54 protein-coding genes and 1 tRNA gene (2 of these 55 cut by a window edge) are annotated in these 55,437 nt (G+C 65.3%); 40 read left to right on the forward strand and 15 right to left on the reverse strand.

Features of this window, described 5'->3' with window-relative positions:
- From ACPEE1_RS07685 to cobT, 14 genes are all read left to right on the forward strand, one after another.
- A protein-coding gene (locus ACPEE1_RS07685) for a cobyrinate a,c-diamide synthase (RefSeq protein ID WP_423935831.1) crosses the window boundary here: on the forward strand, positions 1 to 1,148 show its 3' portion. Its footprint begins 274 nt before the window's first position; 1,148 of the gene's 1,422 nt are visible here — the last part of the coding sequence; the start codon falls outside the window, past its left edge; the stop codon is at positions 1,146 to 1,148.
- 10 nt (positions 1,149 to 1,158) lie between these two features.
- On the forward strand, positions 1,159 to 1,746 hold the full coding sequence (locus ACPEE1_RS07690; RefSeq protein WP_423935833.1) for a bifunctional adenosylcobinamide kinase/adenosylcobinamide-phosphate guanylyltransferase: 588 nt from the start codon (positions 1,159 to 1,161) through the stop codon (positions 1,744 to 1,746).
- Positions 1,747 to 1,757: 11 nt separating this feature from the next.
- A complete protein-coding gene (locus ACPEE1_RS07695; RefSeq protein WP_423935835.1) occupies positions 1,758 to 2,744 on the forward strand; it encodes an ABC transporter substrate-binding protein in 987 nt (328 codons plus the stop codon).
- Between the two features lie 77 nt (positions 2,745 to 2,821).
- Positions 2,822 to 3,799, forward strand: coding sequence for a FecCD family ABC transporter permease (locus ACPEE1_RS07700; protein ID WP_313900091.1), 978 nt, complete (start codon positions 2,822 to 2,824; stop codon positions 3,797 to 3,799).
- Positions 3,799 to 4,617 (forward strand): ABC transporter ATP-binding protein, encoded by an 819-nt coding sequence (locus tag ACPEE1_RS07705; RefSeq protein ID WP_423935837.1) that lies wholly within the window; start codon positions 3,799 to 3,801, stop codon positions 4,615 to 4,617. Before ACPEE1_RS07700 ends, ACPEE1_RS07705 begins: the two co-directional genes overlap by 1 nt.
- A 63-nt stretch (positions 4,618 to 4,680) precedes the next feature.
- Positions 4,681 to 5,250 (forward strand): cob(I)yrinic acid a,c-diamide adenosyltransferase, encoded by a 570-nt coding sequence (gene cobO, locus ACPEE1_RS07710; protein WP_116925838.1) that lies wholly within the window; start codon positions 4,681 to 4,683, stop codon positions 5,248 to 5,250.
- A gap of 22 nt (positions 5,251 to 5,272) precedes the next feature.
- Positions 5,273 to 5,977 carry a 5,6-dimethylbenzimidazole synthase gene (gene bluB / locus ACPEE1_RS07715; protein ID WP_116925839.1) on the forward strand — a complete coding sequence of 235 codons (705 nt, stop codon included), beginning with the start codon at positions 5,273 to 5,275 and terminating at the stop codon, positions 5,975 to 5,977.
- Positions 5,974 to 7,068, forward strand: coding sequence for an adenosylcobinamide-phosphate synthase CbiB (gene cbiB, locus ACPEE1_RS07720; protein ID WP_423935839.1), 1,095 nt, complete (start codon positions 5,974 to 5,976; stop codon positions 7,066 to 7,068). Before bluB ends, cbiB begins: the two co-directional genes overlap by 4 nt.
- Complete coding sequence (locus ACPEE1_RS07725) at positions 7,061 to 8,062, forward strand: aminotransferase class I/II-fold pyridoxal phosphate-dependent enzyme (protein ID WP_260720013.1); 1,002 nt, start codon at positions 7,061 to 7,063, stop codon at positions 8,060 to 8,062. Before cbiB ends, ACPEE1_RS07725 begins: the two co-directional genes overlap by 8 nt.
- Positions 8,063 to 8,114: 52 nt before the next feature.
- Positions 8,115 to 8,900: a HipA family kinase gene (locus ACPEE1_RS07730; RefSeq protein WP_423936411.1), complete on the forward strand. Its 786-nt coding sequence runs from the start codon at positions 8,115 to 8,117 to the stop codon at positions 8,898 to 8,900.
- Complete coding sequence (locus ACPEE1_RS07735; protein ID WP_116925842.1) at positions 8,887 to 9,291, forward strand: DUF3037 domain-containing protein; 405 nt, start codon at positions 8,887 to 8,889, stop codon at positions 9,289 to 9,291. The genes ACPEE1_RS07730 and ACPEE1_RS07735 overlap by 14 nt, the downstream gene beginning before the upstream one ends.
- Positions 9,288 to 10,742: a cobyric acid synthase gene (locus tag ACPEE1_RS07740; RefSeq protein WP_423935842.1), complete on the forward strand. Its 1,455-nt coding sequence runs from the start codon at positions 9,288 to 9,290 to the stop codon at positions 10,740 to 10,742. Before ACPEE1_RS07735 ends, ACPEE1_RS07740 begins: the two co-directional genes overlap by 4 nt.
- Before the next feature lie 124 nt (positions 10,743 to 10,866).
- Positions 10,867 to 11,304, forward strand: coding sequence for a hypothetical protein (locus tag ACPEE1_RS07745; protein WP_021025181.1), 438 nt, complete (start codon positions 10,867 to 10,869; stop codon positions 11,302 to 11,304).
- A gap of 149 nt (positions 11,305 to 11,453) precedes the next feature.
- Positions 11,454 to 12,536, forward strand: a complete 1,083-nt coding sequence (gene cobT / locus ACPEE1_RS07750; RefSeq protein ID WP_116925844.1) for a nicotinate-nucleotide--dimethylbenzimidazole phosphoribosyltransferase — start codon at positions 11,454 to 11,456, stop codon at positions 12,534 to 12,536.
- Between the two features lie 16 nt (positions 12,537 to 12,552).
- Here cobT and nth read toward each other — a convergent pair whose 3' ends face one another.
- Positions 12,553 to 13,206, reverse strand: a complete 654-nt coding sequence (gene nth / locus ACPEE1_RS07755; protein ID WP_116925845.1) for an endonuclease III — start codon at positions 13,204 to 13,206, stop codon at positions 12,553 to 12,555.
- Positions 13,207 to 13,266: 60 nt separating this feature from the next.
- Positions 13,267 to 14,304: a DUF4105 domain-containing protein gene (locus tag ACPEE1_RS07760; RefSeq protein WP_116925846.1), complete on the reverse strand. Its 1,038-nt coding sequence runs from the start codon at positions 14,302 to 14,304 to the stop codon at positions 13,267 to 13,269.
- 160 nt (positions 14,305 to 14,464) lie between these two features.
- Between ACPEE1_RS07760 and ACPEE1_RS07765 the strand changes: the two genes are divergently transcribed.
- From ACPEE1_RS07765 to ACPEE1_RS07775, 3 genes are all read left to right on the forward strand, one after another.
- Positions 14,465 to 15,661 carry a PLP-dependent aminotransferase family protein gene (locus ACPEE1_RS07765; protein ID WP_116925847.1) on the forward strand — a complete coding sequence of 399 codons (1,197 nt, stop codon included), beginning with the start codon at positions 14,465 to 14,467 and terminating at the stop codon, positions 15,659 to 15,661.
- 91 nt (positions 15,662 to 15,752) lie between these two features.
- Entirely contained in the window at positions 15,753 to 15,968 is a 216-nt protein-coding gene (locus ACPEE1_RS07770) for a SlyX family protein (protein ID WP_116925848.1), read from the forward strand.
- 172 nt (positions 15,969 to 16,140) lie between these two features.
- The gene (locus ACPEE1_RS07775) at positions 16,141 to 16,704 is read left to right on the forward strand and encodes a DUF2721 domain-containing protein (RefSeq protein ID WP_116925849.1); all 564 of its coding nucleotides are present in this window, start codon (positions 16,141 to 16,143) and stop codon (positions 16,702 to 16,704) included.
- A 40-nt stretch (positions 16,705 to 16,744) separates the two neighbouring features.
- On the opposite strand, the gene ACPEE1_RS07780 is transcribed toward ACPEE1_RS07775, so the two are convergent.
- The 3 genes from ACPEE1_RS07780 to ACPEE1_RS07790 form a co-directional block, all read right to left on the reverse strand.
- Entirely contained in the window at positions 16,745 to 18,112 is a 1,368-nt protein-coding gene (locus tag ACPEE1_RS07780; RefSeq protein ID WP_423935845.1) for a hypothetical protein, read from the reverse strand.
- A complete protein-coding gene (locus ACPEE1_RS07785; protein WP_423935847.1) occupies positions 18,109 to 19,095 on the reverse strand; it encodes an ABC transporter ATP-binding protein in 987 nt (328 codons plus the stop codon). Before ACPEE1_RS07785 ends, ACPEE1_RS07780 begins: the two co-directional genes overlap by 4 nt.
- 130 nt (positions 19,096 to 19,225) lie before the next feature.
- On the reverse strand, positions 19,226 to 20,128 hold the full coding sequence (locus tag ACPEE1_RS07790) for an HTH-type transcriptional regulator ArgP (RefSeq protein ID WP_116925851.1): 903 nt from the start codon (positions 20,126 to 20,128) through the stop codon (positions 19,226 to 19,228).
- 70 nt (positions 20,129 to 20,198) lie between these two features.
- Here ACPEE1_RS07790 and ACPEE1_RS07795 point away from each other — a divergent pair, with 70 nt between their 5' ends.
- Positions 20,199 to 20,861, forward strand: coding sequence for a LysE/ArgO family amino acid transporter (locus ACPEE1_RS07795; protein ID WP_182342947.1), 663 nt, complete (start codon positions 20,199 to 20,201; stop codon positions 20,859 to 20,861).
- A 269-nt stretch (positions 20,862 to 21,130) separates the two neighbouring features.
- A complete protein-coding gene (locus ACPEE1_RS07800; protein WP_260720003.1) occupies positions 21,131 to 21,562 on the forward strand; it encodes a hypothetical protein in 432 nt (143 codons plus the stop codon).
- A gap of 56 nt (positions 21,563 to 21,618) precedes the next feature.
- Here ACPEE1_RS07800 and ACPEE1_RS07805 read toward each other — a convergent pair whose 3' ends face one another.
- Positions 21,619 to 21,885 (reverse strand): DUF3820 family protein, encoded by a 267-nt coding sequence (locus ACPEE1_RS07805; protein ID WP_116925997.1) that lies wholly within the window; start codon positions 21,883 to 21,885, stop codon positions 21,619 to 21,621.
- 206 nt (positions 21,886 to 22,091) lie between these two features.
- On the opposite strand from ACPEE1_RS07805, the gene ACPEE1_RS07810 reads away from it, so the two are divergent.
- Together ACPEE1_RS07810 and ACPEE1_RS07815 are read left to right on the forward strand one after the other, a co-directional pair.
- The gene (locus ACPEE1_RS07810; RefSeq protein ID WP_423935850.1) at positions 22,092 to 22,880 is read left to right on the forward strand and encodes a MetQ/NlpA family ABC transporter substrate-binding protein; all 789 of its coding nucleotides are present in this window, start codon (positions 22,092 to 22,094) and stop codon (positions 22,878 to 22,880) included.
- 180 nt (positions 22,881 to 23,060) lie between these two features.
- Positions 23,061 to 24,362, forward strand: a complete 1,302-nt coding sequence (locus ACPEE1_RS07815) for a UDP-N-acetylglucosamine 1-carboxyvinyltransferase (RefSeq protein WP_260720001.1) — start codon at positions 23,061 to 23,063, stop codon at positions 24,360 to 24,362.
- A gap of 77 nt (positions 24,363 to 24,439) precedes the next feature.
- Here ACPEE1_RS07815 and ACPEE1_RS07820 read toward each other — a convergent pair whose 3' ends face one another.
- Positions 24,440 to 25,351 (reverse strand): EamA family transporter, encoded by a 912-nt coding sequence (locus ACPEE1_RS07820; RefSeq protein WP_260719999.1) that lies wholly within the window; start codon positions 25,349 to 25,351, stop codon positions 24,440 to 24,442.
- Positions 25,352 to 25,452: 101 nt separating this feature from the next.
- Here ACPEE1_RS07820 and ACPEE1_RS07825 point away from each other — a divergent pair, with 101 nt between their 5' ends.
- Positions 25,453 to 25,926: an Lrp/AsnC family transcriptional regulator gene (locus ACPEE1_RS07825; protein WP_182342941.1), complete on the forward strand. Its 474-nt coding sequence runs from the start codon at positions 25,453 to 25,455 to the stop codon at positions 25,924 to 25,926.
- Positions 25,927 to 25,965: 39 nt separating this feature from the next.
- On the opposite strand, the gene ACPEE1_RS07830 is transcribed toward ACPEE1_RS07825, so the two are convergent.
- Positions 25,966 to 26,688 (reverse strand): hypothetical protein, encoded by a 723-nt coding sequence (locus ACPEE1_RS07830; RefSeq protein WP_423935853.1) that lies wholly within the window; start codon positions 26,686 to 26,688, stop codon positions 25,966 to 25,968.
- A gap of 350 nt (positions 26,689 to 27,038) precedes the next feature.
- Between ACPEE1_RS07830 and thrS the strand changes: the two genes are divergently transcribed.
- From thrS to ACPEE1_RS07880, 10 genes are all read left to right on the forward strand, one after another.
- Positions 27,039 to 28,970: a threonine--tRNA ligase gene (gene thrS, locus ACPEE1_RS07835; RefSeq protein ID WP_116925857.1), complete on the forward strand. Its 1,932-nt coding sequence runs from the start codon at positions 27,039 to 27,041 to the stop codon at positions 28,968 to 28,970.
- Between the two features lie 86 nt (positions 28,971 to 29,056).
- Positions 29,057 to 29,674: a translation initiation factor IF-3 gene (infC, locus tag ACPEE1_RS07840; RefSeq protein WP_021025159.1), complete on the forward strand. Its 618-nt coding sequence runs from the start codon at positions 29,057 to 29,059 to the stop codon at positions 29,672 to 29,674.
- Positions 29,675 to 29,919: 245 nt separating this feature from the next.
- Positions 29,920 to 30,123, forward strand: a complete 204-nt coding sequence (gene rpmI / locus ACPEE1_RS07845; RefSeq protein ID WP_021025158.1) for a 50S ribosomal protein L35 — start codon at positions 29,920 to 29,922, stop codon at positions 30,121 to 30,123.
- 26 nt (positions 30,124 to 30,149) lie between these two features.
- Complete coding sequence (gene rplT / locus ACPEE1_RS07850; RefSeq protein WP_021025157.1) at positions 30,150 to 30,509, forward strand: 50S ribosomal protein L20; 360 nt, start codon at positions 30,150 to 30,152, stop codon at positions 30,507 to 30,509.
- Positions 30,510 to 30,652: 143 nt separating this feature from the next.
- Positions 30,653 to 31,708, forward strand: coding sequence for a phenylalanine--tRNA ligase subunit alpha (gene pheS / locus ACPEE1_RS07855; RefSeq protein ID WP_021025156.1), 1,056 nt, complete (start codon positions 30,653 to 30,655; stop codon positions 31,706 to 31,708).
- 150 nt (positions 31,709 to 31,858) lie between these two features.
- Positions 31,859 to 34,312 carry a phenylalanine--tRNA ligase subunit beta gene (pheT, locus tag ACPEE1_RS07860; RefSeq protein ID WP_260719994.1) on the forward strand — a complete coding sequence of 818 codons (2,454 nt, stop codon included), beginning with the start codon at positions 31,859 to 31,861 and terminating at the stop codon, positions 34,310 to 34,312.
- A gap of 22 nt (positions 34,313 to 34,334) precedes the next feature.
- Entirely contained in the window at positions 34,335 to 34,661 is a 327-nt protein-coding gene (locus tag ACPEE1_RS07865) for an integration host factor subunit alpha (protein ID WP_021025154.1), read from the forward strand.
- Between the two features lie 112 nt (positions 34,662 to 34,773).
- Complete coding sequence (locus ACPEE1_RS07870; protein ID WP_423935858.1) at positions 34,774 to 35,205, forward strand: MerR family transcriptional regulator; 432 nt, start codon at positions 34,774 to 34,776, stop codon at positions 35,203 to 35,205.
- Positions 35,206 to 35,223: 18 nt separating this feature from the next.
- Positions 35,224 to 35,300 (forward strand) — tRNA-Pro (locus tag ACPEE1_RS07875).
- Between the two features lie 204 nt (positions 35,301 to 35,504).
- Positions 35,505 to 38,000, forward strand: coding sequence for a DNA polymerase II (locus ACPEE1_RS07880; RefSeq protein ID WP_423935860.1), 2,496 nt, complete (start codon positions 35,505 to 35,507; stop codon positions 37,998 to 38,000).
- Positions 38,001 to 38,087: 87 nt separating this feature from the next.
- On the opposite strand, the gene ACPEE1_RS07885 is transcribed toward ACPEE1_RS07880, so the two are convergent.
- From ACPEE1_RS07885 to ACPEE1_RS07895, 3 genes are all read right to left on the reverse strand, one after another.
- The gene (locus ACPEE1_RS07885; protein ID WP_423935862.1) at positions 38,088 to 39,689 is read right to left on the reverse strand and encodes a bifunctional aspartate transaminase/aspartate 4-decarboxylase; all 1,602 of its coding nucleotides are present in this window, start codon (positions 39,687 to 39,689) and stop codon (positions 38,088 to 38,090) included.
- A gap of 103 nt (positions 39,690 to 39,792) precedes the next feature.
- Complete coding sequence (gene aspT, locus ACPEE1_RS07890) at positions 39,793 to 41,478, reverse strand: aspartate-alanine antiporter (protein WP_423935864.1); 1,686 nt, start codon at positions 41,476 to 41,478, stop codon at positions 39,793 to 39,795.
- A gap of 636 nt (positions 41,479 to 42,114) precedes the next feature.
- Complete coding sequence (locus ACPEE1_RS07895) at positions 42,115 to 43,239, reverse strand: NADH:flavin oxidoreductase/NADH oxidase (protein WP_116925863.1); 1,125 nt, start codon at positions 43,237 to 43,239, stop codon at positions 42,115 to 42,117.
- Between the two features lie 224 nt (positions 43,240 to 43,463).
- Here ACPEE1_RS07895 and ACPEE1_RS07900 point away from each other — a divergent pair, with 224 nt between their 5' ends.
- A complete protein-coding gene (locus ACPEE1_RS07900) occupies positions 43,464 to 43,739 on the forward strand; it encodes a hypothetical protein (protein WP_423935866.1) in 276 nt (91 codons plus the stop codon).
- 75 nt (positions 43,740 to 43,814) lie between these two features.
- Here the strand turns inward: ACPEE1_RS07900 and ACPEE1_RS07905 are convergent, their stop codons facing one another.
- The gene (locus tag ACPEE1_RS07905; protein WP_116925865.1) at positions 43,815 to 44,711 is read right to left on the reverse strand and encodes a LysR family transcriptional regulator; all 897 of its coding nucleotides are present in this window, start codon (positions 44,709 to 44,711) and stop codon (positions 43,815 to 43,817) included.
- 510 nt (positions 44,712 to 45,221) lie between these two features.
- On the opposite strand from ACPEE1_RS07905, the gene ACPEE1_RS07910 reads away from it, so the two are divergent.
- The 6 genes from ACPEE1_RS07910 (at position 45,222) to ACPEE1_RS07935 (ending at position 52,262) form a co-directional block, all read left to right on the forward strand.
- Positions 45,222 to 45,515, forward strand: a complete 294-nt coding sequence (locus tag ACPEE1_RS07910; protein WP_116925866.1) for a DUF3649 domain-containing protein — start codon at positions 45,222 to 45,224, stop codon at positions 45,513 to 45,515.
- Position 45,516: 1 nt separating this feature from the next.
- Positions 45,517 to 47,217, forward strand: coding sequence for a PepSY-associated TM helix domain-containing protein (locus ACPEE1_RS07915; protein ID WP_423935869.1), 1,701 nt, complete (start codon positions 45,517 to 45,519; stop codon positions 47,215 to 47,217).
- Complete coding sequence (locus ACPEE1_RS07920; RefSeq protein ID WP_182342925.1) at positions 47,214 to 47,558, forward strand: DUF3325 domain-containing protein; 345 nt, start codon at positions 47,214 to 47,216, stop codon at positions 47,556 to 47,558. The genes ACPEE1_RS07915 and ACPEE1_RS07920 overlap by 4 nt, the downstream gene beginning before the upstream one ends.
- 80 nt (positions 47,559 to 47,638) lie before the next feature.
- On the forward strand, positions 47,639 to 48,817 hold the full coding sequence (locus ACPEE1_RS07925) for an efflux RND transporter periplasmic adaptor subunit (RefSeq protein ID WP_423935871.1): 1,179 nt from the start codon (positions 47,639 to 47,641) through the stop codon (positions 48,815 to 48,817).
- A complete protein-coding gene (locus tag ACPEE1_RS07930) occupies positions 48,814 to 50,856 on the forward strand; it encodes an ABC transporter permease (RefSeq protein WP_423935873.1) in 2,043 nt (680 codons plus the stop codon). Before ACPEE1_RS07925 ends, ACPEE1_RS07930 begins: the two co-directional genes overlap by 4 nt.
- A gap of 2 nt (positions 50,857 to 50,858) precedes the next feature.
- Positions 50,859 to 52,262 carry an efflux transporter outer membrane subunit gene (locus tag ACPEE1_RS07935; RefSeq protein ID WP_260719981.1) on the forward strand — a complete coding sequence of 468 codons (1,404 nt, stop codon included), beginning with the start codon at positions 50,859 to 50,861 and terminating at the stop codon, positions 52,260 to 52,262.
- 4 nt (positions 52,263 to 52,266) lie between these two features.
- Here ACPEE1_RS07935 and ACPEE1_RS07940 read toward each other — a convergent pair whose 3' ends face one another.
- Both ACPEE1_RS07940 and ACPEE1_RS07945 read right to left on the reverse strand, forming a co-directional pair.
- A complete protein-coding gene (locus ACPEE1_RS07940) occupies positions 52,267 to 53,073 on the reverse strand; it encodes a carboxymuconolactone decarboxylase family protein (RefSeq protein WP_260719980.1) in 807 nt (268 codons plus the stop codon).
- A complete protein-coding gene (locus ACPEE1_RS07945; RefSeq protein ID WP_116925872.1) occupies positions 53,051 to 53,518 on the reverse strand; it encodes a (R)-mandelonitrile lyase in 468 nt (155 codons plus the stop codon). Before ACPEE1_RS07945 ends, ACPEE1_RS07940 begins: the two co-directional genes overlap by 23 nt.
- Before the next feature lie 352 nt (positions 53,519 to 53,870).
- Between ACPEE1_RS07945 and ACPEE1_RS07950 the strand changes: the two genes are divergently transcribed.
- A complete protein-coding gene (locus ACPEE1_RS07950) occupies positions 53,871 to 54,494 on the forward strand; it encodes an HAD family hydrolase (protein WP_423935876.1) in 624 nt (207 codons plus the stop codon).
- A 131-nt stretch (positions 54,495 to 54,625) separates the two neighbouring features.
- On the opposite strand, the gene ACPEE1_RS07955 is transcribed toward ACPEE1_RS07950, so the two are convergent.
- On the reverse strand, positions 54,626 to 55,437 hold the 3' portion of the coding sequence (locus ACPEE1_RS07955; protein WP_116925874.1) for an alpha/beta fold hydrolase. It continues 67 nt past the right edge of the window; 812 of the gene's 879 nt are visible here — the last part of the coding sequence; its start codon lies beyond the right edge, outside the window; it ends in the stop codon at positions 54,626 to 54,628.

The following is a 55,437-nucleotide window of genomic DNA, read 5'->3' on the forward strand; positions in this document are numbered from 1 at the left end:
GCAACGATGTGCTGCTGATCGAAGGCGTGATGGGCCTGTTCGATGGTGCCAACAGCGCGGCCGAGCTGGCCAAGTCGCTGGGCATCTCCGCTGTGGTGGTGGTCGATGCATCGGCCATGGCCGCTACCTTTGGCGCCATTGCCCATGGCCTGCAGCACTATGACCCAGGCCTGCAGCTGGCCGGTGTGCTGGCCAACCGCGTGGCCACTGCCCACCATGGTGAGATGCTGCGCAGCGGCCTGCGCGACCCGGCACTGTGGCTGGGCGCGATGCACCAGGTGAGCCTCGATGCTGCGAAACCACGCGCCAACCTGCTGCCCGAGCGCCACCTGGGCCTGGTGGCAGCCCATGAGCTGCACGACGCTGCCGAGCGCCTGGATGCCGCCGCCGATGTGCTGGCGCAAACGCCGCTGGGCCAGCTGACTTGGCAGGAGTGGCAGCAGCGCTGGACCGTGGCCTTTACCGCGCCTGCTGTTGCCGCCCCGGTGCCCGCCTGGCTGGCCGGGCGCCGCATTGCCGTCGCCCGCGATGCCGCTTTCAGCTTTATCTACACCGCGAATCTGGAATGCCTGCAGGCCATGGGCGCCGAGCTGGCCTTTTTCTCGCCGATCGCAGGCGACCGCCTGCCCGCCTGCGATGCGCTGTGGCTGCCTGGCGGCTACCCGGAGCTGCACCTGCCCGCGCTCAAGGCCAATGCCGGCTTGCAGCTGGATCTGCAGGCGCACCTGGAACAGCGCAAGCCCGTCTGGGCCGAATGCGGCGGCATGGTGGCACTGGCCGAGGGCCTGACCGACCTGGACAGCCGCTGGCACAGCTTGTGGGGCTTGCTGCCAGCGCAGGCCGTCATGCACCAGCGCCTGGCGGGTCTGGGCATGCAGCAGCTGCTGACGCCCTGGGGCATGCTGCGCGGCCATACCTTTCACTATTCCAAACTGCAGAGTGAGGCCCAGGAAGTGGCACGCAGCAGCCGCCCGGGCCAGGCGGCCGAGAGCGGCAAGGGCGAAGCCGTCTACCAGCAGGGCAGCATCCATGCCAGCTATTTCCATGCCTGGTTTCCCTCGTGCCCGCAGGCGGTGGCTGCCTTGCTGGGGGTGGACATGCCGGTGGTCAATCCGCAGGCCTGGCACCGTGAGGCGCTGAACGCCTAAGATGCGCGGCATGGATGACTCTCTTTTCCACGTTGATGGAGCGCCGCTGAAGCTCTTGCTGCTGGGCGGGCAGAAATCGGGCAAATCACGCCAGGCCGAGCTGCTGGCGCGCGCCTGGCTGCAGGCCGATGCCGGCCGCAGCGCCAGCCTGGTCGCCACCGGCACCGCGTATGACGCCGAGATGCACGAGCGCATTGCGCGCCACCAGCGTGACCGCCGCGCCCGCGTGCCGCAACTGGCCACCGTGGAGACGCCGCGCGACGTCGCCCAGCAGCTGCTGGCGAGCAGCCGGCCCGAACACCTGCTGGTGGTCGACTGCCTGACCCTGTGGCTCACCAACTGGTTGATGCCGATGGAGCCTCCAGCGCTTTCACCTGCGCAAGCCTGGCAGGTACAGTGCGATGCCTTTGTCGCTGCCCTGCAGGCCGCACCGGGGCCTGTCATTTTGGTCAGCAATGAGATTGGCCTGGGTGTCATTCCGATGGGCCGCGAGGTGCGCGCCTTTGTCGATGCGCTGGGTCTGCTCAACCAGCAAGCGGCAGCGGCCTGCAACCGCGTGCAACTGATGGCGGCGGGCTTGCCGCTGCAGATGAAATGATGGCCTTGTTGATGGCTCCCCGACCCCTTTTGCGGCAGGCACTGGCCCGTGTGGCGCTGATGCTCGCGTTGCCGATGGCCCAAGCTGCGCCGTCCGCCAGCGTCGATGAACTGCGCCTGCAACCCTTTGCCAATGCGCCGGTCTGGAAAGACCAGGACCTGGTTGCTCCCGTGGCCATCGTCGACGACCGGGGCCGCAAGGTCCAGCTGGCGCAACCACCGCAGCGCATCGTGAGTCTTCTGCCGTCGCTCACCGAGAGCACCTGCGCGCTGGGACTGTGTGAGCGCCTGGTGGGGGTGGACCGCTATTCGGACTGGCCCGCCTCGGTCAAGAAACTACCGGTGGTGGGCGGCGGTCTGGACCCGAGCGTTGAATCCGTGGTGGCGCTCAAGCCCGATGTGGTGCTGCTGTCCGATGCCTCCAAGGCAACAGAGCGCTTGCAGGCGCTGGGCCTGAAGGTGGTGGCGCTCGATGTGAAGTCCAAGGCCGATATCCACCGCGTGCTGGGCACCCTGGGCCAGCTCCTGGGCGTGCCCCAGGCGCAGGGCGCTGACCGGGTCTGGCACGCGCTGGAATCGGGCATTGATGCAGTGGTGCGCGACCTGCCCGAGCGCACGCGCCATACCCGGGTCTACTTTGAGGTGAGCCGCGGCCCTTATGCGGCCGGCCCCCAGTCCTTTATTGGCGAGACCCTGACCCAACTGGGCGTGGACAATGTCGTGCCCGCTGAGCTGGGCCCCTTCCCCCGGCTGAGTCCCGAGTTTTTGCTGCGCGCCCAGCCGGATGTGATCATGCTGGGCAACCGCAGCATGCAGGCTGCCACCAGCTACCCGGGCTGGCACAACCTCCAGGCCGTCAAGGCCGGGCGGGTCTGTGTGTTTACGGATGAAGAGTCGTATGCGATCGTGCGCCCAGGCCCGCGCATGGCCCAGGCGGCGGCGCTGATGGCGCGCTGCCTGGCCGACAAGGCACCGGGCAAGGCTGCGGTGGCGCGCTGATGGCTGCTTTTCCCACCTCAGCACCCGCATCCGCAGCGCAGCGCGAGGCGGCGCCCGGCCTGCGCCGCAGTGCCTGGCTGGCGCTGGTGCTGCTGGTGCTCAGCGCCTTGCTGCTGCTTGTCGGCGCCAGCGTCGGTAGCACCGGTTGGGAGAGCGTGTTGCGCATGCGCGACGACCCGACTTCCTGGCAGATCGTCGTCGATATCCGCCTGCCGCGCTCGCTGGGCGCCTGGCTGGCTGGTGGCCTGCTGGGCCTGGCGGGGGCTGTCGCTCAGGGCCTGTTTCGCAACCCGCTGGCCGATCCCTATTTGCTGGGCAGTGCGTCTGGCGCCTCGCTGGGCAGCGCATTGGGCCTGGTGCTGCTGGGCTCGTCCGTCACCAGCCTGAATCTGCTCTACCGCCTGGGCATGACCGGCATGGCCTTTGTGGGTGCCGCCTGCGCGGTGGCGCTGACGGTGGTGCTGGCGCGCAATGTGCAAAACACCTTGCGCCTGTTGCTGGCCGGCGTGATCGTCGGTGTGGTACTGGGCGCCATGCGTGATCTGCTGGAGCTGCGCCACCCCGATATTCTGCAGGCGATGCAGGCCTTTACCCTGGGCACCTCGGCCTTTGTCGGCTGGGAGGGCTGCGCGCTGATGGCCGGCGTGCTGCTGGTCTGCGTGCTGGCCACCTGGTGCTGCGCCCGCCTGCTCGATGGCCTGACCCTGGGCGAGGCGACGGCCGCCAGCCTGGGCTTGCCACTGGCCCCGTTGCGCTATGGCCTGGTGGCCGTGCTGGCCCTGGCCACCGGCACCTCGGTGGCGCAGACTGGCCTGATCGCCTTTGTCGGCCTGGCCGCCCCGCACTTGGTGCGCAGCCTGGTGCAGGTGGGCCATGGCCGCAGCACCGTGCTGGCTGCGGCGATGGGTGGCGTGCTGCTGCTGGCCGCCGATATCTTGGCGCGCTGGCTGGTGGCCCCGCAGGAGCTGCCGGTGGGCGTGCTGACCGCCGCGCTGGGCGGCACTTACCTGCTCTGGCGCATGCACCGCAGCACCCGGTCGGCAGGGGGGCTGTGATGCAAACTCCGAACTCTGCTGCGCTGAGCGCCACCAATATCCACGCCGCTGTGCATGCAAGGCCGATTCTGCAAGGCGTCAATGCCCAGTTTGCCCAAGGCCGCTGGACCAGCATTGTCGGCCCCAATGGCGCGGGCAAATCCAGCCTGCTCAAGGTGCTGGGCGGTTTGTGGCCGGCGGCACAGCTGCAGGGCGAGGTAGCACTGCTGGGCAAGGATTTGCAGCGCTGGCCGCGCAAGCAGCGCGCCCAGGCGCTGGCCTGGCTGGGCCAGGGCGAGGTGGTGACGCAAGAGCTGACGGTGATGGATGTGGCCATGCTGGGCCGCCTGCCGCACCAGCCCTGGTTTGCAGCGCCCAGCCGCGAAGACCATGCGGTGGTGGAGCAATGCCTGCGCGCAGCCCATGCCTGGGACTGGCGCCACCGGCCGGTGGCCGAACTCTCGGGCGGCGAGCGCCAGCGCGTGCTGCTGGCCCGGGCCATGGCCGTGCAAGCCCAGGTACTGCTGATGGATGAGCCGCTGGCCAACCTGGACCCACCGCACCAGACCGACTGGGTGGACAGCATGCGGGCCTTGACCGCCCAGGGCATCACCGTGGTCAGCGTGCTCCACGAGATATCAGTGGCGCTGCTGGCCGACCATATGCTGGTGCTGCAGGCCGGCCGGGTGCTGCACCAGGGCCGCTGCGACGACCCGGCCACGCATTCCGCACTGGAGGCGGTGTTTGACCACCGCATCCAGGTGCGAGCGATTGATGGCGTCTGGATAGCCTTGCCGCGCACCGCCACGGTAGTGCAAGCCCCTGAGCGCCTGCGCTGAATCCCTGTGAAGCCGGGCCTGGCCCCGTTTCCAAAGACACAACGACTCAACGAAAGACTTCCGATGCAGATTGAAACGCCACCCAGCGAAAAGCCTTATGAAAAGCCCGAGGGCGAGCGCCGTGGCCTGGTGATCGTCAACACCGGCGATGGCAAGGGCAAGACCACGGCGGCCTTTGGCCTGGCGTTCCGCGCCACGGGCCGGGGCAAGGCCGTGAAGGTCTACCAGTTCATGAAGGTGCCGACCGCGCGTTTTGGCGAGCACCGCCTGTCTGAGCAGGTGGGCCTGCCGGTCGAAGGCCTGGGCGATGGCTTCAGCTGGAAGAGCCGCGATCTGGAGCACAGCGGCCAGCTGGCGCGCGAAGGCTGGGAAAAGGCCAAGGCAGCCATCCTCTCGGGTGAGTATTTCCTGGTGGTGCTCGATGAGGTCACCTACCCGCTGATCTACGGCTGGCTGCCCTTGCAAGAGGTGCTGGACACCCTGGCCGCGCGCCCCAAGGAGGTGCATGTCTGCATCACCGGCCGGCGCTGCCCGCAGGAGATCATCGATGCGGCCGACACGGTCACCGAGATGACGATGATCAAGCATGCGTTCAAGGCCGGCATTCCGGCGCAGCGCGGCATTGAAGACTGAGGCCCCGCAGCCGATTGCTGGCATGAGCGATATCAACTCCCACGCCCCCATCAGCGCCCCCACGATTGCCGCCACGGCCTTCAGCGAGGCTGAGCGCGCAGCCGTCTACCGCGCCATCCATGAGCGGCGCGACATGCGCCACTTTGCCGGCGGCCAGGTGGACGATGCCGTCCTGCTGCGCCTGCTGCGGGCGGCGCACCATGCGCCCAGCGTTGGCTTTATGCAGCCCTGGCGCTTTATCCGGGTGCGCGATGCGCAGATGCGCGGCCGCATCCATGCGCTGGTTGAAGAGGAGCGGCTGCGCACCGCCCAAGCCTTGGGTGCGCGCGAGGCCGACTTTATGCAGCTCAAGGTGCAGGGTGTGCTGCAGGCGGCTGAGGTGCTGGTGGTGGCCATGCCGCCCGGGCGCGAAGCCCATGTGTTTGGCCGCCGCACCTTGCCCGAGATGGATGTGGCCAGCACCGCCTGCGCGATCCAGAACCTGTGGCTGGCCGCGCGTGCCGAGGGGCTGGGGATGGGCTGGGTATCGCTGTTCGAACCCCAGGCGCTGGCGCAGCTGCTGGCCATGCCCGCAGGTGCGCATCCGTTGGCCGTGTTGTGCCTGGGCCCTGTAGAGGCCTTCTATGCCGAGCCCATGCTGCAGCAAGAGCGCTGGGCCAGCCGCGCGCCCTTGCAGGACATGCTGATGGACGGGTGCTGGCAGCCAAACCAAGGGACGCAGCCATGAGCGATGGCGGCCTGTGGTCGCTGGCGCTGGCCGGTTGCAGCCCGCTGCTGCAACTGGTCCAGGCCTTGGCGGATGCTGGCCCTGCCGTGCCCTGGCAGGCGCCGATGGCGGCCTTGCTGGCGGTCCTGGTGGCCTTGCTCGTGGATCGGCTTTGGGGCGAGCCGCCAGTGCGGCTGCACCCTGTTGTCTATATGGGCCAGCTGCTGGGCATGCTGGGCCAGGCGATTGCGCCGCGCCAGACGCTGGAGCGCGCTTACGGGCGCTTTGTGCTGGCGGCGCTGGCCTGGTGCATGCTGGCGGCGGGCGCCTGGCTGGTGTATGCGGCACTGCAGTGGCTGCTGCTGTTGGCGCCCTGGTGGCTGGGCGCACTGGGGGCGGGTCTGCTGCTCAAGCCCTTGCTGTCCTGGCGCATGCTGCGCAGCGAGGTGCTGGCGGTGGAGGCCGCGCTCGGCGAATCGCTGGAAGCAGGCCGGGCCCGCCTTTCCTGGCTGGTGAGCCGCGATACCGCACAGCTCGAGGCAGCGACAGTGCGCGAGAGCGCGATCGAGACGCTGGCCGAGAACCTGAGCGACTCGGTGCTGGCGCCGCTGTTCTGGTTTGCCGTCGCCGGCCTGCCGGGTGCGGCGCTGTACCGGTTGGCCAACACGGCCGATGCGATGTGGGGCTACCCAGGCTGGCGCGGCCAGGGCGCTCAGCGCCGCCACTGGCAGTGGGCGGGCAAATGGGCGGCACGGGCCGATGATGTGCTGAACTGGCTGCCGGCCCGCATCACCGCAGCCTGGCTGGCCGCGTTGGCGGGCGGCCTGTCCTGGTCCGGCCTGCGGCGCGATGCGGCGGTCACGCCATCGCCCAATGGCGGCTGGCCCATGGGCGCGATGGCGCGGGCGCTGGGCCTGCACCTGTCCAAACCCGGTGTGTACCAGCTCAACCCGCAAGGCCGGGCGCCGCAGGCCCAGGATGTGCAGCGGGCGCTGGCCCTGGCGGGCCGGGTGGTGTGGGCACAGGCACTGTGCGCCTTGTTGCTGGCCCTGGGTTTGGCGGTAAAGATAGCAATCGCCTCGATGGCGCAAGGAGCATTGGCCCATGGCTGATAACGAGCATGGTGGCACCGACGCCTTGGGCGTGCCGGCGCATGATTTTTCCACCAACCGCAATGCCTGCGGCCCCTGCCCGGAGGCGGTGGCCGCCTTGCAGGCCGCACACCTGGCGCAGTACCCCGACCCGCACTACACGGCGCTGCGCCTGCAGCTGGCGGCCTTCCATGCAGTGGCGCCCGAGCGCTTGGTCATTGGCGGCAGCAGCAGCGAGCTGATCCACCGCCTGACCCAGCATGCGCTGCGCCAGGGTGCCACGCAGGTGAGCCTGCCCCGCTATTCCTATGGCGACTATGCCCAGGCGGCGGAGGTGTGGGGCCTGCGCAGCAGCACCCGCAATCCGACTTGGGGCGAAGGCCTGCACTGGGCCTGCGAGCCCTCCAGCCCACTGGGCCGTGCCGAAGATATTTGGCAAGCGTTGCCTGCAGACGCTAGCCACCATGGTCTGGTGCTCGATTGCGCCTACCGGCCGCTGTGGCTGGAGGGCCCTGCGCCGCCACGCGACATGGCCGCGCTGTGGCAGCTGTGGACGCCCAACAAGGCACTGGGCATGACGGGGGTACGCGCTGCCTATGCGATTGCACCTGAGGACACGGCACAGGCGCAGATTGATGCACTGCGGGCGCTGGCGCCTTCCTGGGTGGTGGGTGCCCATGGCGTGGCCATGCTGCAGGCCTGGGTGACGCCCGAGGTGCAGGCCTGGCTGGCCCGCAGTCTGGACACCTTGCGCCACTGGAAGGGCCGGCAGCTGGCGCTGTGCGAGCGCCTGGGCTGGGCGGTGCTGCCCGGCCACCAGGCCAATTACTTTGTCGCGCGCCTGCCGCTGGCGCAGGCAGACCTGCCCGCGCGACTGGCAGCATTGCGCAGCCAGGGCATCAAGCTGCGCGATGCCCGCAGCTTTGGCCTGCCCGGCCATGTGCGCCTGGGCGTGATGGCGCCGGTGGCGCAGGCGGCGCTGGCGCGGGTCTGGCTGTCGCTGGCAGATGCATAGCGAGGACATGCGGCAACCGCTACCATTTGGTATGGATTTACAAACTTTGCAACTGCGCACCGTCTTGGTCGAGCGCTATGTGACGCCGCTGCGCGAGGGCGGCTCAATGCCGGCCGTCGTCGAGGCGGACGATCTGGGCCTGTATGTGCTCAAGTTCCGGGGCGCTGGTCAGGGCGTGCGCGCGCTGATGGGCGAGCTCATTTGCGGCGGCATCGCCCGCGCGCTGGGCCTGCCGCTGCCCGAGCTGGTGCTGGCCCTGCTGCACGCCAAGCTCGCGCAAACCGAGCCCGACCCCGAGATCCAGGACCTGATCCGGGCCAGTGATGGCCTCAATGTTGGGCTGGATTACCTGCCCGGCTCGGTCAATTTTGACCCGGCCGTCGATGCGGTGAGCATTGACTTCGCCTCGCGCCTGGTCTGGTTCGATGCGCTGGTCAGCAATGTGGACCGCACGGCCCGCAACACCAATATGCTGATGTGGCAGCGCAAGCCCTGGCTGATTGACCACGGCGCGACCCTGACCTTCCACCATGCCTGGGATGGCACGGTGGCCGACCCGGCCAAGCCCTTTGCGCCGATTGCCGACCATGTGCTGCTGGCCCAGGCCAGCCAGCTGGCCGAGGTGGACGAGGCCATGGCCGCACAACTGACCGAGCCGGTGCTGAGCGCCATTCTGGCCACGGTGCCCGACTGCTTTTTAGCCAAGGCGGCCGAGGACCGCAATAGCCCGCTGCTGGCCGATCCGCAGGCGCACCGCGCCGCCTATGTGAATTATTTTCTGGCCCGCCTGCAAGCGCGTGGCCGCTGGTTGCAAGGAGCCATCGATGCACGCGCATGATGTGTATGACTACGCTATCGTGCGCGTGGTGCCCCGGGTCGAGCGGGAGGAGTTCATCAACGCCGGCGTGATTGTGTCCTGCCAGCGCAGCGGCTATCTGCAGGCAGCGATGGCGCTCGATGAGGCGCGGCTGCTGGCGCTCGATCCAGAAGTCGATCTGCAGGCCGTCTACCGCCACCTGGGCAGCATTGTCGCTATCTGCGCCGGCGTGCCCGAGGCCGGGCCCATCGGCCAGCTGCCATACCGCGCGCGCTTCCACTGGCTGACGGCCAAGCGCAGCAGCATGATCCAGACTTCGCCCGTGCACACGGGGCTGTGCGCCGATGCGGGCTCGGCGCTGGAGCGCATCATGGCGCGCATGGTGCTGCCGCTGGGCAGCGTGCAGCGATGAGCGCGCGCTGCATCATGGTGCTGGGCACCAGCAGTGGCGCGGGCAAAAGCTGGGTGGCCACGGCGCTGTGCGCCTGGTACCGGGCCCAGGGCTACAAGGTGGCGCCCTTCAAGGCGCAGAACATGAGCAACAACGCCCGCGTGGTGGCCACGCCGGATGGCCAGTGGGGCGAGATTGGCACCGCCCAGTACCTGCAGGCGCTCGCCGCAGGCGCCGTGCCCGATGTGCGCATGAATCCGTTGTTGCTCAAGCCCGAGGCCGACACGCGCAGCCAGGTGGTGCTGTTTGGCCAGGTGGACGAGGCGCTGTCCAAAATGCCCTGGCGCGGCCGCAGCCTCCAGGTGTGGCCGCAGATCGCGCAGGCGCTCGATGCGCTGCGCGCCGAGAACGATGTGGTGGTGATCGAGGGAGCTGGGTCGCCCGCCGAGATCAATCTGCACAGCAGCGATGTGGTCAATATGCGCGTGGCGCGCCACTGCGATGCGCATTGCCTGCTGGTGGCCGATATCGACCGGGGCGGGGCCTTTGCCCACCTCTACGGCACCTGGGCGCTGCTGCCGCCCGAGGAGCAAAGCCTCATCCAGGGCTTTGTGCTCAACAAGTTTCGGGGCGATGCGGCCTTGCTGGCGCCGGCGCCGCAGATGCTGCAAGACATGACTGGTGTGCCCACGGTGGCCTGCATTCCGATGCAGTTCCAGCACGGCCTGCCCGAAGAAGACGGCGTGTTTGACGACCGGGGCAGTGGTGGTGCCGGGCAACCGGTGCACACCTGCATCGCCATCGTCGCCTACCCGCGCATCAGCAACCTCGACGAGTTCCAGCCGCTGCTGCAACTGCCAGGCGTGCGTGTGGTCTGGGCCCGCACGCCCGCGCAGCTGAGCGATGCGGACTGGGTGATTCTGCCGGGCAGCAAGGCCACCGCTGCCGATCTGGCCTGGATGCGCCAGCAGGGGCTGGATGCGGCTGTCGCCCGCCATGCGCAGGCGGGCAAACGGGTGCTGGGCATTTGCGGCGGCCTGCAGATGCTGGGCGAGGCGCTCGTCGATCTGCATGGCGTGGACGGCAATGCCGCCGGCCTGGGCCTGCTGCCGCTGGTGACGTTGTTTGCGCAGCAAAAGAATGTGCAGCCCACGCGCCTGCTGCTGCCTGCCGTGCAGGCGCCCTGGCAGGCCTTGAGCGGCCTGGTGGTGACGGGTTATGAAATCCACCACGGCCAGACCGAACTGCGCCCCGACATGCAGGCCGGCGCCGCCCAGCCCGCGCAGGAGCTGCTGCCCGGCCTGCTGTGGCAGGGCGGGGCGCCGCAGGTGCTGGGTACCTATGTGCATGGCCTGTTCGAGAATGCCACTGTCATCCATGCGCTGTTTGGCCACGATGCGCCCAGCCTGGACCAGGTCTTTGCGCGCATGGCCCAAGGGGTGGGCGAGTGGTTTGGAGGCCGCCTACCCTGAGTGGGCGGGGCCTTTGCCTGTAGGCCAAATATTGCAAGCACTGGCGGATTGGGCCGATAGGGGTGCGCTTGCAGCGCAGGCATGCTGTTTGTGTTGCTTCCCATCACCGATAAGGATGATCGCTATGAAAAACATGTTCCGCCAGTCTTTGCAAATGGCCGCGATGGCCCTCGCGCTGGGTACCGCCGGCTATGCCAGCGCCCAATCGGCACCGCCCCCTCCACCACCGCCTGCCAAGCACATGAAGCCCATGCCGCATGGCCCGCACGGTGCCCACCACAAGCGCGGTGAAATGCGCGGCGATGCCCGCGCCAACGCCGATGTGGCCGAAGGCAGCTCTAACGCCCGCGAAGCGGCAGCCGCTCGCCAGGCCGCACGCCAGGGCCAGTTGACCGATCCGGGTTCCAGCTTCCGCGAAAACGCCACCGCACGCTGCGCCGTCTTCAAGACCGATGAAGACCGCCGTGCCTGCGTCGGCCGCGTGGCCCAGGGCCAGGACAGTGGCTCGGTGCAAGGCGGTGGCATCTTGCGCGAGTACACCTATACGGTGCCTGCCAAGTAAGCCGACTGATCTAGTCCATCAACGCTCTGCCCAGCTTTTGCTGCGCAGAGCGTTTTTGCATGGTTTGTGCGCGCCGGGCTGCAAACCGGGGCGGGCAGCGCGATACTGGCGGCTTGGCGTATCACCGTGCCCCGTTCTCTAGCTTGACCATGTCCGAATCCTCGTTCTCCCCGCTCATCCCTTCCATTGCCTCGATTGAGGACGCCGCCTTTCGCCAGCAAGTGCAGCAGCTGCTGGACAACAAGACCAAGCCGCTGGGCTCGCTGGGCTTGCTGGAGGCCCTCGCGCTGCGCATCGCCTCCATTCTGGGTAGCACCCAGCCCCGTCTGGCAGACCCCCAGATGGTGGTGTTTGCAGCCGACCATGGCCTGGTGGCGCAGGGCGTGTCGGCCTACCCGGCCGATGTGACCTGGCAGATGGTGGGCAATTTTCTGGCTGGCGGGGCGGCGGTGAGTGTGCTCTCGCGCCAGCATGGCGTGGCGCTGAATGTGGTCGACTGCGGCGTGGCCCGCGATTTTGAACCCCAGACCGATGCGTTGCCCCCAGGCACGCCGCGCCTGTGGCTGCGCAAGGTGGCTCCGGGCACGCAAGACAGCAGCCTGGGCCCGGCGATGGACATGGCGCAGTGCGAAGCGGCCATTGCCAATGGCCGCGCGCTGCTGCAGGCCTTGCCCGGCAATGCCTTGCTGCTGGGTGAGATGGGCATTGGCAACACCTCGAGCGCGTCGCTGCTGTTGGCGCGGCTGTGCAACCTGGATGTGGAAACCGTCACCGGCGCAGGTACCGGGCTGAGCGGCGAGGGCGTAGCCCGCAAGGCCGCCGTGCTGCGCCGGGTGCTGGCGCGCCATGCCGATGTGCACGAGCCCCTGGCCGTGCTGGCCGCGATGGGCGGGCTGGAAGTGGCCACAATGGTGGGCGCGGTGCTGCAGGCTGCGCTGGAGCGCCGCGTGATCGTGGTCGATGGCTTTATCACCAGCGCGGCCGTGCTGGTGGCCTCACGCCTGCAGCCCGCCGTGCTGGAGCGCTGCGTCTATGCCCACCGCTCGGGCGAGCCCGGCCATAGCCACTTGCTGGCGGCCTTGCAGGCCCAGCCTTTGCTCGACTGGCAGCTGCGCCTGGGCGAAGGCTCGGGTGCGGCGCTGGCCTGGCCGCTGCTGGAGTCGGCCTGCGCGATGCTGCGCGACATGGCCAGCTTTGCATCGGCGGGTGTCAGCACCCAGAGCAACGCTTGATGCCTTGCCGCTGCGATCAGCGCAGCGCGCCTTGCGGTGGTGGTGTCTTGGGCGAGAAATCGCAGTAGCTGCTGACCAGGCATTCCCAGCAGCGCGGCTTGCGCGCCTGGCAGACATAGCGGCCCAGCAGGATCAGCCAGTGGTGCGAATCGACGGCATAGTCGTCCGGCACGCGCTGCATCAGCTGCTTTTCCACCTCCAGCGGGTTCTTGCCGGGCGCCAGGCCGGTGCGGTTGCTGACGCGGAAGATATGGGTGTCCACCGCCATCGTCGGCTGGCCAAAGGCCACATTGAGCACCACATTGGCGGTCTTGCGGCCCACGCCGGGAAGCGCTTCGAGCGCCTCGCGCGTATCGGGCACCTGGCCGCCATGGCGTTCCACCAGAATGCGGCAGGTTTCCATCAGATGCTTGGCCTTGCTGCGGTACAGGCCGATGGTCTTGATATAGCCCTCCAGGCCTTCCAGCCCCAGCGCCAGCATGGCCTGGGGCGTGTTGGCGACCGGAAAGAGCTTGCGGGTGGCCTTGTTCACGCCCACATCGGTTGCCTGGGCCGACAGCAGCACGGCAGCGAGCAGCTCGAACACCGAGGTGTATTCCAGCTCGGTCTGGGGCGAAGGATTGGCCGCCTTCAAGGTGGCGAAGAAGGGTTGGATATCAGCGGTTTTCATCGTGTTGTTGTGCAGGCTCGGCTGCCATTATCTGGTAAGGCCTGAGCCTGGGTCCCTGCATCAGGGCTGCAGCGGCGCCTGCGGCACGCCCTGGCGGATGGCGGCCGAGAAATCCTCACCCGGGCGCACTGCCTTGGCGCGGGCGTTGATGTGCGCGGCCTCATGGATGGCCTCAAAGTCATGCGGGCGGGCGAGGGCGCCCAGGCTGTCCACATACTGGGGCAGGTAGCCGCTGGCCAGCAGGCGCCAGTCCATCGGCAGGCCTGGCACGATGCGGCGCACCATCTCGAACACGATGGTGGTGCAGTTGGCAAACAGCGTGTGGTAGAACTGCGGCGTCTCGACCAGCGCATTGGCCTTGTCCACATAGGCGATGAACAGCGAGCGCATCGCAGCGCGCGGCATGGCGACGCTGTAGAGGTAGACCTCTTCCCCGCGCATATTGCTGCGCACGCGCAGGATGTCGTGCTCATCGGCGGCGACCAGGCTTTGCTCGAACTGCTTGAAAAAGCCGCCTACGGCCGAGAACTGCTCGCCGCGCTCCTTGCGGATCTCCACCGAGAAGGTCAGGTAGCGGCGCGGGCCCTTGCCATCGTCAAAGCCAAAGGACACCAGGGTGTGGGCAATGGCCGGCCCCATCCAGTACGAGGTGCTCATGTCCACCGAGACGAGCTGGCGCAGGTCATAGTTGCGGTCTTCCCAGCGCGGGGTCGCCTTGCTTGCGGTCTGCCAGTCAAAATTGCGCACATTGTGCAGCTGCACCAGGTCGCCCTGCACTGTGCCCGACAGCTGCTGGGCTACATCCGGCGCCCATTTGCGCGTGTTGGACGGCTGGATGCTGGCCCACCAGGCCAGGATGCCCGCCAACAGCAGACCATAGATCAGCAAACCCCGGGGCGCACGCTGCTGCCACAGCAGGAAGATGCAGTACAGGCCCACCCCCACCCAGACCCCCAGCAGCAGACCCCGGGCCGAGCCCGACTTGACCGACTGTGCCAGCTGAAACCACAGCGCCCCGCAGGCCCAGACAACGCCTGCGAGCATGAGCAGCGAGGCCAGCAATTTGACCAAAACAATAAAGAAAGCGGCGATGCGCATGGTGACAAAATCCTTTGGACCGCAAGCATAGTCGATAGGAGAGGCCAATGGCGGGCTCAGGGATGCCAGAGCGACGCATGGGGCCGGTAAAAAGTAGCAAAATGCCAAGGCGGCCGGTCGCTCGACCTGGCTGCGCTTTTTTGATTTGAGAGAACACTCCATGACACTGCGCTTTGCCTCCCGCCTCGACAATGTCGAGACGTCCGCCATCCGTGAACTGTTCAAGCTGCTGGGCAAGCCCGGCATCATCAGTTTTGCCGGGGGCTTTCCGGATGCAGCCATGTTCGATGTGGAAGGGGTGCGCGAGGCCGCCAATGCGGCGCTGACCGAGGAGCCGGGCGCCGCGCTGCAGTACGGTGCGACCGAGGGCTACCAGCCGTTTCGCGAGCAGATCGTCGGTCTGATGGCCGCCAAGGGCGTGCAGTCGCTGACGCCCGAGCAGCTCATCGTCACCACCGGCAGCCAGCAGGCGCTGGACCTGCTGGGCAAGACCATGATCTCGCCCGGCGACAAGGTGATCGTCGAGGGCCCGACCTTTCTGGCCACGATCCAGTGCTTTCGCCTCTATGGCGCCGAAGTCATCAGCGCCCCCACCGATGAAAACGGCGTCATCCCCGAAGCGCTGGAGCAACTGATTGCCGAGCACCAGCCCAAGCTGGTCTACCTGATCCCCACCTTTGGCAACCCCAGCGGCGCGCTGCTGAGCCTGGAGCGCCGCCGCCAGGTTCTGGAGATGGCCGTGCGCCACCAGACCCTGGTGGTCGAGGACGATCCCTATGGCGACCTGTATTTTGATGCGCCGCCGCCGCCCAGCATGCTGGCGCTGTCGGACAGCGTGCCCGGCAGCCGCGACTACCTGGCCCACTGCGGCAGCATGAGCAAGGTGCTCAGCCCCGGCCTGCGCCTGGGCTGGCTGATTGCGCCGGCCGAGCTGCTGGGCAAGTGCGTGATGTGCAAGCAGTTCAGCGATGCGCATACCAGCACCTTCAGCCAGGCCACCGCCGCCCAGTACCTCAAAGCCGGCCGCATGCCCGCCACCTTGGACCGCGTGCGCACCACCTACGCGGCGCGCAGCAAGGCCATGGGCGAGGGTCTGCGCAGCCAGCTGGGCGATGCCGTGCGCTTTGTGCAGCCGCTGGGCGGCATGTTCATCTGGGTGCAGCTGACGGGCGCCCGAGGCCAGGAGACGGACGGCAATGCGCTGGCCAAGCGCGCCATCGAGCAGGGCGTGGCCTTTGTGCCCGGCACGCCGTTCTTCGCGCAGAACCCCGATACCTCGACCCTGCGCCTGTCGTTTGCCACCGCCGATATCGCGCGCATCGAAGAGGGCATTGCCCGTCTGGCCAAGGCGCTGTAAGCGTTGTTGACACCCCAACGCCGGCATGTGCGCTGTCACATGCCGGCGTTATTCTTTGCCTCGCCCGCCCCGTTTTTAGCCAGGAGCCGCCATGTCCACCCTCGAACCCCTGCAGCAGCGCCTTGAAGCCTTGGAGATCAAGTCCGCCTATGCCGACGACCTGCTCGAAGAGCTGAACCTGACGATATACAAGCAGCAGCAGCAGATCGACCGCCTGCTGCACCTGGTCAAAGACCTGCAGCAGCGCATGCCCGAGACCGGATCTGTTGCGCCAGGTGCACGCGACGAGCTGCCGCCGCACTACTGAGCACACAATTTGCTGCAAATCAGCCCAGAAACAGGGCGGAAAAGGTATTAGGGTTTGCACCTATTTGGTGCGAGAATGTTGGCTTGAATTTTGCAGTGTTCATTGCAGGCGTTGCAGCCTGCACAAGGCGTGTGCTGCAGCGCAGTTTGTCCACCATCTCTGCCCTAACACCATGTCCATCGACGTCAGCAACATCACCCACAGCATCCAGCTGGCTGTGGCTCCCGTTTTCTTTCTCACCGGGGTGGCGGGCATGATTGGCGCCGTCGCCGGCCGGCTCGCGCGCATCATCGACCGGGGCCGCGTGCTCGAAGACCGCATGATGGCCTCCAAGGACGAGGACTATGTGCAGCGCTCCTTGCTGGAGCTGAACTTTCTGCGCCGCCGCGGGCGCCTGGCCAATCTCTGCATTGGTTTGCTGACCTTGTGCGGCGCGCTGATTGCGCTGACCATCATCTTGCTGTTCGTCGGCCAGACCACCAAGACCGAGATCGACGCCAACAGCTGGTCGCTGGCAGCCATGTTCAGCTTTGGCCTGGGCGTGGTCAGCTTTGTCTCGGCGCTGTGCTGCTTCATGGTCGAGACCATGATGGCCACGCAGCTGCTGAACTTCCATCCGCTGCGCCAGCCGGCCACGATTCCCTGCATGGCCGCGTCCCAGGCGGCTGCCGCTGCGGCCCCGCGCAAAGCAGGGGCCGAGCCCAGCCGCCACGATGCCTTCATGCCCCAGGCCTGAGGCTGGCAGCGGCCCGCCTTAGCAGGCGGTGGATAGGTGCCTAAAGCGCAAAGATATCGTCCTTCGCCGCGCTGCGGGGCGTGATGGCCTTGAGGCGCCACACCAGCGCTACGGCCAGCACGGCCAACTGCACCAGCATACCGCTCCAGGCGAGCCAGCCCAGCGCCGGCGCATGCTGGAAGTTGGACGACAGGCGCGGGTCAAAGGCGCCAAACAGCGGCTCGAACAGCGGCGCCAGCCCCAGTGACCAGAACATGGCCGGCAGCAGGGCGCTGAGCACAAAGACCACCAGCAAGGTCATGCCCAGCGGCGAGCGGCTGCTTTTGCGCAGCGAGAACACCAGGTAGATGCCGCAGTCGCGCAGCACATGCAGCAGCACCATGAAGGCCAGCGGGCCCAGTTGGGAGCGTTTGGACAGCGGGTCGGCATTCCACAACAGGTAGGCTGGCAGCAGCACCGCAAATGCCATGCACCAGCTGATCGGCCACAGTGGCATGTTCTGCCAAAAGCGCCGCCACTGGCCGTGCTGCGCGCTATAGAGCAGGGCGCGCCAGCGCTGCGCCACCTGGCTCTCGAGCGCAGCGGCGTAGTAGGTTACCAGCGCCAGCAGCAGCATGCCGGTCAGCGCCCGGCCGGTGCCGCTGGGCACCAGGCCCACGAGCAGCAGACAGCCCGCCGCATTGCCCAGCGCCCAGGCCCAGGGCGTGGTGGGCACCGACAGCTGCATGGACATGGCCCGCCACAGCGCCAGCAGACCCAGCAGCAAACTGGCGGCCGCGAAAATCAGCAGCAGCGCGCCCGAGCCCAGATGCAGGCCCCACCAGGCGCCGCCACCGTCACCGCCCAGCAGGCTGTCCAGCCCCACCACCAGGCTGCTAACGAGTTGCAGCAGCAGGAACACCAGCACCACCAGCACCCAGACATTGCGGCTCGTGGCCGGTTTGTTGGGATCCATGCTGTAGAGGCGGCTGGCCATCATCGCGCAGTGCAGCGCGCAGGCGCCCACAATGGTGAGGACGAGCACCAGCACGGTCTCGGCCAGCTCGCCCAGCCAGAAGCCGCACAGCAGGGCCGCTGCGGTGCACAGCAGCGCGCCATACCAGGCATAGCTGGGGCCGCCCAGCAGTTTGCCCCAGGCCATGCGCCAGGGGCCCATGGCGCTCATGCGCTGCTGGTCCCAGGTGCGTTCGTTCAGCTCGTCATTGATGCTGGACAGTGCGGTGAAGGTGCCCACGCAGGCGGCCAGCAGGCCTACCAGCGTCATCGCACCCTTGTGCAAATAAACCAGCGGCTGCTTGCCCTCGATCACAAACACGCAGATGGCCAGCATCAGCAAGATGGCCGGCATCAGCACCAGGCGCGCAGGGCTCAGCTCCAGGCTGAGCTGGCGGCGAAATTCCGGATTCATGGCCACTCCTTGGCAAACAGCGCTTGGGGATCAACGGGGGCCTCCAGGCTTTGCTGGTAGCGCTCCTGCAGACTGGTGCGCGCCTCCTGGTAGCCCAGCACCTGCGCGCCGTGGGCCACGAGCTGCTGCAGCAGCTGCACGCGGGCAGCAGTGTCATGCGCAGGCATGCCAATCCACAGGATATGAGAGGCGCTGCCCTCACGGCCCGCACGCATATCGACCAGGCGGTAGCCAGCCAGTGCCAGCTCGGGCTGGGCGAGCGGCGCGGCCAGCTCCAGCTGCATCACCAGCTCGGAGGGCAGGGCGCCGATGCCGCCGGCGCCAGCGACCGCATTCAGGGGCCCGTGGCTGGTGATGCGGCCTTCGCGGATCGACAGGATATGGCTGCAGTACTCGTCAAGCTCGCTCAGGATGTGGCTGGAGACGACCAGGGTCATGCCCTGGGCCTGCAGCTGGCGGAACAGGGTCGAGAGGCTGCTGCGCGCTTCCGGATCGAGCCCGCTGGCGGGCTCATCGAGTAGCAGCACCTGGGGCTCATGGATGATGGCCTGGCCAATGGCCACGCGCTGGCGCTGGCCACGCGAGAGATTGCGCGTGGCATGGCCCAGCTTGGCCGTCAGCGCCAATTGCTCGGCCACGGCATGCACGCGCGCGGTGGCTGCCTGGCGGCTCAGGCCCTGGCTTTCGGCGGCGTACTGCAGGCACTGGGCCACGCTCAGGGTCTCGTAGAGCCCGAAGAAATCCGACAGATAGCCCATGCACTGGTGGGCGCGGCGGGGCGCTTGCTGCACATCAATGCCTGCCACCCGGGTGCTGCCGCTCAGCGGCGCTTCCAGCCCGGTAATGCAGCGCAGCAAGGTGGATTTGCCCGCGCCATTGGGCCCCACCAAGGCGGTGACGGTGCCCGCCTCGATCTGCAGGCTCACGCCATGCAGCGCGCGGTGGCCGGGGTAGTCGACGATGAGATCCTGCACCTCAATCATGCTGTGCTCTTTCTAATGAAAACCATGGAGTCCTCCCTCTGCGGCAGCGCCCAGGTAGGCCGGTGCTGCCGCTGCCAGCATCATAGGCGCACCAGCCTGCGCCTTGCTGACAACCCCAGGGCAGCAAGGCTCAAGCCGCAGGCGTGAGCACGCGGCTGGCTGCGCGCATGACGCAGTCCGTCAACCGGGCCAGGCTGGTCTGCGCGCTGCGCGGCAGCGCCCAGTACAGCGGCACGTCCAGCGGGGTGTCGGGCACCAGCGGCACCAGGCTGCCGCGCGCGAGCTGCTCGGCAATCAGCACCGTGGGGTGCATGCCCCAGCCCATGCCGATCTCGCAGGCACGCACATAGCCCTGGTTGGATGGCAGAAAATGCCGGGGACCGCTGCCGCGCGAGGCCATGCCCTGGGCCTGCAGCCACTGGTCCTGCAGCCGGTCCTTGCGGTCAAAGGTCATGATGGGCGCCTGGGCCAGCGCCTGGGTGCTCACCCCGTCTGCAAAGTAACGCGTCATAAAGCCGGGGCTGGCCGCTGCCACATAGCGCATCGTGCCCAGCGGCCAGCTGTTGCAGCCCGGAATCTGGCCGCTGGTGCCGGTCACTGCGCCCAGCACCGCCCCTTCGCGCAGCGCCTGGGCGGTGTGGTCCTGGTCGTCCACGCGCAAATCCAGCAGCTCGTTGCCCGAGGCGGTGAATTCGGCCATCGCATCCATGAACCAGGTCGAGAGCGAGTCGGCATTGACAGCCAGCTTGATGGTGGGCGCGACCGGCGCGTCGGGCAGCAGATCGGGGTTGCTGCGGCGCAGGGCGTTTTCCAGCAAGGCCACCTGCTCGAGGTGCAGGCACAGACGCAGGCCGGCCTCGGTGCCGGTGCAGGGATTGCCGCGCTGCACCAGCACCTGGCCGCTGCGCTCCTCGAGCTGCTTGATGCGCTGCGACACCGCCGATGGGGTGACATGGAGTTTCTTGGCGGCGCGCTCGAAGCTGCCCTCGCGCACCACGGCCGCCAGCGCGGCCAGTCCCAGGTAGTCCAGCATTTAGTTTTGCTTCATTTGACTAAGATTGTTTAATTTTACTTATTTAGTGGTGCGCCGCACAATAGCCGCCATGTGGACAACAAGCATGACTTCTACCTGGCTGGCCGGTTTCACGGTCTGCCTTTCTTTGATCGTCTCGATCGGTGCGCAAAACCTCTATGTGCTGCGCCAGGCCGTGAGCGGCGAGCATGTACGCGCCTGCGTCGCCTGGTGCGTGTTCAGCGATGCGTTGCTGATCGGTATTGGCGTGGCCGGCATGGCCCAGGTGCTGGGGGATTCGCCCACCCTGGCCTACTACCTCACCTTGGGCGGCGCACTGTTTTTGCTGGCCTATGGCCTGATGGCTCTGTGGCGCGCCGCGATGCCCGCTGGCGCAGCGCCTGCTGCCGATGGGGACGGTGCGCCGGCCACGGCGGCCCGGCGCGGCCTGTGGCGCGTGCTGGGTGCGCTGGTCGTCATCACCTTGTTCAACCCCCATGTCTACCTGGACACGGTGGTGCTGGTGGGCTCGATCGGCGCACGCCAGGACGGCAGCCTCAAATGGATCTTTGTGCTGGGTGCGGCCAGTGCGAGTCTCGCCTGGTTTGTGATGCTGGCCAGCGCCGGCCGGCGCCTGCAAACGCTGTTTGCCAAGCCCCAGGCCTGGCGCGTGATGGACGGCTTTACCGGCGTGATGATGCTGGCGCTGGCCTGGTGGGTATACAGCGGGCTCGGCAGCATCGCAGCGGCCTGAGCCAGGCGATAGCGGGCGGCGCCCAAGGTCTTGTAGATCAAGCCCTGCCGCTGGCTTGCTCTACAATATTTATAGCTGCGCGCTACGCATAACGAATAACCAAAGCCGAGCCATACCGCTGCAAGCCGTGCCTACAAGCACTTGAATTTGCAGCGTTTCCCCTCATGTACCCAGGGTAGGCAAGCAGGCACCCCGCCTGTGGCCCCGGCCTTTTATTTGGAAATTTCGTAGTGAACCCCTCTTTTCGCACCTCTGCATCCGTTCTTGCTTTGACCATTGCTGGTCTGGTTCTGCCAGGCCTGGCCCACGCCAAGCGCATGGGCGGCGGTGTCAAGCGTCCCGCAGCCACGCAAAAGGCGGCCCCTGCACCGGCAGCCAAGCCTGCGACACCAGCCGCCGCTGCACCCGCGGCCGCTCCAGCAGCGGCTGCAGCCCCTGCCGCTGCGGCACCGGCCGCCGCGGCACCGACCGCTGGCGGCTCCAGCATGATGGGCACCATGGGCGCAGCTGCCGTGGGCGCCGTTGCTGGCACGATGGCCGGCAGTGCCATGGCGGGCGCCATGGGCGGTGACAAGGGCAAGGAAGAAGCCGCTGCCAAGGAAGCCGAAGCCAAGAAGGCAGAGGCCGAAGCGGCGGCGCTGCAAAAGCAGGCCGATGATGCCAAGGCCAAGGCCGACGCAGCCCGCTCTGCCGTCAAGTAAAGCAGCTTCTCAACAACCTGAACCCACCCGCAGCTGCTGGCAGCCTGCGGGTTTTTTCATTTTCGCGGAGGCTGTCCAGCTGCCTGCCCGCTCGCCTGCAGGCTGGCGCGCAGAGGGTGCAGCAACTCGCCCAGGCCGTTGTGGTCGATCTCGTGCATCAGTGCCAGCAGCCGGCCCAGATCGCCTTTGGGAAAGCCCTCCCGCGCAAACCAGTTGAGGTAATTGCCTGGCAGGTCCGCAATGGCGCGGCCCTGGTACTTGCCAAAAGGCATGGGGGTGGTGAGCAGGCGCAGCAGCTGATCGGGGTCAAACGGGCTAGACATGGCCCAGAGCATAGCGCGGCCGGCGCCCGGCGGCTGCCCGGACTGTGGCTTTGGGCCATAAAGATCAATTTCTTTATAACCAAATCTCTTTATATTCTTTGATCGATATGCCAATCAAGGCTAGACTTGCACCATCTTGGTTCAGTCCCATCAAGAAAAAATCCATGTGTTGCCCGGGCTGGTCTTTCTCATCTGTTCAAAACACCATGTTCAAAAAAACGCTTTCCGTTCTTGCCATCGCGGCCCTGGCCGTGTCTGCCCACGCTGCTGATGTGGTGCTGAAAGTGGCGGCCTCGCCGGTGCCACATGCCGAAATCCTCAATTTCATCAAGCCCAAGCTCAAGGCTGAGGGTGTGGATCTGCAAGTGCGCGAGTTCAGTGACTACATCCAGCCCAATGCGGCGGTGGAAGACAAGCAGCTCGATGCCAACTTCTTCCAGCACCAGCCTTACCTGGACAGCTACAACAAGGACCGCAAGAGCTCGCTGGTGCAAGTGCCCAATGGCAAGGTGCATGTGGAGCCCTTTGGCGCCTACTCCAGCAAGATCAAGAACATCAAGGACCTGAAGGACGGCGCCACCGTGGCCATCCCCAATGACCCGTCCAACGGCGGCCGCGCCTTGCTGTTGCTGCAAAAGCACGGCCTGATCGAGCTCAAGGACGCCTCCAAGCTGACTTCAACGCCGCTGGACATCGCCAAGAACCCCAAGAAGCTCAAGTTCAAGGAGCTCGAAGCGCCGCTGCTGCCGCGCGCGCTCGGTGACGTGGATCTGGCCCTGATCAACACCAACTACGCGATCGAAGCCAAGCTCAACCCCACGAAGGACGCGCTCTTTATCGAAGGCGCCGATTCGCCCTACACCAACATCATTGCCGCCCGTGCAGACCGCGCCAATGACGAGGCGATTACCAAGCTGACCCGTGCGCTGCATGGCGACGATGTGAAGAAATTCATCCTGGAGAAGTACAAGGGCGCCGTCGTCCCCGCATTCTGATCGGCAAGTGAGCTGCTCTGGCAGGGCATAACACCATCCCGCACATTTTGTTGACGGGTATTTACAAAAGGCACTCCAACCGAGTGCCTATTGTTGTTTTGGACGCTGTACCATGCAGGGTCGGCCCGGATAGCGCACACTGCCACGGGCCACTCCAGAATTCGCGACCTCCCCCCATCCATGTCCAAACTCATCGTGCACGGCGGCACCCCTTTGCAGGGCCGCATCATTCCCTCGTCCAACAAGAATGCCGTTTTGCCTGTGCTGTGCGCGACGTTGTTGACGGCCCAGCCCCTGGTGCTCCATGGCGTTCCGGACATCACCGATGTGCGCAAGATCCTGGACATCTTCGGCAAGCTCGGCTCCAGCGTGCAGATGGACTACGCCAGCGGCGTGCTCCAACTGCACCACCACGACACGCATTTTGATGCCTGCAAGCACCACCTGCCCGAGGAAATGCGCTCGTCCATCATGCTGGTGCCGCCGCTGCTGGCCCGCTTTGGCGTGGCGCGGCTGGAGGACAATGTCAAGGGCTGCACCCTGGGCGTGCGCGAGATCGATCCGCACATCGAGGTGTTCCGCCGCTTTGGCGGCCGCGTGGAGCATGGCGAGGGGTCGCTCATCGTGCGCTGCGATGGCCCGCTGCAGGCCACCCAGCACTGGCTCGACTATGCCTCGGTCACCACCACCGAAAACTTTGTGCTGTGCGCGGCCACGGCCAAGGGCAGCTCGGTGCTGACCAATGCCGCCTGCGAGCCGCATGTGCAGGAGTTCTGCCGCTTCATGGTGATGCTGGGCGCCAGGATCGAGGGCATTGGCACCTCGCGCCTGACGGTGCATGGCGTCGAGCAGCTGGGCGGCGGCGAGTTCCATTTTGAGGAAGACTTCCACGAGATCACCACCTTCTTGGCGTTGGGCGCGATCACCGGCGGCGATGTGCAGGTGCGCAACCGAACCCCCGACAACTTCCCGCTGATCGACCGCACCTTTGCCAAGTTTGGCGTGCAGATCGAGCACAAGGATGGCTGGTCGCGCGCCATCCGCAAGGGCCCGCTCAAGGTCGAGACGCCGTTTACCCGCAATGTGCTGACCAAGGTCGAGGCCGCACCCTGGCCGTACTTCCCGGTCGATCTGCTGCCGATCTTCATCGCGCTGGGTGTGCGCGCCGAAGGCAATGCGATGTTCTGGAACAAGGTCTATGACGGCGCCCTGGGCTGGACCGGCGAGCTGTCCAAGTTCGGTGCCCATGTGTTCTCGTCCGACCCGCACCGCATCGTCACGCTGGGCGGCAACCCGCTCAGCCCCGCCGTGGTGGAGAGCCCCTACATCATCCGCGTGGCCATTGCCTTGTTCATGGTTGCCGCCAGCATTGAAGGGCGCTCCGAGATTCGCAATGCCGCGCCGATCAAGCGCGCGCACCCGCGCTTTGTCGAGAACCTGCAAAGCCTGGGCGCCAAGGTGGAGTGGGCGGGCGAGAACTAAGCTGCTTCCATCCCAATACCCAAGCGCTTGCCGACTATGCGGCAGGCGCTTTTTTCATGGGCGGGTGGGTGGCGTGCTCAGGCGACGGCCTGGCCTTCGGTCTTGGGCGCTGCCGCCTGCGGCGGGGCAGAGGGCTTGGCCGTCAGCGCGCTGCCCATCGCTGCAAACATGATCAGTCCAATGGCTGACCACTGGGTTGCGGTTAGCAGCTCGCCCAGCACCAGCATGCCGGCAATGGCTGCAATGGCCGGCTCGGTGGCGAGCATGGTGGAAAAGGCCCCAGAGCTCAGACGCTTGAGCGCAAACATCTCCAAGGTGTAGGGAATGGCGCTGGAGACAGCGGCCACTGCCAGGCCATAGAGCAGGATCGAGGGCTGCAGCAGCTTGGCGCCGGCCTCGGCAATGCCAAAGGGCACCACCACAATGGCGGCAGTCAGCAGTGCCAGTGACACCACCATGCCGCCATGCATATGGCCGGCGCGCTTGCCCAGCACGATGTAGCCGGCCCAGCAGGCCGAGGCCAGGATCGCAAAGCACAGGCCCACCGGGTCGAGCGCGGCAGTCTGCACACCAAACATCGGCAGCACCAGCAGCAAAAACAGGCCCAGCGCCGCCAAGCCCAGCCAGACCAGATCGAGCAGCCGGCGCGAGGTCCACACCGCCACCGACAGAGGGCCGACAAACTCGATGGCCACCGTCACGCCAAAGGGCAGGCGCTTGATGGCCATGTAAAACAGCAGGTTCATGAGCCCCAGCACCACGCCAAAGATCGCAATCTGCCCCAGGTGCGCCTTGGTAGGCCCAAAGCGCCAGGGGCGCCAGATGAGCAGCAGCAGCAATGCCGAAAAGCCCACGCGCAACGCAGTAGTGCCCTGGGCGCCGACAACGGGGAACAGGTGTTTGGCAAAGCTGGTGCCCAGGCACAGCGCGCTGACCGAGCCCAATACGGCCAAGGAGGGCAGCAGCCGCTGCCAGAGAGAATCTTGCATGGCCGAGATAATATTGCAGCTGGGCGAAGTAAATTGCTCGAAAAATCGGTGCCAAATGCAAGTTTCGCTCTTGCTGCGCACTCCCCCTCCAGGCCCTCGCGATGAACGCTGAACTCGATTCCTTCGACCTGGCCATTTTGGCCATCCTGCAGCGCGACAACCTGCGCCCCCAGCGCGAGGTGGCCGAGCAGGTGAACCTGTCACCGGCTGCCGTGCAGCGCCGCATCCGCCGTCTGCAAGACAGCGGTGTGATTGCGGCCAATACCGCACAGCTCAGCCCCGAGGCGCTGGGCCGGCCGCTGACGATCTTTATCGAGGTGCAGCTGGTCAATGAGCTCGATGCGCTGACCCAGGGCTTCCGCGCCCGGGTGGCGGCTGAGACGGCGGTGCAGCAGTGCTATGCCGTCACCGGCCAGACGGACTACCTGCTGGTGGTGACTGCGCGTGACATGCAGGAGTACCAGGCGATCACCCAGCGGCTGTTTGACGGCGATCAGAATATCCAGCGCTTCAACACCTCGATTGCGCTGGCCACGCTCAAGCGCAGCCTGCATCTGCCGCTGCCCGCGCGATAAGCGCCAGGTTCAGTAAATGGGGCGGGTGAGGAGGGCGCGTTAATGCGCCACCGCCTGCACCGGCAGAAACTGCAGCAAGCTGCCGCCGGCCAGCCCCTGCACATAGCCAATCACCGCGCGGCGGTATTTCTCGGATACGACATCGGCCATCAGGTCATTGCGGGCAATCATCTTGCCAAATTCGCGCTCGAAGCTCAGGTTGCGCTCGCTGGCATTGAGCTCGTTGCTCAGCAGCATGGTTTGGCCATTGCCCAGCTTGCGGTGGGTGAGCATCCAGTTGGCAATCTCCAGGTTGCGCGACGCGTTGTAGACCGCCTGGGCATCGAGCCCATGGATCAGGTAGAAGGTGGTGCGGCCGCCATAGGCGGTGATCAGCATGTCGGCCGTGGCCCAGGTGAAGGCGGCCACCCGGTCGCCGGCAAACTCGGGCGCCAGCGCCATGCTCATGCCGGCAATGTCGCGTTGATCCAACAGTTCGGGCCAGGGGTGCTGGTTTTCGATCGCCTCGCGCACGGCCTTCATCGCCGCCTCGCGGTTGTCAAAACCGCCCTTGCGCCACTCCTGCGGATTGCGGCGGTAGAGCTTGTCCATCAGCACATACAGGCTTTGCAGGTTGGCGCGCATGCTCAAGGTGGCCATGCGGTTCACATCGGACTGGCCCCACTCCTGGGCCTGCATATCGCGTTCGGGGACTTTGCCACGGGTGGCGGGGGTGCTGGAGCAGCCCCCTTGCAGCAATAACGCAGCCAGGCAGGCGGACATTCCAACAGATCGGGCGTAGCGATAGGGCATATCTAATCGTCAAGGTCTGCTATCGTTTTGATTATGGCAAGCCCGTTGGCGCCCGGATTGCGGGAAGACCAGCAGATTGCATCAGAATGTGGGAAAATGACAGTCGTTTTAGATTCCATCCACTGGTAAGAGCGAGAAAGGCAACATCGGTTATGACACCGCGAACTACAACCACTTGGGGTTTGACTGGCCAGTAAGGCCGGTGGTTCGCGCCTGTACGACGATTTCGTCTCCTCACACCAAAGCGCGGACAAGCTCCGCGCTTTTTGCTTTTCTGGCAGCGCGGCTTGGTAAAAGCTCACGATTATTTAGGATTTCTCATGGTTCAAATTACGCTTCCCGATGGCTCCAAGCGCGACTACCCGGGCCCCGTGTCGGTGGCCGAGGTCGCTGCATCGATTGGCGCTGGCCTGGCCAAGGCCGCGCTGGCTGGCAAGGTAGGTCTGGGCGACAACGCCAAGGTGGTGGACACCAGCTTTGTCATTGACCGCGACATGCCGCTGTCCATCGTGACGGCCAAGGATGCCGATGGTCTGGAAGTGATCCGCCACTCCACCGCCCACTTGCTGGCCTACGCCGTCAAGGAGCTGTTCCCGGAAGCCCAGGTCACCATCGGCCCGGTGATCGACAACGGTTTCTACTACGACTTCGCCTACAAGCGCCCCTTCACGCCCGAAGACCTGGTGGCGATCGAAAAGCGCATGACCGAGCTGGCCAACAAGGACGAGCCCGTGGTGCGCCGCGTGCTGCCGCGTGACGAAGCCGTGGCCTACTTCAAGGGCCTGGGTGAGAACTACAAGGCCGAGATCATTGCCTCCATCCCCAGCAATGAAGATGTGAGCCTGTACCGCGAAGGCGCGTTCGAAGACCTGTGCCGTGGCCCCCACGTGCCCAGCACCGGCAAGCTCAAGCATTTCAAGCTGATGAAGGTGGCCGGTGCCTACTGGCGCGGCGACCACAACAACGAGATGCTGCAACGCATCTACGGCACGGCCTGGGCCAGCAAGGACGATCTGCAGCAGTACCTGACGATGCTCGAAGAGGCTGAAAAGCGCGACCACCGCAAGCTCGGCCGCGAACTCGACCTGTTCCACATCGACGAGCATTCGCCCGGCACCGTGTTCTGGCACCCCAAGGGCTGGTCGATCTGGCAGGAAGTCGAGCAGTACATGCGCAAGGTGTACCGCGACAACGGCTACCAGGAGGTCAAGGGCCCGCAGATCCTGGACAAGACCTTGTGGGAGAAGACCGGCCACTGGGACAAGTACCGCGAGAACATGTTCACGACCGAATCGGAAAAGCGCGAGTACGCGCTCAAGCCGATGAACTGCCCCGGCCACATCCTCATCTACAAGCAAGGCATCAAGAGCTACCGCGATCTGCCGCTGCGCTTTGGTGAGTTTGGTGCCTGCCACCGCAACGAGCCTACCGGCTCGCTGCACGGCATCATGCGCGTGCGCGCCTTCACGCAAGATGACGGCCACATCTTCTGCCTGCCCGAGCAGATCCAGGCCGAGGTGACCGCGTTCACCGCGCTGCTGCAAAAGGTGTATGCAGACTTTGGCTTCACCAACATCCTCTACCGCCTCTCGACCCGCCCTGAAAAGCGCATCGGCAGCGACGAGAGCTGGGATGCGGCCGAAGCGGCGCTGGCCGAAGGCCTGCGCGCCTCGGGTTGCGAGTTCGAGTACCTGCCCGGTGAGGGCGCGTTCTACGGCCCCAAGATCGAGTACACCTTGAAGGACGCGCTGGGCCGTGAATGGCAGTGCGGCACCATCCAGGTCGACCCGAACCTGCCCGAGCGCCTCGATGCCGAGTTCGTCGGCGAAGACGGCGAGCGCCACCGCCCCATCATGCTGCACCGCGCGATCGTGGGCTCGCTCGAGCGCTTCATCGGCATCCTGATCGAGCAGCACGCCGGCGCGCTGCCCGCATGGCTCGCGCCCACGCAGGTGGCCGTGCTCAACATCACCGATGCGCAAGGCGCCTACGTGCAGGAAGTGGCCGACAAACTGCGTAAGGCCTTGCCCAGCCAAGGGCTGCGTGTGGTTACCGATCTGCGCAACGAGAAGATTACGTATAAAATACGGGAGCATTCGTTGCAAAAGCTGCCCTATATTCTTGTCGCTGGCGACAAGGAGAAGGCAGCCGGAGCCGTAGCAGTGCGCGCCCGGGGCGGGAAAGACCTCGGTGTGATGTCCATCGATGCATTCGTCGACTTGATTGCCAAGGACATTGCCGCTAAAGCCTAAGCAGCCTTTTTCTGGTTCGTCAAAGCTTTGGACAGCGTGGACTGCGTTTTGAGCAGCTACGCTGTCGTAGTTTTTAAATTTTTAGGGTGAAAGCCATAGCTACTGAATTCCGTGATCGCCGCCACCGCGAAGAACGCAAACACCGTCTGAATCGTGAGATTCAGGCACCAGAAGTGCGTCTGTCCGGTCCTGATAATGAACCGCTGGGCATCGTGCCGCTGATGGAAGCGCTGCGTATGGCCGGAGAGCTGGACGTTGACCTGGTGGAGATTGTCGCCACGGCCACGCCTCCGGTTTGCCGCCTGATGGACTACGGCAAGTTCAAGTATCTGGAGCAAAAGAAGGCGGCCGAGGCCAAAGCCAAGCAAACCGTCATCGAAATCAAGGAAATCAAGTTCCGCCCCGGTACTGATGATGGCGACTACAACGTCAAGATGCGCAATATCCGCCGCTTCCTGGCCGAAGGCGACAAGGTCAAGGTGACCCTGCGCTTCCGTGGTCGTGAAATCACCCACCAGAACCTGGGCATGGACCTGCTCAACCGCATCCGCGACGAGCTCGCCGACCTGATCCAGGTCGAGCAGTTCCCCAAGCTCGAAGGCCGCCAGATGATCATGATGATCGCTCCGGCGCGCAAGAAGCCCGGTGGCGCTGCAGCTGGCAAGCCGGTCGAGGGAAATTCCTCGCCAGTAGCCACAGCTTAAAGAAGCGGTTAGAATACTGGATTACCGACAAGCGGCTTAGGCCGCTTTCGGTTTTTAGCAGGGTAGCGGCAGTGCTTGCCTGAGTCTGGGGTTTCGGCTCTGGTGCTTAGGATAGGCGCAGCCAACACCTTGCGCATTGATAGAGTAGATCTAATCTAGGTCTGTCACAGAAGTGGCTCGGGGCCAAATCAAGTTTCATCATGGCGATGGAACGCCTCGCGAGCACAAACATAAGGAGCATTCACATGCCCAAAATGAAGACCAAAAGCAGCGCGAAGAAGCGTTTTCGCGTTCGTCCAGGTGGCACCGTCAAGCGCGGTCAAGCCTTCAAGCGTCACATCTTGACCAAGAAGACCACCAAGAACAAGCGCCATCTGCGTGGTGCAACCGCTGTGCATGAGACCAACATGGGTCACATGGCACAAATGTTGCCCGGCATGGGCCTGTAATTCACTGACGAACTAGGAGAAAACACATGCCTCGCGTCAAACGTGGTGTAACGGCACGCGCCCGTCACAAAAAAGTTCTGGCCCTTGCTAAGGGTTTCCGCGGTCGCCGTGGTAACGTCTTCCGCGTTGCCAAGCAAGCGGTAATGAAGGCAGGCCAGTACGCCTACCGTGACCGTCGTACCAAGAAGCGCGTGTTCCGCCAATTGTGGATCGCCCGTATCAATGCCGCTTCCCGTGAACTGGGCCTGACCTACAGCCAGTTCGCCAACGGTCTGAAGAAGGCTGCCATTGAAATCGACCGCAAGATGCTGGCCGATATCGCCGTGCACGACAAGGCTGCTTTTGCAGCTATCGTCGACCAAGTCAAAGCCAAGCTGGCTGCCTAAGGTCACGATCGGTAGTTACTGTTGATTTAGTAGCTGCTGGTGCACACACAGCAAGGGCTAGGGCTTGAAAAGGCGCTAGCCCTTGTTTTTTTATCGCCAGGCTGCTTTTTGGTGGCCCGGCATTACAGTCGATAAGAGTCGATATGAACGAGTTGGATTCTCTGGTCGAAAGCGCGCAGCAACTGTTTGCGCAGGCCCATACCCCCGCTGATCTGGAAAACGCCAAGGCGCAGTTTTTGGGCAAGTCGGGCAAGATGACCGAGCTCATGAAGGGCATGGCGCAGCTTTCCGTCGAAGAGAAAAAATCGCGCGGTGCCGCCATCAACGTGGCCAAGCAGGCGATTGAGGCGGCCTTGACGGCACGCCGCAAGGCGCTGGCCGATGCCGAGCTGCAAGCCCACCTCAAGGCCGAAGTGCTGGACGTGAGCCTGCCCGGCCGCCGCCGCGGCAGCGGTGGTCTGCACCCCGTATCCATCACGATGGAGCGCATCGAAGGCATCTTCGGCTCCATGGGCTTCGATGTGGCCGAAGGCCCCGAGATCGAATCCGACTGGTTCAACTTCACCGCGCTCAATACGCCCGAAGACCATCCCGCGCGCTCGATGCACGACACCTTCTATGTCGAAGGTGGCACCCAGCACGCGCCCAATCTGCTGCGCACGCACACCAGCCCGATGCAGGTGCGCCATGCGGTCCAGCACGTCAAGCGCTACCGCAACCTGATCGACGCGGGCCAGACCATGCCCGAGATCCGCGTGATCGCGCCGGGCCGCACCTACCGCGTGGACTCGGACGCCACCCACTCGCCGATGTTCCACCAGTGCGAAGGCCTGTGGATCGGCGAGAACGTGAGCTTCAAGGACCTCAAGGTCGTGTTCACCGACTTCTGCAAGACCTTCTTCGAGCAGGATGACCTGGTGCTGCGCTTTCGCCCCAGCTTCTTCCCGTTCACCGAGCCCTCGGCCGAGATCGACATCCAGTTCCAAAGCGGGCCGCTGGCCGGCCGCTGGCTGGAAGTCTCGGGCGCCGGCCAGGTACACCCCAATGTGGTGCGCAACATGGGGCTCGATCCCGAGAAATACATTGGCTTTGCCTTTGGCATGGGCCCTGACCGCCTGACCATGCTGCGTTATGGCGTCAATGACCTGCGCCTGTTCTTTGACGGCGACATCCGTTTCCTGTCGCAGTTCCAGTCATGAGCACGGAGCGGGCGGTGTTGCAGATCTGCAATGTGATCCCCAGCCCCCGGGCAGCATGCGCTGCCAGCCGCTCCCCATTGAAAAGCAAGAACGCCCGGCCTGCCGCTGCCCAAGACGGCGCAGCAGGCCTGAACGCCAAAGAGTCCGACTATGCAATTTCCTGAATCCTGGTTGCGCCAATACTGCAACCCGTCGCTGACCACCCAAGAGCTGGCTGATACCTTGACCATGGCAGGCCTCGAGGTCGAAGAACTCGACCCCGTAGCGCCACCGTTCACCGGCATCGTTGTCGGCGAGATCAAGGAAGCGGTGCAACACCCCGATGCCGACCGTCTGCGCGTCTGCCAGGTCGATGTCGGTGGCCCCGAGTTGCTCAATATCGTCTGCGGCGCGCCCAATGCGCGCGTGGGCATCCGCATCCCTTGCGCGACCGTGGGCGCCGAGCTGCCCCCCGGCGCGGACGGCAAGCCCTTCAAGATCAAGATCGGCAAACTGCGCGGCGTGCAAAGCTTTGGCATGCTGTGCTCGGCCAAGGAGCTGGGCATTACCGACGACCACGGCGGTCTGCTGGAGCTGCCCGCCGATGCGCCACTGGGCCAGAACGTGCGCGAATACCTGAACCTTGATGACACCTTGTTCACCCTCAAGCTCACGCCCAACCTGGCACACTGCCTGTCGGTCTATGGTGTGGCGCGTGAGCTGTCGGCGCTGACCGGCACGCCGCTCAAGGCGCTGTCCTTCCCGGCGGCGGCTGTGGCTTCGCAAGACAAGCTGCCCGTCAAGATCGAAGCGACCGACCTGTGCGGCCGTTTCTCCGGCCGCATCGTGCGCAACGTCAACACCCAGGTCAAGACCCCGCAGTGGATGGTCGACCGCCTGGCCCGTTGCGGCCAGCGCGCCGTCAGCCCCCTGGTCGATATCTCCAACTACGTGATGTTCGAGCTGGGCCGCCCCAGCCACATCTTCGATCTGGACAAGATCAGCGGTGGCCTGAGCGTGCGCTGGGGCAAGCAGGGCGAGACGCTCAAGCTGCTCAACGGCAACACCATCGAGATCGACGACTTCCCCAAGGTCGGCGTGATTGCGGACGCGCACGGCCTGGAGTCGCTCGCCGGCATCATGGGTGGCGATGCCACTGCCGTGTCCGACGACACCAAGAACATCTACATCGAAGCGGCTTTCTGGTTCCCCAAGGCCGTTGCCGGCCGCTCGCGCCACTTCAACTTCTCGACCGACGCGGGCCACCGCTTCGAGCGTGGTGTGGACCCGCAGTTCACCACCGAGCACATCGAGCGCATCACCCAGCTGGTGCTCGAGATCTGCGGCACGCCCGAGACCCAGGTGGCTGCCATGGACGACCAGCAGCCCAACATGCCTGCGCCCAAGACGGTGCAGCTGCGCGTGGCGCGTGCAGCCAAGGTCATCGGCATGCCGGTGACCCAGCAGCAGTGCCTCGATGCGCTGAACGGCCTGGGCCTGCCAGCCACCGTGGCGCAAGAAGGCGTGATCAGCGTGACCGCGCCTACCTTCCGCTTCGACATCAACCTGGAAGAAGACCTGGTTGAAGAAATCGCGCGGATGATTGGCTACGAGAACCTGCCCACCAGCAAGCCGCTGGCGCCGATCTCGCCCAAGCTGCGTGCCGAGAACTCCCGCAGCCCCTATGCCGTGCGCCATGCGCTGGCCGGCCTGGGCTACCAGGAGACGATCAACTTCAGCTTTGTCGAAGAAAAGTGGGAGCAAGAGCTGGCGGGCAACAGCCAGGCCATCAAGCTGCTCAACCCCATCGCCAGCCACCTGAGCGTGATGCGCTCGTCGTTGCTGGGCTCGCTGCTGCAGGTGCTCAAGTTCAATGTGGACCGCAAAGCTCAGCGCGTGCGCGTGTTCGAGCTGGGCCGCGTGTTCTTCAAGGACGACTCGGTCGCCGAGTCCGACACCACCGTCAAGGGCTTCCACCAGCCCATGCGCGTGGCGGGCCTGGCCTATGGCGCAGCCGACCAGCTGCAATGGGGCCGCAGCGAGACCAAGGTCGATTTCTACGACGTCAAGGGCGATGTCGAGGCACTGCTGGCGCCGCTCAAGCCGGTGTTTGAAGCGGCTGAGCACCCCGCGCTGCACCCTGGCCGCTGCGCCCGCGTGCTGCTGGACGGCAAGGCCATCGGCTTTGTTGGCGAGCTGCACCCCCAGTGGCGCCAGGAATGGGATTTGGCCCAGGCGCCAGTGATGTTCGAGTTGGCCCTCGATGCCGTGCTGGCACGCCAGGTGCCGGTGTTCGCACCGGTGGCCAAGCACCAGATGGTCGAGCGCGACATCGCTGTCGTGGTCAAGGAAACTGTCACCCACGCCCAGATCATGCAGGCCATCACGGCTGCCAGCGCAGGTGCTATCCTGCGCAGTGCCGTGCTGTTCGATGTGTTCCGGCCCAAGAAGCTCAAGGCGGGCGAAGAGGCCGCTGCCGGCAGCCTGGCCCAGGACGAGAAGAGCCTGGCCGTGCGTCTGAGCCTGGGCCATGACGAGCGCGCGCTGGAAGACACCGAGATCGAAGCGGCCGTGCAGGCCGTGGTCGAACAACTCACACAAAGCCTGGGTGCGCGTCTGCGCTGATCCCACACGCGAGGATTGCTATATGGAATTCACCGTTGAGAGCCTGGAACAACCTGCGCTGACCAAGGCGCAGCTGGCCGATATGCTGTTTGACAACATCGGCCTGAACAAGCGCGAAGCCAAGGACATGGTCGATGCCTTTTTCGACCTGATCTCGGAGAGCTTGATCAAGGGCGAGGATGTGAAGCTGTCGAGCTTTGGCAATTTCCAGGTGCGCATGAAGAAGGCCCGCCCCGGCCGCAATCCGCGCACCGGCGAAGAGGTGCCGATCGAGGCGCGCCGCGTGGTCACCTTCCATGCCAGCGGCAAGCTCAAGGATTCGGTGCAGGCCCCCGCCGACATGGAGTAACGCAGGCCCTGGGGGCGCGGCCGCCAGCAGTGCGTTGCACTGAAGGTCAAACCGTCGCCCGCTTTCGCCTATATGCAACACGGCCGCTTTCGCGGCTGTTTACAATTTGTCCATGGAAAAACAGCTGCCCCCCATCCCTGCCAAGCGCTATTTCACCATCGGTGAGGTATCGGTGCTGTGCGACGTCAAGCCGCATGTGCTGCGCTACTGGGAGCAGGAGTTCACGCAGCTGCGCCCGGTCAAGCGCCGGGGCAACCGCCGCTACTACCAGCACCATGAGGTGCTGATGATCCGCCGCATCCGTGAACTGCTCTATGAGCGCGGCTTTACGATCAGCGGGGCGCGCAACCAGCTCCAGTCACTGCCGCGCGGCCAGGCCATGCTCGATGCGCTGGAAGGCGACAGCATATTCGCACTGCAGGACGAAGGTGCTGATGCACTGGCTGCCGGCATGGCTGAAAGCGCTGAACCGCTGAGCTGGCAGCAGGCCGCGATCGAATTGCAAGAAATTCGTCGCATTCTTTCCGGGGACCCTGAAAACTAGGTATATAATTCAAGTCTTCGGAATGTAGCGCAGCCTGGTAGCGCACTTGCATGGGGTGCAAGGGGTCGCGAGTTCGAATCCCGCCATTCCGACCAAAAAGACAAGGACTTAGCTCGAAAGAGCTAAGTCCTTTTTCTTTTGTCCAAACAGGCTCTGGAGCCAACATCTGCCACCCATGTGCAGGCGCTGCGGCACGCCGGCGATATCATCGGTGCGCAAGCCCGCCGAGGCTTTCGGCGCTTGATGCCATCGCAGCGATGGCTGCGGTTTTCGCCCCTTTTTGCTTAGCCTGATCTACCGTGCCCACCACCCCCCTCCAAGGATTCATCCTGACCCGCCATTGGCGGGACGCGGCTGCGGGCACCGAGATGGAGTACTGGCTGGCGACCGATGCCGGGCCGCTCAAAGTGCTGCTGACGCGGCAGGTCTCGGTGGCGTTTGTCGAGGCGCGGCACCGGGTGGTGGTGCAGACGCAGCTGCTGGCCATGCCCGGTATGGAGCTGCGCGAGCTGGCCCTCAAAAATTTTCAGCAGGAGCCGGTGCTGGGCGTCTATGCCACGCATTACCGGCAGTTGGGCAAGCTCGCGCGCGGCTTGAAGCAGCTCGATGTGTCGCTTTTGGAAGCCGATGTGCGGCCCCATGAGCGCTATTTGATGGAGCGCTTTATCACCGCTGGCGTGCAGGTCGAGGGCGGACAGCTGCAAGGCAATACCGTGGTGGACTGCAGACTGGTGCCGGCGCCCGCCTACCGGCCTGCGCTCAAAGTCGTGTCGCTCGATATCGAAACCAGCCAGCACCAGGATCTGTACTCGATTGCGCTCGATGGCGTGGGCGAGCGCGTGGTGTACATGCTGGGCGATGCCCCGGTACCCGATGCACCGGCGCCCGATGCACCGGCGCCCGACGCACCGGCGCCCGACGCACAGGCGCCCGATGCACCGGCGCCCGACGCACCGGCGCCCGACGCACAGGCGCTCGCTGCACCGGCAGAGCAGGCTGAACCCACCAGCGATTTCAGGCTGGTGTATTGCGCCAGCCGCAAGGCGATGATCGAAGAGCTCAATGCCTGGTTTGCGCGCCATGACCCCGACGTCATCGTCGGCTGGAATGTGATCCAGTTTGACCTGCGGGTGCTGCAAAAGACGGCGGATGATTGCGCCACCCCGCTGCTGCTGGGGCGCGAGGGCCGGCCCATTGCCTGGCGCGCGCACCCGGGCAAGCAGGACTACTGGTTTGCGCCGATGCCGGGCCGCGCGGTGATCGATGGCATCGAGGCCTTGCGGGCGGCGGTGTGGAGCTTTCCGTCATTCAGCCTGGAGAACGTGGCTCAGGCCTTGCTGGGCGAGGGCAAGGACATTGGCGACGAGTACGACAAGATGGCCGAGATCGAGCGCCGCTACCAGCAGGACAAGCCCGCGCTGGCGGCCTACAACATCCGCGACTGCGAGCTGGTGCTGCGCATTTTTGACAAGGCCCAGCTGCTGCAGTTTGCGATGGAGCGGGCGCATGCCACCGGCCTGCAGCTGGACCAGTTTGGCGGCTCGATTGCCGCGTTCAGCCACCACTACCTGCCGCGCATGCACCGCCAAGGTTATGTGGCGCCCAATGTGGGCGATGTGCGGGGCAAGTCTTCGCCCGGTGGCTATGTGCTCGATTCGCGGCCCGGCTTTTATGACTCGGTGGTGGTGCTGGACTACAAAAGTCTCTATCCGTCCATCATCCGCACCTACCTGGTCGACCCGGTGGGCCTGGCCGAAGGCCTGCATGCCAGCGATACCGCATCGCTGATCCACGGGCCGATGGACACACGCTTTTCGCGCGACAAGCACTGCCTGCCCGAGATCGTCACCACGCTCTGGCGCGCGCGCGATGAGGCCAAGCGCACGAAGAACGAGCCGCTGTCCCAGGCGCTCAAGCTGGTGATGAACTCCTTTGCCGGGGTGCTGGGCGCGACGGAATGCCGCTTCTTCAACCCAGCGCTGATCTCGTCGATCACCCTGCGCGGCCATGAGATGGTCAAACGCACCAAGGCGCTGGTGCAGCAGCGCGGCTACGAGGTCATCTACGGGGATACCGATTCGATCTTTATCTGGCTGGGGCGTGCTCACAGCAACCAGGAGGCCCATGCGGTAGCCACATCGCTGGTCAGCGATATCAATGCCTGGTGGACGCAGGGATTGCGCGAGCAGCAAAACCTCGAGAGCTTTCTCGAAATCGAGTTCGATACGCACTACAAGAAGTTCTTCATGCCCACGATCCGGGGCTCGGACGTGGGCAGCAAAAAGCGCTATGCGGGCCTGAGTGTGGATACCGATGGCAAGGAGGCCATGGTCTACCGGGGCCTGGAGATGGCGCGCAGCGACTGGACACCGCTGGCGCGTCAGTTCCAGGAAGGGCTGCTCTCACGGGTCTTTCAAGGTGAGCCCTACCGTGACTTTGTCATCGACTATGCGCAGGCGACCCTGGCAGGCAAGAAGGATGATTTGCTGGTCTACCGCAAGCGCCTGCGCCACCGGCTCGATGCCTATGTGGCCAACCTGCCGCCGCAGGTGCGCGCGGCCCGCATGGCCGATGACTACAACCGGCGCCAGGGCCGGCCGCTGCAGTACCAAAGCGGTGGCTGGATTCGCTATGTGATGGGCAAGAACGGGCCCGAGCCCTTGGAAGTGCGCCAGTCGCCGATCGACTACGAGCACTACCTGAGCAAGCAGCTGCAGCCGATTGCCGATGCCATCTTGCAGCCGCTGGGGGAGGACTTCAACGGCCTCACCTCGATGCAGCAGGAGTTGTTCTAACGGCCTGCTGCAGCCGCTGATGGGAGCTGGGGCGAGCAGCGCAGGGGGGGGCGGGCCTGCGCTGCCGCGTTGATGCGCCAGAGCGGCTCAGGGCTTGGCGGCTGACTGCGCCTGGAACAGCGCATACAGCTCGTCCACCATCTGGCGCAAGGCGCGGCCAATGGCGGCGTATTCGTACTCGTTGAGGTTGGCCAGCGACGCCCGGCCCGATGGCCTGTCCGAGCCAAAGCCCCGGCCCGGCAGCAGCACAATGCCGGTCTCGTCGGCAATGCGGAATAGCATGTCGCCGGTCGAGGACTGCTGCACGGCCCATTCGGAAAACGCCTGGCCATAGAGCCGGCAGGTGACGCTCTGCAGGTCGATCAGGGTGTAGTAGTTGACGGAGTTGGGGTTGTGCAGCGGCGGCATGCCCAGCTCGCGGTACAGGGTGGCCTCGCGGCGGCGGATCAGCTGCTTGAGCGCCTGCTTGTAGGCATCGGCTTCATCGATCAGCGCAAACAGCGAGAACAGCACCATCTGCACCTGCTGCGGGGTGGATAGGCCGGCCGTATGGTTCAGCGCCACCACGCGGCTGTCGGCCACCAGGCGGTCGATGAACTTGAGCGAGCGCACATCGGGCAGCAGCGAGCGGTAGCGGTGGTCCAGCTCGACCTTGGCGCTCTCGGGCAGCTGGGCCAGCGCTTTGTCAAAGACGTTTTCCTTGTGCGCGGCAATCACGCCCAGGCGCCAGCCGGTGGCGCCAAAGTACTTGGAGAAGGAGTAGACCAGCAAGGTGTTGTGCGGGCAGACCGAGAACAGCGACTGGAAGTCATCGGCAAAGGTGCCGTAGACATCGTCGGTCAGTACCATCAGATCGGGCCGGTGGTCGGCAATGATGGTCTTGATGCGCTCCAGGCTGCGCTGGTCCATCTTGACCGACGGCGGGTTGCTGGGGTTGACGCAGAAGAAGATCTTGACGGCCGGGTCGCGCAGCTTGTCCAGCTCGGCGTCAGAGTACTGCCAGCCATTGTCCGGGTCGGCATGGATGGGCACCTCTTCCAGTGCGTACTGGGCCAGCTCGGGGATCTCGATATAGGGCGTGAACACCGGCATGCCGATGGCAACCTTGTCACCGGCCTTGAGCAGGCCGCTGATGCGCAGGCTCTCGAAGATATAGGCCATGGCAGCGGTGCCGCCTTCGACGGCAAACAGGTCGACCGACTCCACCGGCACGGCGCCGCCGGCCATCTCGCGCACGATGTACTGGCGCACAATCTTCTCGCTCACGGTCAGCATGCGCGGGGGCACCGGGTAGTTGCAGCCCAGGATGCCGTCCACCATCTCATGCAGAAAGGCAGCCGGGTCCAGGCCCAACTGGTCGCGCACATAGCTGAGCGCCTTGGCCAGAAAGCGCACGCCTTCCTGGTCGCGGTGCTCGGCGGTGTAACGCTCAAAGCGGCTCTCAATGCCTTCAATCTTGGCCAGGCCGCCAACCCCTACCGTCATGTACGAGTACGACAGCTCGGACTCGGCCGCCGCAAACAGCCCCAGGCGAAAGAACGCGCGGCGCGGCGTGGTCGCCAGAAAGTTCGGGTTGCCGCGACCGGCATTGAGCATCAGCCGATTGGCCTTGCCCGATGCCACCTTGATCAATTCATCCTTGAGCTCGAACGGGCTCAAATGGGCCAGACGCTGGTAGTCCTGAGACATGGTGCAACTCCTTGCAGTCGTTGATAAACGGGATAAACGGAAAGAGGGGAGGCGGTGCAGCGCCGCCTGGAAATCCCTGAAAAAGAGAGCGCAGCAGCGCCCCTCATGCAAACGCGATGACCAGCGGGCCCAGCAATGTCAGAAACACATTGGCCAGCGCATAGGTGATCGCAAACGGCACCGTGGGGATGGCGTTGCCCGCCTTGTCCAGCACCTCGCCAAAGGCGGGGTTGGCGCTGCGCGCGCCCGACAGCGCCCCAGCAAAGATGGCCACGTTCTCATAGCGCAGCACATACTTGCCAAACAGCATCGCAATCAGCAGCGGCACGATGGTCACCACCATGCCCATCAGAAAGAGGCTCAGGCCTTGCTCCATCACCGTGCTCACCGCCTGCTGGCCCGACTGCAGGCCGACCATGGCCACAAAGCCGGCCAGGCCCAGGTCGCGCAGCAGGGCAGAGGCGGCAGTGGGCATATTGCCCAGGGTGTGCTTGCGGCTGCGCCACCAGCCAAACAGCAGACCCGCCAGCAAGGCGCCACCGCCGCTGCCCAGGGTGATGGGGATGGAGCCGATGCGTAGCACGAGCAGCCCAATCAGCAGCCCGACAGTGATGCCCAGGCCGTGGAAGACAAAGTCCGTCTTGTCACTGGGAATGAGGATGGGGCCCACCGACTGCGCGGCGTTCTGAACATCCTGGGGCGTACCAAACAGGGTCACCACATCGCCTGGCACGATCAGCGTGGCGGGCGTGATTGGCAGCGGTGAGCCCGAGCGCGTCAGCGCCACCGCATAGACGCCATGCTTGAAATCGGGCGTGAGGCTGTCCAGAATGTCCTTGACGCTGCGGTTGAGGTACTGGCTGTTGGTGATGGACACATCACGGCGCACCATGACCACGTCCATGTCTTCGGCGCTTTGCAGCTCATCACCGATGTTGGCACCCAGCGCCACCACCGCCGCGCGCCGGCCCACCAGCAGCACAATATCGCCCGCTTCCAGCACCAACTGCGGGTCCACGCCGACCAGCGCATTCTTGCGGCGGATACGCTCGATGGTGACCGAGCCTTGCGGGGTGCTGGCCTCCAGCTCAGTCACCGTGCGGCCTGACTGCTTGACCTTGAAAATGCGGCCCACCAGATCGGGTGCCGCAGGCGATTCGCCCGCGCCATAGACATGCACGCCCTTGAGCATTTCCTGCTCGGCCTGGATGGCGTCGTCATGGATCTTGCGGCCGGTGAGCCACTGCAGCACATTCACGCACAGCAAGATGGCGCCGAACGAGCCAAAGATATAGGTCACCGCATAGCCAATCGCCACATTGGCCTGCATGCGCTGCACCTCGTCGGCGGCCAGGCCCAGCTTCTCGATGGCCGAGCCTGCCGTGCCGATGATGGCCGACTGCGTCATGCCGCCGGCAGCCAGCCCTGCGGCCAGCCCCTTGTCCAGGTGGAAGACCCGCGCCAGCACCACGACGGTGACGAGGCCCGAGATGGCGACCACGGCCGCCATCAGGATCTCCTTGATCGACTGCCGCCCCAGCGAGCGAAAGAACTGGGGCCCACTCTCAAAACCCACGGCATAGATGAACAGCGCAAACAGCACCGCCTTGATGCCCGAGTCGATCTGTACCCCCACCTGGCTGATCAACACAGCCGCCAGCAGCGAGCCCGCCACGCCCCCCAGCTGGAACGAGCCAAACCGCAGCTTGCCGACGCCATAGCCAAGTGCCAGCGATGCAAACAGCGCGATCTCGGGCGCCTGGTGCAAGATACCTCTGAGCCAATCCATAAGAGCCTTTCAGGTCAAAAGAAGGGCTGCTCTACCGGCTATATCCAAAGTCGCCCGGTGTACAGCTTGTTAGGAATTGTTTGCAATGGGGTGCTGCCACGTTAACCGAGTCCACGAAAATCTGTATGTAGGAGAGGGCTGACAAAGTCGTTGAATGCGCTGCGCTTGTCATAGATCAGAAATTGAACTTTTTCAAGGATTTAGCATGGCATACTGCATGCGCTGATCCGGTTTTCGGTGCTTGCTCTGTGCTGGCGCATCAGTGAGTGAACACCCGCATTGGGGCGATCCAGACCCCGTTTAAGCGTCGCAAGCGGGCTGGTCATTGCTGATTTTTACGCGCGTGGAAGCCGGCCGTGCTGATGTGTTCTTGCCACAGTACAGCCCATGTTTATAGATCTGATCGATGAGTGCAAGCAAGATTGGCTTGAATGACGAAAGCCGAATTTTGGTGTGCATGTTGCTGCGCTGGGGCTGCACCGCGCCGGTTCTCCATGCCCCGGATCAGCCAGCCGCTGCACGGTGCCTCCCTCGCCTGTGCCTGCTGGCGAGCTGAAGGGCGCGCTACCGGTTCTAAAAAGCGGTAGCGCGGACCGGCCAGGAGAGGCTTGGCCGGTCTTGGAGGGTGAGGGCCGCTTAGGCCGCCACCGCCGCCTGCTTGCCCGCACCACGGTAGCGCTCCAGCCAGTGGGCGTAAGGCGCAGGCAGCACCCAGTCCGGGCGGGCGGCCTTGAGCTGCTGGGCCAGCGTGTAGGGGTAGTGCGGGTTGGCCAGCATCGAGCGGCCCATCATCACCAGCGCCATCTGGCCTTCGGCTACGACGCGCTCGGCCAGCTCGGGGTCGTCAATGCCCCAGCTCGATGCGACAGGCAGGCCCGCTTCGCGGCTGACGCGCTGGGCAATCGGGGCCAGGAAGGCGGGCTCGCTCCAGGGGATTTGCACGCCGGGGATGACAAAGTTCACGCTGACATTGAGCAGATCCAGGCCGCCTTCGCGCATGCGGCGCACCAGCTCGATCGATTCGGCCAGGGTTTCCTCATCGCGGCCATCGTATTCAATGACGCCAAAGCGGGCGGTCAGCGGCAGGTTTTCGGGCCAGACTTCGCGCACGGCGGCCAGCGTTTCCAGCGCAAAGCGGGCGCGGTTGTCAAAGCTGCCGCCATAGGCGTCCTGGCGCTGGTTGGCGTGGGCCGAGAAAAAGCTCTGGGCGAGGTAGCCATGGGCAAAATGCAGCTCCAGCCACTTGAAGCCGGCGGCCAGCGCGCGGCGGGCGGCGGCTACAAAGTCGGCTTTGACGCGTTCGATATCGGCCAGGGTCATCTCCCGGGGCACGCGGCCCAGGTCTCCACCAAAGGCGATGGCCGACGGCGCAATGGTTTGCCAGGCGCGCGGGTCGCTCTCGGGAATATGGTCGTCGCCTTCCCAAGGGCTGTTGGCGCTGGCCTTGCGGCCGGCATGCGCGATCTGGATGCCGGGCACGGCGCCTGCCGCCTCGATGCCGGCGGCAATGCGCGCCAGGCCGGGCACATGGGCGTCATCCCACAGGCCCAGGCACGCAGGGCTGATGCGGCCATCGGCCGACACGCCAGTGGCTTCAACAATCACCAGGCCCGCGCCGCCCCGGGCGATCGAGGGGTAGTGCACCTGGTGCCATTCGTTGCTGAAGCCATCGGTGGCGCTGTACTGGCACATCGGTGGCACGGCAATGCGGTTGCGCAGGGTGACGTCTTTGAGGGTAAAGGGGGTAAACAGGGCTGACATGGCAATGCTTGGGGTGGAAAAATAAGGGATGGAACGGCCGCCGAAGCTGCCGCCCGCAGATCGCTTTCACATCTGCAAGGCGGGGGGCGCCAGCCCAAACAGGGGCTGCTCCGGCCGTCCATCGCCTGCAATTGAGGTGCTACAGCCATAAATCAAATGCTGGTTTTTTATGGCGGCCATATGCCTGGCTGATATCAGGCGTGCCCCTTGCTGCGGCTTTCAAAATGCGCAGCGCCACGCCTGGCATTGAAATTTTCCCCGGCGTCACCAACACCGCCATGGGCCAGCTCACACCCAGCACAAGCCCCGTGAAGACAAAAGACTGGAACGACACGCTGGAGAAAGAAATTTGGCGCAGCGACGCCAAGAAATCAGGCGACTACTGCAACGGCGGTAAAGCCTGGTATGCCGTAGGCTGGCGTAGCTGCCAAGGCGCTCCAGCGCAGCAGCCTGCTTGCTGGGACCACTACATCCAGTCGCCGCCCTGGGCAGCGCCATAAGCGCCGCAACCCTGTTGCTAGGCGCTCATGCGGCGATCCAGAGGAGCTGCTGCATGCGGCCCCCAACCGGGGCCGCTATACCTGGGTCGCGGAAAACAGCAGCTCGCGCAGCCAGCGCTGCGCCGGGTTGTGGTGGCTGCGCTCATGCCAGACGGCCAGCTTGCTAAAACCTGGCACCTCCACGGGCGGCTTGCAGACCGACAGCCCCTCCATGCCAGCGACCAGGCGGCTGGGCAGCACGGCGACCAGGTCGCTGGAGCGCAGGATATCGGGCAGCACCACAAAGCATTTGAGCGACAAGGTCACATCGCGGCGCTGGCCCAGCTTCTCCAGCGCTTCGTCCACCACGCCGTGGAAGCCGCCGCCCTCGTACGACACCAGCGCATGGTCCAGCGCGCAGAACTGCTTGACGCTGAGCTTGCGGCCCGCAGCGGGGTGGCCTTCGCGCATCACGCAGACATAGTGCTCCTGGAACAGCTGGCGCGCATGCATGTCCTGGGGGGTGTTGTCACCAGTCAAAAACGCCAGGTCGATATCGCCGCGCTCGAGCTGGCCCTGCACCAGGCGCGGCTCCAGCGGGATCAGCGAGACGCGAATGCTGGGCGCCTGGCGCTTCAAGGCCGCCAAAAAGGGCACGGCAATGGCGCGCAGCGCATAGTCGGTGGCGGCGATGCGGAAGGTGAGCCGGGCGGTGCTGGGGTCAAATACTGGCGGCTGCAGCAGCGCATCGATCTCGCACAGCATCTGCTTGATTGGCAGGGCCAGATCCAGCGCGCGCTGCGTGGGCACCATACCGCGCTGGACGCGCGCAAACAAGGGGTCGGCAAAGCTCTCGCGCAGGCGCTGCAGCATGCCGCTCATCGCCGGCTGGGTCAGCCCCAGCCTGCCGGCGGCGCGCGTCACGCTGCGCTCATCGAGCAGTGCGTCCAGCGCCTTGAGCAGGTTCAGGTCCATCTTCTTGATATCTCGCATGCTTATCGAAGTTTACATATGGCTAAATTTGGCTGATATTGTCGCGACCCAACCATGCCAGTGGGCGCTAAAGGATTTGCCAGATCGGAAGGTGTTTTCATAGGGAGATTACTTTTTTCTGCTGTGGATATTGAGAATGATTCTCTTTACATGGCTTATGATCCAGCCCCATGGAATTGTCTGCCTCCTTCACCCGCGCGTTATGGAGCGGTTTGCGCTGGCCCTGTGCCGACCTGCTGTGGGTGGCCTGGCCAGGACGGGCAGAGCATGTCCCAGTCTGTAGACATGTTGACGAGCTTGGTGACCAGCCCCTCATGAGCGACAGGGACTGATGGGCACCTACCTGGCCTGCCGGACGGTGTGGGCGAGCCGGGGAGTGCTGGACAGCCGCTTACAAACCATTTGGCCCTTTTTTGCATCTCGCGTGTCAAGTAAGAGGAGAAGCTTTGGCGCTTCGCTGGCGCACCAAGCGCAGCTGTTTCTTATCCCACCACCACGATGCCCTTATCCATGTACCCCCTTCCTAACGCACCCAGCGCCCACCCGGGCCTGTCCGTCCTGAGCCGCTTGCTGGCCGCCTTCTTTGGCGGCTATGCATTGGCGAGCGCCTTGGCCGTCTTTTTAGCGGCTGTGCTGCCCGCTGCCCGCGCCGAGGCCGTACTGGCTGGCATGCAGTGGAGCTTTGCGCTGCATGCGCTGGCGGCAGTGTGGGCGTTCTCGCCGGTCTCGCCGGGCAAGGTCTGGCTGGGGATTGCACTGCCCGCGCTGCTGCTGGCAGCGGGCGCTTTGGTGTTGGGGCGCTGACATGGGCAAGACCGTGATTGACAGGCGGCCGGGCAGCGGCGCAGGGCGGGGCGGGTTTCGCCAGGCGCAGGCCTGGCTGCACACCTGGTGCGGGCTGTGGTTCTCCTGGCTGCTGTATGCGGTGTTTCTGACCGGCACCCTGGCGGTGTTCCAGGAAGCGATTGGCCACTGGATGATGCCCGAGCACCATGCCGAAGAAGCGGCGCATGAGGCCGAGCAGGCGGCTGCCGAGGCCGCCGGCCTGGCCTCCAGCCGGGGCCAGCGCCTGGCCTGGGGCGCGGCCTTTATGGAAAAGCACCACCAAGGCGCCGAGATGTGGGAGATCTGGCCGACTGATGCCAAGGGCGGCGGCGAGCTGAAGGTGTACTGGTTTGACCAGCAGCGCCAATACGCCGATGCCGAGCTGGACACCCGCACGGGCGAGCCTTTGGACGAGCACCACCATGGCGCGATGCGGGCCACGATGGGCGGCGAGCATTTTGTGCATTTCCACTACGAGCTGCATGCCGGCCAGGCCGGGCTGTGGGTGGTGGGTGTGGCCGGCATGGCGATGCTGGTGGCGCTCATCAGTGGCGTGGTCACGCACAAGCGGATTTTTCAGGACTTCTTCACCTTCCGCGGCCGCAAGGGCCAGCGCAGCTGGCTCGATGCGCACAATGCCGTGGCGGTATTGACCCTGCCGTTTCAGCTGATGATTGCCTACACCGGCATTGCAATATCGGCCCTGACCTTTATGCCCGCTGGCATCTGGAGCCAGTACGGTACCGCGCCCGGCGCCGTCCAGACCTTTGCGGCCCAGCTGGGCGAGCCGGGCAAGCCGCCGCGCTCGGGCGAAGCCATGGCGGTGCCCGATCTGGAGAGCTTTGCCGCACGTGGCCAGGCGCTGATAGGCCAGCCCGTGCGCGCCGTGGTGGTCAACCACCCCGGCGATGCGGCGGCGCGCGTGGGCATCTATGGCTGGAACAGCGATGCCAACGCCGACAAGCGCCTGAGCCCCAACACCGGCATGGCCATGTTCTCGGCCGCCAGCGGCGAGCTGCTGCAGCTGCGCATGCCCGGCCAGGCCGAGGGCGGCGGCGCGTCGCTCGCGCAATCGGTGATGGGCGGGCTGCACATGGTCAAGTTTGGTGGCTGGCCGATGAAGTGGCTGTACTTTGTCTGCGGCCTGGCGGGCACCGCGATGATGGCCACCGGCGCCATCCTGTTTGTCGTCAAGCGCCGCAGCAAGCACATGGGCGAGTTTGGCAGCGCAACGGCTGCTGTCTACCGCCTGATCGAGGGGCTGAATGTGGCGGCCGTTGCCGGCCTGGGCGTCGCCTGTATCGGCTACCTCTGGGCCAACCGTTTGCTGCCGCTGGAGCTGCCGCAGCGCGCGCAGTGGGAGCTGGGCGTGTTCTTTGGCCTGTGGTTGGCCGCGCTGCTGCATGGCCTGCTGCGCGCGCCGGCCAAGGCCTGGCTGGAACAGATGGCGCTGCTGGCTGCGCTGTGCCTGCTGCTGCCGGTGCTCAACGCCGTGACCGTGGGTGACCACTGGCCCGCCCAGCTGCTGCGCGGCGACTGGGAAAGCGCCGGCGTGGAACTGGTCGCCTGGGCCTTTGGCCTGGCCGCCGTCTGGGCCTGCCGTGTGCTGTGGCGGCGCCGGGCGCTGGTCGCGGGCAATGCGGCGTCTTCCGCCGCCAACAACGTACAGGTGGGCGCATGAGCAGTTGGCAAGCATCGGCGTATGCACTGGCGCTGGCCTTTGCCGGCATGACGGCCCTGGCCTTTGCGATGGAGCGCCACCATGAGCAGTTGACGGGCGAGCGAGAAATACCACGGCGGCGCGGCCAGCTGCTGCGACTGCTGGGCAGCTTGCTGCTGGCGGCCGCCGCGCTGCCCAGTGTGGGCGGCTGGGGCGCCACCGTGGGGGTGGTGGCCTGGCTGGGTTGGATATCGGTCGGGTCACTGGTCGCCGTGTTGTGGATTGCGGCTGCGCCGCGCTGGGCAGCGCGTGCAGCGGTTGCGCTGGCGCCGCTGGCCTTGTGGGGTTGGTGGTGGGCCTGAGGGTCTGCTGAGAAATAGGTGGGGGAAGCAATGGCGGTTATGCAGAAGAAGTGGCTGGGCGTGGCTGAGGGAGACATCTCATGAAGGCCTCGCGTGTGGGAGTGGCAGCGGTTGCTGTGGCGGCGGTGGTGGCAGGCGCGCTGCTGTGGTGGTCGGGCCGCCCGGCCATGGCCTACCAGAGCGAGCCGGTGGCGCGCCAGGATATCGAGGCCACGGTGACGGCGATTGGCACCTTGCAGCCGCGCAGCTATGTGGATGTCGGCGCCCAGGTCTCGGGCCAGATCCTGAAGCTGCGCGTGCAGCCCGGTGCCGAGGTGGCCAAGGGCGATCTGCTGGTGGAGATTGACCCCAGCGTGCAGCGGGCCACCGTGGATGCGGGCCGTGCATCCCTGGCGGGCTTGCGTGCCCAGCTGGCCGAGCAGCAGGCCCAGCACCGGCTGGCGGGCCAGCAGCTGCAGCGCCAGCAGCAGCTGAGCGCGCACGAGGCCACGCGCGAGGAAGACCTGCAGACCGCGCAAGCCAACCTGGCGATGGCCGTGGCGCGCATGGACCATTTGAAGGCCCAGATCAGCCAGACCCAGGCATCGCTCAAGGCCGACGAGGCGCGCCTGGGTTACACCCGCATCTATGCACCGATGGCGGGCACCGTGGTGTCGGTCGAGGCGCGCGAGGGCCAGACGCTGAACGCCACCTACCAGACGCCCAATATCCTGCGCATTGCCGATCTGTCGGCGATGACGGTCTGGACCGAGGTGTCTGAGGCCGATGTGCGCCGCGTCAAAGAGGGCATGCCGGTCTACTTCACCACCTTGGGCGGAGCCGGTCAGACCAAGCCCCGGCGCTGGAAGGGCCAGGTGCGCCAGGTGCTGCCCGCGCCTGCGGCCAACCAGGCTCAGCCCGCCGGCAATGCGCAAACGCCGGCGCCAGCAACCAAGGCCGTGGCCTATACCGTGCTGTTTGATGTGGACAACGACGACGCCGAGCTGATGCCGCAGATGACGGCGCAGGTGGTGTTTGTCAGCGCCAGTGCCAGCCAGGCGCTGGCGGTGGCGCTGACGGCGGTGGAAGAAGACAAGGCCCACGAAGGCGCCCATGTGGCCCGGGTGCTGGGTGCCGATGGCCAGCCCCAGACCCGCAGCGTGAAGCTGGGCATACGCAGCCGCCACCAGGTGGAGGTGCTCGACGGGCTGGCCGAAGGTGAGAAGGTCGTCATCGGCGAGACCCCGCTCGAGCGTGGCCCCAGGTGGCTGCAATGGTGAGCGACGCGGCTGACCCCCAGCAGCCACTGATCGCACTGCGCGGCATTCGCAAACACTATGGCGACCCCGCCAGCGGCCAGCCGCTGGTGACGGTGCTGTATGGCATCGACCTGGACATTGACGCGGGCGAGTTTGTCGCCATCGTGGGCAGCTCGGGCTCGGGCAAGTCCACGTTGATGAACATCCTGGGCTGCCTGGACCGGCCCAGCGGCGGCAGCTACCACTTCCAGGGCCAGGATGTGGCGCAGTTCGACTCGGACGCGCTGGCCTGGCTGCGGCGCGAGGCCTTTGGCTTTGTCTTCCAGGGCTACCACCTGATTGCCAGCGAAAGCGCCAGTGAGAACGTGGAGATGCCGGCCATTTACTCTGGCCTGCCCAAGGGGGAGCGGGTGCAGCGCGCGCAGGCGCTGCTGCAGCGCCTGGGCCTGGGCGAGCGCCTGGGCAACCGGCCCAACCAGCTCTCGGGCGGGCAGCAGCAGCGCGTGTCGATTGCGCGGGCGCTGATGAATGGCGGCCATATCATCCTGGCCGACGAGCCCACCGGTGCGCTCGATTCGCACAGCGGTGCCGAGGTGATGGCGCTGCTGCGTGAGCTGGCCGCTGCCGGCCACACCATCATCCTGATCACGCACGACCGCGATGTGGCGGCGCAGGCGCAGCGCGTCATCGAGATCAGCGATGGGCGTATCGTGGGTGACAGTGCCAGCCAGGCCGAGGCAGCGCCTGCCGCTGCCGGCGCTGCCGCAAGCGCCGACACAAGCACCACGTCAAGCACAGTTGCCAGCGACAGCACCCGCATGCAGCTGGCGCCGGTGCCCCAGGGCGGCAGTGCCTCGGCCGCGCCGCTGGTCGCCGAGCTGCTGGAGGCCGCGCGTTCGGCCTGGCGCGGCATGCGCATGAACCGCGTGCGCACCAGCCTGACCCTGCTGGGCATTGTGATCGGCGTGGTCTCGGTGATCGTGATGCTGGCCATTGGCGAGGGCGCGCGGCGCAAGGTGGTCGAGCAGATGGGCACCATGGGCACGGCGATTCTCTACATGGGCAGCAAGCCGCCAGCGACCGGCGGGCCGGCCGGCCAGATCACCGAAGAAGACCTGGCCGCTGTGCGCGAGCTGCCCGAGATACGGCGCGTGATGCCGGTGATTGGCGACCCCATCACCGTGCGCTATGGCAATGCCGACAAGCAGGTCTATGTGTTTGCCTCCAGCCAAGAGATGCCGCTGGTGCACCACTGGAAGCCCAAGCTGGGCCGCTACTACACGGACACCGAGGACCGCGATCTGGCGCCGCTGGTGGTGCTGGGCCACAAGGCGCACCAGCATTTCTTCCCCGACAAGCCCAATCCGCTGGGGCGGCAGCTGATCATCGGCACCTCGGCCTTTGAGGTGATTGGCGTGATGAGCGAGCGTGGTGCCGATTCGGGTGCGCAGAATTACGACGACATGGTTTTTATCCCCTACCAATCGGGCCGGGCACGCGTCTACCAGGCGCAGACCCAGCCGGACTATGTGGTGGTGGAGGCGATGTCGTCTGACGTGGTCAACGAGGCCGAGGCGGCCATGCACCGCGTGCTATTGGCGCGCCATGGCGGCCGCGAGGACTTTGGCATTGGCAATGCCGCCGCTCGCATCCAGGCCGAGGCGGCCACGCGCCAGAGCATGGCGGTGATGCTGGGGCTGATTGCTGCCGTGTCGCTGGTGGTGGGCGGCATTGGCGTGATGAATGTGATGCTGATGACGGTGCGCGAGCGCACGCGGGAGATCGGTATCCGCATGGCGGTGGGCGCACGCCAGAGCGATATCCTGCGCCAGTTCTTGACCGAGGCCAGCCTAGTGACCTTGTCCGGTGGCACCGTGGGCCTGGTGGTGGGCGCGCTGGTAGGCGCCGTGCTGGTGCTGGCCGGTGTGCCGGTGGTGTTTTCCATCCGGGCCATGGCCGGTGCCTTTGCCTGCGCGGTGGTCACCGGTCTGGTGTTTGGTTATATGCCGGCCAAGACGGCTGCGCGCCTGGACCCGGTACGGGCCCTGGCAGGAGAGTGAGTATGCAGATCTTCCCAATCGCCAGCGCGCTGGCAGCGGCCCTGGTGCTGGCCGGCTGTGTGTCGGCGCCCACGCAGGTGCAGCAGGCGCAGTTGCAAGCCTTGGATGTGCCGGCCCAGTGGCAGCGCAGTGATGCAGCCCAAGGCGATGCCGTCAGCCAGGGCTGGTGGCGCAGCTTTGGCAGCGCGGAGCTCGATGCGCTGGTGGACGATGCGCAGCAGCGCAGCCTGGATGTGGCCGCCGCCATGGCCAGGGTGCAGCAGGCGCAGGCCAGCGCCCGCTATGCAGGGGCTGAGCTGTTGCCTACGGTCAATGCCTCTGCCCTGGCTGGGCACCAGGGCCGGCTGGGGGGCCACGCCGAGACGACGGGCCGCAACCTGTCGGTCGGCCTGGCCGCCAGCTATGAGCTCGACCTCTGGGGCCGATTGCAGTCGCAGCGTGATGCGGCAGGCGCTGCGCTGCGCGCCAGCAGCTTTGACCATGACACGGTGCGCCTGTCGGTCACCGCCGCAGTGGCAGATGCCTGGCTGCTGAACGTGGGCCTGCGTGAGCGCGGTGAGATTGCCCAGCGCAATCTGCAAATCGCCGAGCGCCTGCTGGCGCTGGTTGAATCCAAGGCCAGTTTTGGCGCGGCCACATCGCTGGAGCTGGCGCAGCAGCGCGGCCTGGTGGCGGCGCAGCGCCGGGCGCTGGCGGCGCTGGACCAGCAGCAGGACGATGCCCAGCGCAGCCTGGCCTTGCTGCTAGGCCAGGCGCAAGGCCCTGCTGTCAGCCAAAGCAGTGTGCTGGCCTTGCAGGTGCCCCGCATCGACCAGGGCCAGCCTATCGCGCTGGTCACCCGCCGGCCCGACATTGCCCGTGCCGAGGCCCGTTTGCAGGCGGCCGATGCGGACCTGGAAGCCGCACGCGCCGCCATGCTGCCCCGCCTGACCTTGACGGCCGAGCTGGGTGCGCAAGGCCGGCAGCTGCAGCGTGTGCTGGACAACCCGCTGTACGCGCTGGCCGCAGGCCTGGCTGCCCCCATCTTTGATGCCGGCCGCCTGGCCGCCAACCGCGACCTGGTGATGGCCCAGCGCGAGGAGCTGCTGCTGGCCTACCGCCAGAGCATCGTCCAGGCCTTCAGCGATGTACAGACCGCGTTGAACGCCGTGGCCGGTGTGCAGCAGCAGGCGCTGGCGCAGGAGGAAGAACTGCGCCAGGCCCGCAGAGCGATGGCGCTGGCCGAGGCCCGCTACCGCGCGGGGGCCGAGACCCAGCTGGTGCTGCTCGACACGCAGCGCTCGCTGTACCAGGCGCAGGACCTGGCGGTGCAGCTGCAGCAGGAGCGCCTGCGCGCCAGCGTGGCCTTGTACAAGGCGCTGGGCGGTGGCTGGGGCCAGGTGCAGGGCGAGGCCAGCAAGGGCTAGCGCTTTAACGCGTCTGGCCAGTCAACGCCGCCAAGGTGTTGGCCAGTGCCGTGCGGGCGCGCTGGCCATGGGCGCCGCCCACGCGGCTGTCCAGCAGCTGCACCGCCTGCTGCAGCTGGGCGGCGCTCAGCCCGGCGTTCAGGCTGATGCGCATATGCGATTGCAGCTGTGATTCAGCTCCCGGCAGTGCCGACAGCATGCCGACGGTGGCGAGCTCGCGGCTGTGCCAGTCGAGGTTGTCGCGCTCAAAGATGGCGCCAAACAGGTGCGACTGCAGGTACTCACCCATCGCAGGCGCAAAGTCAAACAAGGGCCCTTGCACGGGCGCGCCCGCCAACTGGGTCTGGTTGGCGCGGCCGGCAGCGCGCAGCGCATCGCCTTGCGCAATGGCGCGGCTGGGTGGGCAGCCGGGTGCATCGACAATGCCGCTTTTTTCGCGCTGCTGCAGCAGCTGCATGAACGCGCTCAGCGCATTGAGGCTGCGCGGAAAGCCGGCATAGGCATAGAGCTGCACCAGCACTTCGCGGATATCGCTGATAGTCAGGCCGGCTTCCAACCCCGCCTGCAGGCTGGAGGTCAGCCGCTCCATGTCGCCTGCGGCCGCAAACGCTGCGATAGGCAAGATAGCCTGCTGCTGGGCGCTCAGCACCTGCGAGGGCGATGGGCTTTGGCCGTTGGCAGCGCAGGCCTGTGCGCTCGCGGCTGCCGGGCGGGTGGCCGTGCTCTGTGCTGATGAGTCACCGGCCATCACCACCAACCCGGTGGCGCACAGCAGCTGCTGCAGGTATTTAGCGGGGGTTGTATTGCGCATCGCTGACAAGCTCCTTCCAGTCGGCGTTCTTGCCGTTCTTGAGATAGGTCACCGCCATATGGCGCATGCCGGTGGTGGTGGCGGCCCCATGCCAGTGGCGCACATCGGCATCGATCCAGACGACATCACCGGCCTGGATGTTTTGCCGGGGCTGGCCGTCCTGCTGTATCCAGCCTTTTCCATCGGTCACCACCAGCAGCTGCCCGACAGGGTGGGTGTGCCAGGCCGTGCGGGCCCCCGGCGCAAAGTCGACCATGCCCACGCTGCCATGCTGCGCGCTGTCGCCCGCGGCCTTGATGTCAACGGCCACATGGCCGCTGAAGTTCTGCGCCGCGCCGATCATCGTGGCTGGTGTGCCGGCGGGGCTGATATGGATGCCCTGGGCTTGGGCGATGCTGCTGCTGATCAGCATGGAGGCGCCTGCTGCGATCAGGTGTTTGCTCATGCGGCCTCCTGTGGCGCACAGTGCAGGCGGATGTCAGGGATTCGGGTGGGCACGTGCGTGCCTGTGTTGCTGTCAGTGTGCATAGTCAACTCCAGGGAAGGGCCGCTGGCGCGGCTGGGTGGTCCATGGCTTGCATGCTAGAGGTGGAACGACTTTTGATTGAGCCCTTTGGGGCGCATGCCGCCATGAGCGGGGCTCATGAATGGGGCCTCTACGAGGGTGAGTTGTGATCAAGCCCAGTCATCTGTTGAGCTGCAAAGCGTTGAGCAGCAGCTAGCAAGCCCTACGCAAGCGGCAACAACATCCATCGTTTGGTATAAGGTGCAGCGGTTCTACTACTTTGAGCGATTGCATGAACGGACCGCTGATAGATACCGTCATTTTTGACCTCGGCAATGTGCTGATCCAATGGGACCCGAGACACTTGTACCGAAAGATTTTTGGCCTGGACGTTGCAGGTATGGAAGCGTTCTTGGCAGAAGTGTGCAGTCCTGATTGGAACGAACGTCAGGACCAAGGCAGGCCATGGAGTGATGCCATTGCAGAAGCTATTGAAAGGCATCCGTCCCAGGAGGCGAACATTCGCGCCTACTACGATCGATGGGAGGAAATGATGCCTGGTGCGAACAACGATGTGGTGGACATTTTGAGGGAGCTCGGGCAGCGGCATCTGCGCTTGCTGGCACTGACCAACTGGTCTACCGAGACCTTTCCTATCGCGCAAGCGCGGTTTGACTTTCTCAACTGGTTCGAGGGCATCGTTGTCTCGGGTCACGAGCGACTTGTAAAGCCTCAAGGCGAGATTTTTGAGCTCACCATCCAACGATTCGGTTTGAGCCCCAGATCCACCCTCTTCATTGATGACAGCCTGCGTAATGTGGAAGCGGCCAGGCGTGTGGGGCTCAATGCCATCCACTTTGTGGGAATTCATGATCTGCGTGCTCGGCTCAGAGAGGCTGGGCTGGATCTTTCTTAAACGTCTGCCACGCGACGCTTGTTGGTGAGGCTATTGGTTGCACCGCTGCCTGAAACAACGTTCTCGCCAAACCCAAGAAAGCCCGCTGATACCCGCAGCGGGCCTCGCAACGACCACCGCCATCCTGCCCATCAGAAAGCAAAGAATTCCCGCATCTCCTCCAGCAACTGTGCCGGCTGCTCTTCAGCAATGTAGTGGCCGCAGTCGAGCGCTTTGCCAGTGACCTCGGTGGCCGCTTCGCGCCACAGGTCCAACACCGGAAAGCAGCGCCCCACGGCGCCTTCCGCGCCCCAGAGCACGCGCAGCGGGGCCGTCACTTGGTGGCAGTTGGCACGGTCTGCCCGATCGTGCTCCAGATCGATGCCGGCGGATGCGCGGTAGTCCTCGCAGATGGCGGTGGCGGTGCCTGGGATGGTAATGCAGCGCAGGTACTCTTGCAGCGCCTCGGGCGCGAAGGCAGCCAGGCCGGCGTGGCGGCGCCCCATGACATCGCGGATATAGGCGGCGGGGTCGGCGTCAATCAGCCGCTCTGGCAGCGGTGCTGGCTGGATGAGGAAGAACCAGTGCCAGTAGGCCTTGGCGAAGGCTTCTGTGGTTTGCTCGTACATGGCCAGGGTCGGTGCAATATCGAGCAGCATGGCGCGCGTCACCCGGCCCGGGTGGTCCAGCAGCAGCCGGTGGGCCACGCGGGCGCCCCGGTCATGGGCGGCAAGGCGAAACTGCGCAAAGCCCAGGCGGGTCATCATATCGGCCATGTCCTGGGCCATCGTGCGCTTGCTGTAGGCGGCATTGTGCGGGCTGGCCCCGGGGCGGGCTGAGTCGCCATAGCCGCGCAGGTCGGCGCAGACGACGGTGAATGTTTCGGCCAGCGCCGGCGCCACGCGGTGCCACATCACATGGCTCTGCGGATGGCCATGCAGCAGCAACAGGGCTGGGCCGGTGC

It is taken from the genome of Comamonas sp. 23 (assembly GCF_049601575.1).
Classification (GTDB): Bacteria; Pseudomonadota; Gammaproteobacteria; order Burkholderiales; family Burkholderiaceae_C; genus Comamonas; species Comamonas squillarum.

Coding starts and splice junctions, on each gene's coding strand:
- ACPEE1_RS07690 (WP_423935833.1), top strand. CDS start 1,159: ATGGATGACTCTCTTTTCCACGTTGATGGAGCGCCGCTGAAGCTCTTG.
- ACPEE1_RS07695 (WP_423935835.1), top strand. CDS start 1,758: ATGGCTCCCCGACCCCTTTTGCGGCAGGCACTGGCCCGTGTGGCGCTG.
- ACPEE1_RS07705 (WP_423935837.1), top strand. CDS start 3,799: ATGCAAACTCCGAACTCTGCTGCGCTGAGCGCCACCAATATCCACGCC.
- cobO (WP_116925838.1), top strand. CDS start 4,681: ATGCAGATTGAAACGCCACCCAGCGAAAAGCCTTATGAAAAGCCCGAG.
- bluB (WP_116925839.1), top strand. CDS start 5,273: ATGAGCGATATCAACTCCCACGCCCCCATCAGCGCCCCCACGATTGCC.
- cbiB (WP_423935839.1), top strand. CDS start 5,974: ATGAGCGATGGCGGCCTGTGGTCGCTGGCGCTGGCCGGTTGCAGCCCG.
- ACPEE1_RS07725 (WP_260720013.1), top strand. CDS start 7,061: ATGGCTGATAACGAGCATGGTGGCACCGACGCCTTGGGCGTGCCGGCG.
- ACPEE1_RS07735 (WP_116925842.1), top strand. CDS start 8,887: ATGCACGCGCATGATGTGTATGACTACGCTATCGTGCGCGTGGTGCCC.
- ACPEE1_RS07740 (WP_423935842.1), top strand. CDS start 9,288: ATGAGCGCGCGCTGCATCATGGTGCTGGGCACCAGCAGTGGCGCGGGC.
- ACPEE1_RS07745 (WP_021025181.1), top strand. CDS start 10,867: ATGAAAAACATGTTCCGCCAGTCTTTGCAAATGGCCGCGATGGCCCTC.
- cobT (WP_116925844.1), top strand. CDS start 11,454: ATGTCCGAATCCTCGTTCTCCCCGCTCATCCCTTCCATTGCCTCGATT.
- nth (WP_116925845.1), bottom strand. CDS start 13,206: ATGAAAACCGCTGATATCCAACCCTTCTTCGCCACCTTGAAGGCGGCC.
- ACPEE1_RS07760 (WP_116925846.1), bottom strand. CDS start 14,304: ATGCGCATCGCCGCTTTCTTTATTGTTTTGGTCAAATTGCTGGCCTCG.
- ACPEE1_RS07765 (WP_116925847.1), top strand. CDS start 14,465: ATGACACTGCGCTTTGCCTCCCGCCTCGACAATGTCGAGACGTCCGCC.
- ACPEE1_RS07770 (WP_116925848.1), top strand. CDS start 15,753: ATGTCCACCCTCGAACCCCTGCAGCAGCGCCTTGAAGCCTTGGAGATC.
- ACPEE1_RS07775 (WP_116925849.1), top strand. CDS start 16,141: ATGTCCATCGACGTCAGCAACATCACCCACAGCATCCAGCTGGCTGTG.
- ACPEE1_RS07780 (WP_423935845.1), bottom strand. CDS start 18,112: ATGAATCCGGAATTTCGCCGCCAGCTCAGCCTGGAGCTGAGCCCTGCG.
- ACPEE1_RS07785 (WP_423935847.1), bottom strand. CDS start 19,095: ATGATTGAGGTGCAGGATCTCATCGTCGACTACCCCGGCCACCGCGCG.
- ACPEE1_RS07790 (WP_116925851.1), bottom strand. CDS start 20,128: ATGCTGGACTACCTGGGACTGGCCGCGCTGGCGGCCGTGGTGCGCGAG.
- ACPEE1_RS07795 (WP_182342947.1), top strand. CDS start 20,199: ATGTGGACAACAAGCATGACTTCTACCTGGCTGGCCGGTTTCACGGTC.
- ACPEE1_RS07805 (WP_116925997.1), bottom strand. CDS start 21,885: ATGTCTAGCCCGTTTGACCCCGATCAGCTGCTGCGCCTGCTCACCACC.
- ACPEE1_RS07810 (WP_423935850.1), top strand. CDS start 22,092: ATGTTCAAAAAAACGCTTTCCGTTCTTGCCATCGCGGCCCTGGCCGTG.
- ACPEE1_RS07815 (WP_260720001.1), top strand. CDS start 23,061: ATGTCCAAACTCATCGTGCACGGCGGCACCCCTTTGCAGGGCCGCATC.
- ACPEE1_RS07820 (WP_260719999.1), bottom strand. CDS start 25,351: ATGCAAGATTCTCTCTGGCAGCGGCTGCTGCCCTCCTTGGCCGTATTG.
- ACPEE1_RS07825 (WP_182342941.1), top strand. CDS start 25,453: ATGAACGCTGAACTCGATTCCTTCGACCTGGCCATTTTGGCCATCCTG.
- ACPEE1_RS07830 (WP_423935853.1), bottom strand. CDS start 26,688: ATGTCCGCCTGCCTGGCTGCGTTATTGCTGCAAGGGGGCTGCTCCAGC.
- thrS (WP_116925857.1), top strand. CDS start 27,039: ATGGTTCAAATTACGCTTCCCGATGGCTCCAAGCGCGACTACCCGGGC.
- rpmI (WP_021025158.1), top strand. CDS start 29,920: ATGCCCAAAATGAAGACCAAAAGCAGCGCGAAGAAGCGTTTTCGCGTT.
- rplT (WP_021025157.1), top strand. CDS start 30,150: ATGCCTCGCGTCAAACGTGGTGTAACGGCACGCGCCCGTCACAAAAAA.
- pheS (WP_021025156.1), top strand. CDS start 30,653: ATGAACGAGTTGGATTCTCTGGTCGAAAGCGCGCAGCAACTGTTTGCG.
- pheT (WP_260719994.1), top strand. CDS start 31,859: ATGCAATTTCCTGAATCCTGGTTGCGCCAATACTGCAACCCGTCGCTG.
- ACPEE1_RS07865 (WP_021025154.1), top strand. CDS start 34,335: ATGGAATTCACCGTTGAGAGCCTGGAACAACCTGCGCTGACCAAGGCG.
- ACPEE1_RS07870 (WP_423935858.1), top strand. CDS start 34,774: ATGGAAAAACAGCTGCCCCCCATCCCTGCCAAGCGCTATTTCACCATC.
- ACPEE1_RS07885 (WP_423935862.1), bottom strand. CDS start 39,689: ATGTCTCAGGACTACCAGCGTCTGGCCCATTTGAGCCCGTTCGAGCTC.
- aspT (WP_423935864.1), bottom strand. CDS start 41,478: ATGGATTGGCTCAGAGGTATCTTGCACCAGGCGCCCGAGATCGCGCTG.
- ACPEE1_RS07895 (WP_116925863.1), bottom strand. CDS start 43,239: ATGTCAGCCCTGTTTACCCCCTTTACCCTCAAAGACGTCACCCTGCGC.
- ACPEE1_RS07900 (WP_423935866.1), top strand. CDS start 43,464: ATGCGCAGCGCCACGCCTGGCATTGAAATTTTCCCCGGCGTCACCAAC.
- ACPEE1_RS07905 (WP_116925865.1), bottom strand. CDS start 44,711: ATGCGAGATATCAAGAAGATGGACCTGAACCTGCTCAAGGCGCTGGAC.
- ACPEE1_RS07910 (WP_116925866.1), top strand. CDS start 45,222: ATGTACCCCCTTCCTAACGCACCCAGCGCCCACCCGGGCCTGTCCGTC.
- ACPEE1_RS07915 (WP_423935869.1), top strand. CDS start 45,517: ATGGGCAAGACCGTGATTGACAGGCGGCCGGGCAGCGGCGCAGGGCGG.
- ACPEE1_RS07920 (WP_182342925.1), top strand. CDS start 47,214: ATGAGCAGTTGGCAAGCATCGGCGTATGCACTGGCGCTGGCCTTTGCC.
- ACPEE1_RS07925 (WP_423935871.1), top strand. CDS start 47,639: ATGAAGGCCTCGCGTGTGGGAGTGGCAGCGGTTGCTGTGGCGGCGGTG.
- ACPEE1_RS07935 (WP_260719981.1), top strand. CDS start 50,859: ATGCAGATCTTCCCAATCGCCAGCGCGCTGGCAGCGGCCCTGGTGCTG.
- ACPEE1_RS07940 (WP_260719980.1), bottom strand. CDS start 53,073: ATGCGCAATACAACCCCCGCTAAATACCTGCAGCAGCTGCTGTGCGCC.
- ACPEE1_RS07945 (WP_116925872.1), bottom strand. CDS start 53,518: ATGAGCAAACACCTGATCGCAGCAGGCGCCTCCATGCTGATCAGCAGC.
- ACPEE1_RS07950 (WP_423935876.1), top strand. CDS start 53,871: ATGAACGGACCGCTGATAGATACCGTCATTTTTGACCTCGGCAATGTG.